Origin of the sequence: Sulfitobacter sp. G21635-S1 (assembly GCF_027213915.1) — a bacterium.
GTDB lineage: Bacteria > Pseudomonadota > Alphaproteobacteria > Rhodobacterales > Rhodobacteraceae > Sulfitobacter.
Map to the genome: position 1 here is coordinate 56,397 of NZ_JAPWGV010000010.1, position 56,781 is coordinate 113,177.

Consider the following 56,781-nt stretch of genomic DNA (forward strand, 5'->3'; position numbering starts at 1 on the left):
CGATCCACTTGGTGTAGTGGATGCGGCCGTGGACGAGGACTTTCATGCCCTTTTCGCAATGCTCCGCGACCGTCTTGCCGAGACCGTTGAAGCAGGTGATGCGGTGCCATTCGGTGTCCATGACACGGTAGCCGTTCTCGTCGCGCAGGACGCGACCTTCCGAGAGGCGGGGGCGAGAGGTGGCGAGGCTGAAGTTGGTGATGTTGGTACCGCCCTGGGTGGTGCGGGTTTCGGGTTTTTGACCGATGTTGCCGGCGAGGATGACGATGTTCTGCATGATTAGCTCCTGTGTTTCCTGTCTTCGGGACCGTCCCTTCGACAAGACCCGGAAAAAGCCCGTCGGGTGACGCGTGCACGGTGGACAGCACGGACACCGGAAACCCCCAAAGGACCGGGGTGGAGCGGGCAGGACGCCATAGGCGGCCAACACGGCCCGGGCTGACGCGGGGTTGCGCGCAGGAGGACGAACGGGATTAGGGGATTGTCAGTCGAAGGGATGGACCAGAAGCCAGAAGTACGCGGGGAGCCCATGCCAGACCCTGTCACCCTGCCAATCGGGACTGCCTGAACCCAAGCCCAGCACCCGTAACTGGCGCCAAAGACTGCAGATCAACCAACCATCGTCACCTGCCCCCCTTGCCTACGGGAGTTGCGGGACCATGCCGCGGCGGTCTATCGATACCGGAACATTCAGGACACCGACCGCATCAATGGCTGATTACGATCTCGAGGCACTGTCGCTCGGCGAGCTGAAGAAAATGCAGAGGGACGTCGTCAAGGCGATTTCCACATTTGAAGATCGGCAGAAGGCGGAAGCCCGCGCCAAGGTGGAAGCCCTCGCCCGGGATCTCGGCTACTCCCTGGCCGAACTTGTCGGCACCGAGACAAAATCCTCTCGAGCGCCTGCAGCGGCGAAATACCGACACCCTGAGAACCCGGCGCTCACCTGGTCGGGCCGGGGGCGCAAACCGCAGTGGTTCGTGGAGGCGTTGGAGGCGGGTAGCACCGCAAGTGACCTAGCTATCAGTTGAGGGTGTGGGCGATGCGCTCAGCCCTTTGCCGACAGCCGTGCGGCGCGCAGTTGATGACCGGTTTCTGCGCCTGGAAGCCATCGTGTTCGTCAGAGCGAGCCTCCCGAAACTGTCAATTTGTTAACTAGCTGGAGGATGCTGCTCGAGGAAAATTAGCAAGCGATGCCGCGGCGTTTAACAGGATGGCCAGCCCAGGCAAATATCATTTCATCGAGCGGAGAAGGTAGGGTTGTATGTTGAACGAAAATGCATATCGAGACAGCGTCCGGGAGAGGGACCTGGACAACTTTCTGGTCGAAGAGCTTTCGTCCTCTGATGACTTTCGCGACTGGCTTCTGAGCCGCATCACGACAGATTTCCTTCCGCCGCGATCCAGCGATATCCGCTTGCGCAAGAGCCCTGTCCGCGCCAGCCTCGACGGCCGGCAAACCGATGTCGAGCTGGGCTGGTTCTCCGGCGGCGAACAGCTGGCCTGTTTGCTGCTGGAGAGCAAGATCGCCGACGACTTCCAGACGGGACAGGCCGAGTCCTATCTCAGCGAAGTTCAGGCGCAGCTTTGCAAGTTGGGGCCCAAGAGGGCAGCCGCCGTGCTAGTGGCCCCGGCCGGCAAGATGGCAAGCTTACAACACAACGGCGCGTTCGCGGCAGATGTGACGATCGAGGAGATCATCGCCTTCTTGGAGAGTCGGCTCGACGATCTCGAAGAAGGGGAGCTGTCACGGCGGCTGTCGGTGCGGATCGAGCTCCTAGAGGCCCTGGCCGGGAAACGGGCGTCGAGTGGCTGGGTCGCGAGCACCGTGGCCGAAAAAAAGGACTTCGCAATCGCCTACGAGCAGCTGGCCTCGGCAATCCTGCCCGATGCTAGGGTACGGCCTTCGACGAATGGGCCTCAGGCGATCACCCGCATTTTCGAGGGAATGAACATCCCGGCGCTTCCCGGTATGAGGCTGAGGCACGAATTCGGAAACCAGGTCGCTTGGAAGTACACAAATGTCCAATTCCCACATCGGGCAAGCCAGGTCGAAGTGGTGCGGTCAAGCGCGCTGCTGAGGGGGACGCCCTACCAAGTGGAAGCCGCGGGGCAAAGCCTCTCCATTCGCGCCAGGACGCCCGGCGTAAATCCGATGCGCCCATTCGAGGAGGAGCGAGACAAGGTCGAGGCGGGCCTCATCGCGACCCGGGACCTTCTGGCATGGATCCGGGCCAATGCGGCCGAGATCGCCCGCCTTATTGAGAACCACTGAGCCGTCTCCACCGCCGCCTGATTTACCCGTTTCGCGCATACGCCCGAGATAGGAGGATGCCCGCGTTCCTCAGATCGGCATCACCGATCACTTGGTCGTCGATAGGCCCGTAGGCGCACCTGCGCCGTGCCCGGGCCCTCGGGAAGTGAGGCCAAAGCCTCACCCGAAGGGATCGTACTCCGAGACGATCACGACCTCGTCGCCGTCGATTTCATCGGCGGGGACGGCGCCGAAGGTTCCATCCCCTGCCTGGAAGACGACGATCGAGACCATGAGCGTGGCGGCGAGGGAGGCGGCGAAGGCGTGAGCATCTTTGCGGGACATCTGTTTGGCTCCTGTCTTGGAGGCGGGGGACCATCCCCCGCGCGACAGGACCCCGCAGGCCCGAAGACTGGCTGACATCACCGGGTGCGTTCGGCTTGCCCGAATCCATCCGGCGGCACGGGCTTGCCCGTAGTCCGACCCCTCGCGGGTTGATCTCGAAGACGGGATTCGGGCCAAGGAAGGGAATGGCGAGCGGGGGATGGTCCCCCAACATCAGGAGCCGGTTGTCCCGCTGATGTTTGGAACGCCGCCAGCCTCCCGGCCACGCTCTTGGTTGAAGACTTCTTCTTTGGGGATGGATCCTTTGGTGCCCCGCGAACTCAAAGGACAGGGTTGTGATGGATGAGAGGCCCGAACTTTGGCGGGCCCCTCGGTTTCAGTTGGGCTCAAGCGGCCAGGTCCGCGCCCCTTGCCCTTTCGCCCTGTTCATCGCCGACGATTTCAAGCCGCGCGTTGCGGTATCCTTCCTTGGCGATCCAAAGCTCGGCCGCGGTGATGGATTCCGCCAGATGCAGCAGCTCGGTGTTGCCGCTGAAGTCGAGAAGCACGCGCACCTGCCCGGGCTTCGGATCCTCGGCCACCTCGAAGACGAGGGTGCTGTCAGCCGAATGGCTGCGCATGATGGTGACGAGGATCACCCCGTCCGAGGAGAAATTGCCCTCATGCAGCGTGAACGACGCGGGAGCCGTCCATGTCGGGTAAGGTCGGGGTGGCTCCTTTTTCACAAGACGGCCAACGCCGTTCGAGCGCTCCCAGGCCGCCAGCTTCTTGGTGAAGCGTGCCGGCGGCTTGGGACTACCGTCGGTGTAGCGAATGAGCGCCCCAAGGGGCGCGGTGTCGATGATGGTTGTTGCAGACATGATTCCTCATTCCGAATGCGAGCATTCGCACTCATCTTATTGATATTGTTACTCTATTGGGTGATTGGGGGCGGAATCCCCGCCCCCCCGCTGGATCACGTTATTCCGCGGCCAGCATCGACGCACCTTGAGCAGGCAGGTCATCCGTCAGGAATGCGGGAAGGTCAGCTTCACTGACGCTGTCAGCCACTTCGACATCCACCCCCTGCCCTTCGGCACTGTCCTCATCGTCCAGCGCCACGAGATCGTTCCGGCGCAGCACCTCGGGCAACCAGCCGCTGCCCTTCAGCAATCGCTCGGCCTCACTGGCCATCTCGCCTTTCTTCAGGTGATCGAGAAGCTGGGCAGTCCCCTCCCCTTTCGCCTCGCGCACGGCCTCGAGGATACGGGCCTTGGGCACGCGGTTGAGATAGGTGTCGACGGTCGGCTCCCAGCCCGCCTCGACCATGTCGAGATCTGTGGCACGCGCCACGAGATCGGAATGCGCCATCCGCCGGGTCAGACCGCCAGCGGAGATGCCTGCACCGTATGGGTTCACCTTCTCATGCAGCGCGTTGACGCCGAAGCTGAGGCAATGCGCCAGCAAGGCCAACCGACTGCCCTGATCGAGGACCGTCAGATAGTCCCAGAGCGCTGCATCATCGCCAAGCGGCAGATCGGCTTCCCATTCCGCATGACGCTCGTCGACCAGCTTCGCCACCACGCTGTCCTTCAGATCGGGCGCCTGCGCCGACATGTAGACCTGACGCACTGAGGCTTCGAGACAGCTGCCCGAAGCTGAGGAGGTGCGGAAGGTGTCCGTCACCAGCTTCAGCAGCAGCAGCGTCAACGCCACATCCGGCGAGCGCCCGATCGCTTCACGCAGAGCCAGCGTCCGGTGGGCCGTCAACTCCATGACCAACCGCTCGGGCAGCGGCTTCAACGCCCCGTCGTCCTCATCCTCCGGCAAGTCAGCTCCGATCGGCTGGCCACCCGACATGATGACGGTTCCGCCATGAGCGGCACTGCCATGGCCATCGGCGAGACCACGATCATCCCCCTGCCCCGCTACCGCAGGATCAGTACCATCCTGGACCGCGGTCTCCTCAACAGGCTCATCCTCTGACCGCACATAGCCGCGATAGACGGCCAGCGCGCCGTAGCGGTCGAGCGTGACGAACGCCCCTGCCCGCCCGATCTCCTCCGCGTCGAAGATCAACGGCCGGGTCTCGATCTTTTCCATCTCCGTTTCCAATACGCCAAGCCGCGTGTCGATCTCGTCGGGGATGTCATCCTGATCCGCGTATTCCTCCTCGAGCGCTCGGTACTCGGCGAGCAGCTTGGCATGAGCTGCACCTTCGTCATCCGTCATCGGTGCCGGATCACCAGACAGAGACCGCAGGCCGTGGCTGTAGCCGTAGGGCAGGTCAAGCGCGACCTCGATCCACTTCCAGCCCTCAACCGCAACCGTCTCAGCCTCGGCCTGGAGTTTTTCCGTCACCAGCCGATCGAGCAGGGCAGGGTCCTCGAGCCAGCCACCGTCATCGCCCTGAAAGAGGTCATGCAGCATCGTGCCGCCCGCCGCTTCGTAGGCCTCAACACCCACAAAGATCGCGCGCCGGTCGGACGCCCGGACCGAGGTCTCGGTCAGCATGCGCCGGATTTGGAATGGCTCCTTGTTCCAGGATGAATGGATCACATCCCAGACCTGAACCTGACGCGCGTGATCGGGGTTCACGGTGAAGGCCATGAGCTGCTCCAGCGTCATGCCATCCTCGGCATAGACCTCAAGCAGGGCAGGGGCGACGGAGGCGAGTTTCAAGCGCTGCTTCACGATCTGCGGCGTCACGAAGAAGGCGGCAGCAATCTCTGCGTCGCTCTGACCCTTGTCCCGCAGCGCCACAAACGCACGGAACTGGTCGAGCGGGTGCAGGGCGACGCGCTGCATGTTTTCTGCAAGGGAATCGTCCTCGGCCAGGATGTCGGACGCAGCATCCCGCACGATGCAAGGAATGGGCGTGGTCTTCGCCAAACGCTTTTGCTTCACCAGCAGGGACAACGCTTGGAACCGGCGGCCACCGGCCGGGATCTCGAACTTGCCGGTCTCGGTGCCATCCTCAGCCAACACGGGCCGCACGCTCAGGCTCTGCAAGAGGCCGCGGCGGCCAATGTCTTCGGCGAGTTCCTCGACAGACACGCCAGCCTTGATGCGCCGCACGTTGGACTGGCTCAGCACCAGCTTGTCGAAAGGGATATCCCGGGACGGGGACAGGGTGATTTTCTGGACAGCTTTCGTCATCAGATGTTCTCCACGACGGGCGTCGGAAGCCACTCTCCCGATCTCACTTCCCGTCACCCTCAAACCAACAATCCTTTCCCTCTCGATGATCGTTCTTGACCGCGGTCAAGAAGTTCACGTGGGAGCAAGTTGTGTGCGTAGGATCCTTTCGAAATAGGCGTCAGGGTGTTTGATCGTGTCTGCTCTTGCTATCAGGTAGTCGAAGACGAGAAGCAGTTTTCCCGCGCCAGCTTTCTGGATGCCATACCGAAGTTCGTCTTGTCTTATTCTAAGCAATCGACCGAGCTCGTATAGAATGCGGGTAAGGGCTTCTCCTGTCCGCGGCGGTTCTGGGAAAAATCCTGCAACATGGGTGAAATCCTCCCATGCCATGCGTGCTGGGTCTCGGTTCATCGTCGGGTTGGTTTTTGCGGTTTGTTCACTGCGATTGACCGTAGAGGGCGCAATCTTTTTAATATCTTTTTTTATAGACTCTATGTGCCGGACATTTTGTCCGTTTGTGGCGGGCAGATCGTTGGATTCTGGTGCATAACGTCGGTGTTCGATAGCTTGTAAATTATCTTCGGAACCAGCTTTTTCTGCGGCATGGTGTTCACCGTAGCTTGCGTCGGTATCGGCTCCGAGGGCTCTAAGTTCCGAGATAACGCTCAGGACTGCATCAACGGTTAATGTTGCTCGACGCAGGACATTTCTGATCATGTTGAGGGTAGAGAGCTTTGCGTCATCGAAGCGTGTCTGTTGGAGTAGCGAAGTTCGTAGGGCCAACGCCTCAGCCTTCAGTGAGCGCAAGCGCTCGCGTTCCTCGGTGAGTTGCAAGGCTTGCGTCGCGAGCGAGCCGTACCTCTGGATTAAGGGCTTCAGGTCGATGCCAAAGGCATCTCTGATAACGCCTCCATACCGCAGCGGAAAGCGTTTGCCATTTGCTGAGTTCTTGCGTTCGATTAGTTCAGCAGCTGAGAGGCGTCCTAGGCTGCGTCGAAGTGTTCTCTCATCGAGTCCATTTGCGCGCTCTGACAGAGAAGCGTTCGACGGGAACACGACAGTGAGCGTAAGTCGCTGGCTGTCCTGAATCTCACGTTCTTTGCGGGGTAGGAAGCTAATGAGCGCGGTCAGAACGGCGAGGTCATTGGTTGTGAGACCGAGCTCCTTCCTCAGTACGCGAACTGGACCCAGAAGCTCGTAGGGGTTAGGGCAGGGCAGAGATATCCGTTCCGCCAGGGCGGTCGTTGTTTCAGTTGCATGTCTCATGGTGTTTCGGAAGAAAAAGCTTCCCCGTTCACCGCGAGCGGTGTTGAAATCGATTCGTTTTGGGGGTATCAATCAGGTGTCGAGACTGATTGAGGCCCTTCGGAAGCATCGCTTTCGGGGGGTCTTTCTTTTTCTAGCCGGTCCTCCTTTCGTTTTCTGCTCGTTGCTTTTGATGTCTTGACCGCGGTCAAGACACGGGGTCGTCACTCTGGCCCGTCTTGACCGCGGTCAAGAAGCTCCATGACCAGCTTCCGGACTGCCTCCTCAACACGAGGGACAAGATCAGCGTCCACATCGATGGTGATGCGGTTGCCCTTTCGGCCGATCTTCACGCGCTCACTCGGATGTGTCTTCTGCGTCGATGGTTTGGTGGCTGTCAGCAAGGCAACCGCCGCTTCGAGACGGTCGGGGCCCGGTATGTTGCGAGGGATTTCGCCGGCAATTTCTTGGGCTCTCGCGACGTCTTTCTCGCACAGCCTGAAAAGCTTTTCCCAAACCCGTCGGCCAACACCGTGTGCAGGTCCGATAGCCTGGATCAGTTCCATCGGAATGCCCGTAGCGATACGGTTCATCCGCGAGACGAGCGATTCATCGATCTGAAGTGCCCGATACGCGATCGTTTGAGCGTTCTTGCGCGTTTCGTCGGTTTTCCCAAGTTCTCGAATGATCCCGGCGACAAACAGAGCCCTTTCGATGAACGATGGGTCTTGACGCGCATTATTCTCCACGCCTTGGGCAATGAGAGCTTCCTCGTCGGTCATCTCCATGACCGTGGCGCGCACTTTCTGACCAAGTTGGCGACAAGCGAGAAGCCGACGGCGTCCATAGACGATCTCAAGCGCACCGTCCTGGGTTCGGCGAACCAGCACTGGAACCTTTTGACCGTGCTCGCGGATCGAAGAGACAAGCTCATCCAGACCATCGCTTGGATCGATGCGGTCCATGACCGCGGACATCCGTATGGCGGTCGGGTCGATCAGCCGCGTGGCGTGTTTATCTTCTTCGAGCACGGATGCTTGTGCGCGAGCTACAGTTGGGCTCGTTCGCTTCACATCCAGATCCTCGTCCGAAGGCGGCGTTTTGCCCATCGCGTTCTTGAGTGAGTCCCCGAAGACCTTACGCGCCATGGCTACGCCCCCATGCTTTCAGGATTTCGCGTTCGACTTCGTCGGTCACGCGCGAGACGGACTCGATCGCGCGCTCGTAAGTTCTGCGATTCACGTCGCGAGGTTCGACCTCGAAGATGCTCTGCTGGGTGTTCGCAGCATCACCCACGGCTGTTGATTTCAGGAACTCGGCAGACAGCACGGCATCCCCGAGGACTGTCCGAAGCAGAGACGAGATCTGCACCTGCGGACCATCCGTATTTTCGTAGCGGGTGATCAGAACGCGCACGAAGTTCAGTCCATGTTCCGGGGCGTGTGCCTCGACGACGCCCATCAGGTTGCTCGCCATGCCCAGAAAGCTCGCCAGCGACATGACATCGAGCATCGACGCGTTGAGCGGGATCAGGACCCCAGTTGATGCAAAGAGTGCAGAGATCACAGAGAAGTTCAGCTGCGGTGGGGTGTCAAATATCACCACATCATATCGGTTGAGGACGGGCTCAAGCGCTTCCCGGATGCGGCTATGGAACGTGGTAGCGCCGTGCCTGAAGCTCAAGGCGACCTCGAACTCGTACTCCATGATGTCCATGGATGCTGGAATCAGATCCACAGTCGGGAAGTTCGTTTTGCGAATGATATCTGCTGCGGGCAATGGATCGTCGGATCGGATAAGATCGTATGAAGTCGGCATATCCGGATCGAGCTCGGGAGTAACCCCGAACAGGTTTGTCAGACTTGCCTGGCTGTCTAGGTCGATCAGCAAGACCCGGTAGCCGCGCAGACCCAGTAGTTGTCCTACATGGGCAACAGATGACGTCTTTGCCGAACCACCCTTCAGGTTGAAGATCGTCAAGACCTGACAAGCCTCTCCCGGTCTTCTGTGCGGGTGTTCTTCTGGCTTGATCCTTCCAGTCTCGAGAAGTACGCGTTGTGCCTCGACCATCTCCTCTGCAGAGAAGCTACGGCGGTTGCCGCCCTCCAGGACACCTTCGGGAAAGCCTTCGAGGTTTGACACATGATGGCGAAAGGTATTCTGATTAATGCGAAGCAGTTCAGCCGCTTCCCGCATGGCGAAGCGTCGGAGGCCCTTCTGAGCGTCCGGTGGGAAGGTTTCCTGCGCATGTTCACGCAACCGACTACCAAGCCGCTTGGACATGACTTCAAATCTCTGGGAGGCCCGTATCCCGTTCATCACTGCCCTCAAGTCTTTATTGTTTTGCAAAGCTTAACAGATATTGTGGATAAATCCAGACCAAACCGTTGAGCGGCCTGGGGGCGTTGAAGGCACCGATTTCTGTCGACGGTAAACTGTTAAAAATCAGCGTCTTGGGCGACTGCGCTCTCGCTCTACTTCAACACCTCGTTGCCAACTACGTAGTGACCACAAGATGTATTGTGAGTGCGTACAGAAATCAGTCGGCAGAATCGGATGGGCGATTCTCGGGAATCTCAATCGAGCAGCCCCAGCCTCTCAGCCCGCTCCAGTAGCATCTTGACCGAAGAAGGCTGCCAGCTTGTCCGCCCGCGTGGTGTGCGTTCGCGCATCGCTTCCAGCCGGGTACAGATCGCCTGAAGCGTGATGTCGGGGTCCGCGCCCTTGATGCCGGCGACGATGGCGGGCAGACGGTCGCCGGTTTCGCGGCGCCCGGCGCGGGCCAGCACCTCGGCCGGCAGGAAGCCGTCGCGGACATAGGCATTCACAGCGCGCAAGAGACGGCTTTGGGTCCAGCGACGCGCCTCGGGCAATGGGCCGTTGATGATGCGCACCACGTCTTCCCAGGCCAAGTCGGGTCGCAACCGGCGCACATGGGGCACCCAATCTTGTGCCGTCTCGTTCAGACGCTCCATGTAGCCGTCTTGTCGCGCCAGCCGCACTTTGCGAAGAGCAGCAGGGTCTTTGGCCCGCAGTCCAGGGTTCCCGCCGACCCGGCCCTTGGTACGGGCGCTCGCCAGCCCCGCCTTGGTACGTTCCCGGATCAGCGCCCGCTCGAACTCGGCCGCGGCGCCCAGAACCTGCAGTGTGAACTTGCCTTGCGGGGATCCGGTGTCGATCGGGTCCTGAATGGAACGAAAGAACGCACCCTTGGCCTCCAGCCGCTCGATCACCTCCAGCAGATGCGACAGGGATCGCGCGAGGCGGTCAATCCGCACGACCACCAGCGTGTCGCCCTTGCCGATGCGCTCCAACACCCGCGCAAGCACCGGCCGCGCACGATTGCCGCCCGAGGCCTGTTCTTCATGGATTTCGGCGCAGCCTGCGGATTTCAGGGCCTGCGACTGGGGCAGGGGGGTCTGATCTTCGGTCGATACGCGGGCATAACCGATCAGGGGCATCAAAACAGTCTTTTTGCAGTTCTATCTATCACTACTAAACGACCGATTGATGACAGCTAAAGCCCTGCGGCCTTCGTCAGGTTCACCCGAAACCGGTCTCGTCTGCGTTGATACCGGCGGGTCATCTCGGCAGAGGCATGCCCAAGTTGCTTCTGTACGTAGCGCTCATCCACTTCCGCCGAACTGGCAAAAACCGGCGCGCAGGGAGTGGCCTGAAAACAGCGCCAGGCGATCCTTTTCGGGGAGTTCAGACCGAATGCCAGCATCGAGAACGGTGCGCTTGATCAGCCGAGCGATATGCTTGTCGTTCAGGCGCGCTTCCAGCGCACGTTTGCCATCACGCGAGGTACCCACGAAGACCGGGCCGAAGTCGATGCGTCCGAAGTGCAGCCATTGCTCAAGCGCGTGCACAGGGCAGGTCTGCTCGGACGAGCCGCGGCCAATCTCGACCTCGCGCCAGCCGGTTTTGGCATTGAGTGTCAGAAGGGCGCCAGCGTCGAATATCTCGACCCAGCCGCCACTGTCCGGCGTGTCATCCTTGTGAAGGTCGATCCTGACGATTTCCGAACGGCGCAGACCACCCGCATAGCCCACCAGTAAGATCGCGCGATCCCTGAGCCCGCGCAAATCGTACGGTAGTGTAGCGACCATCGCGAGGATGTCTTCGGTCAGAATCGCTTCCTTCTGGACCGGCGGTCGCGCGTGTTTGCGCTTTATTCCGGCCAGAACAGTGGCGATGTGTCGGTCCTTGCGGTCAAGTGTGAACCCCCGTTGCGCGTGATTCCAGGCAAGTCCCGAGAGCCGACGGTCAATAGTCGAGACGGAGAGGGCAGGGGACGGTTCAGACCCTGAGGCCAAATCGGCAAGGTAAAGCCCGATCATTTCGGGCGAAGGGGGCAGGGGATCGGTGCCTTTCATCCGGCACCAGCGCGCGAAGTGTTTCCAGTCCGTCGCGTAAGCCTTCAGGGTATTGTCCGAGGCTGCGGCGCGCGCATAGTCGCGCGCAGCTTCAACCAAGCGGTCGAGTTTGCCGGACCTGGCGACATGCATGGGCACATCAAGATCCCCACTCTCGTCTTGTTCGCTGGATGAGCTTGCATTATACTCCTTTATCATACTCTTGCTCCGAGAGGGTTCTATGGGACGTGTGAAAGTAAATTTAACTTTGGATGCTGATGTCGCGCGAACAGCACGATCTCTTGGCCTCAACATGTCGCGCCTTGCGGAGGCAGCGATTGTCGAGGCCGCCAAGATCGAGCGGAATCGCTTGTGGCGCGCCGAAAACCATTCCGCACTTAGCGCTTACGCTGAGGAGGTTGCCAAAGAAGGGCTCCCGCTCGCTGGGTACAGAAGCTTTTAGGATAGAACCAGAATGGCGCAGTTTGACCTTTACCGTCTCCGAGGCGGGCAGATTGTCGTGGATCTTCAAACTGACCTGATTGGAATCGAAGCCTCGCGCATCGTTGCGCCGTTGCGCGAGGCAGGCCGATACACGGCATTCCCAGGACTGACGCCGATTGTCGAGGTCGACGGAGAGGCTTGGATCGTTCGAGTTCAAGAGTTGGCGGCGGTGCCGGCATCTGAATTGCGCGAACTTGTGGGCTCGCTTGACGGGCATCGAGACTCCCTGAAACGCGCGTTGGATATCCTCATCGATGGGATTTGATTCGATCCCGAAAGTAGCGGGTTTCAGAAAGCCGAGGGCAGGGTGCTCTCTCACGTTGCCCTCCTCGGTGTAAGACCCGTTTGACGCTGCTGAGGTCGGTTTTTCGTGGTTTTCCGACATATCGTTAAGCACATTATTTAATGTCCGATAAGGCAAACTTATTGGCATAGCTGCGGCCGACAAGGCGAGGCGCTTATAGTGCTATTTTCTGGAAGAAAGCGCCGTGATGACGTAAGCTTGAAGCATGACATTCACCCGGCACGCCCGGCATTGCCAAGTTGTTCAGCTTGCATGATCAGGCTATTTCAACGTCATGAAAATCCCAACCAGTATCCTGCGCCTAAAGGGCTTCCGGTTCCCTCGCGAAATCATCGCATACGCTGTTTGGGCTTGCCATCGCTTCGCAATGAGCACGGCCGACGTCGAAGACCTGCTGGCCGAGCGCGGTGTGATTGTAAGCCGGGAAGCGATCCGGTTGTGGGTCAATCGCTTTGGTCCACATTTCGCAAATTGCGTCCGGCGCGATCGTCCTCGCCCCAATGACAAATGGCATCTGGATGAGGTCGTTATCTCGATTCGAGGGAAGAAACATTGGCTGTGGCGTGCCATCGACGCGGAAGGGGACGTCCTCGACATTCTCGTGAAAACGCGACGAAACGCTAAAGCAGCCAAGCGGTTTCTCCAAAGGCTGATCAATCAGTTCGGCGAGCCGAGGGTCGTGATCACCGACAAGCTGCGCAGCTATGTCAAGCCGATCAAAACATTGGCACCGGACGCTGACCACCGCGCCCACAAGGGATTGAACAACGCCATCGAAGGATCACACAGGCCGACCCGGAAGCGAGAGAAGATATTCGGCCGGTTCAAGTCACATCGGCAGGCTCAGAGGTTTCTATCCGCTCACGATCAGATCAACCTGATTTTCCGTCCCCGCCGATTTCAACTCACCGCAAACTCATATCGCCACGCCCGAGCTGACGCGTTCAGCCTCTGGGCAGAATACACCATCTAGATGGTGGCGTAATTTACAGACCTGCAACACCCTACGACACGCGGCCAACAACTTAGCAATGCCCTTTGGGCGTGTCGTTTACGCCTGTCCTGTCAAAGCGGTTTTGTTTGCCAGCAGGAAATCCCGGACCGACTCCGCCTTCTGCCCGATCAGTTTTTCAACCTCATGCGAGGCAACATCAAGACTTTCCGTAGCAATGGCGACGTCGAAGGATGAGAAGACATCCGCGACGAACTCCGGCAGGCCGTTCTTGACCATAGCCTCGACAAGCGCATCGCGCGTGATCGAGACATAGGGGATCTTCTTTCCGGAAACTTTGGACAGGATCGCGGCGATCTCGGCATGGCCGACGGCCTCGGGTCCGGTGATGTCGCGCAGGGTCGATCCGGTCTCGGACAACAGGGCCGCGGCGGCAGCGCGGGCGCAATCTTCGCGCGTGACATAGCCTGCTTTGCCTTCGCCTGCTGCCGCGTATAGCGCCCCCGCATTGATTGCCTGCTGTCCGCTCTGCAACAAGAGATCGGCATAAAGGCAGTTGCGCAGGATCGTGTGCGGGATGCCGGTCTGCTTGATCAGCGCCTCGGTCTCACGGTGATCGGCGGCAAAGGTTATCGGGCTGCTTTCATCCGGGTTGGTGAGCGACGTATATACGATATGCGAAACACCGGCGTCCTGCGCGGCGGCGATCGCGTTACGGTGCGCGGCAAGCCGTTTGCCCGGCTCAAGGTCGTCCGTCGAGATGATCAGCAGCCGCCCGCCGCCGGCAAAGGCCGCACCAAGAGCGGCCGGGTCATTGAAATCGCCTGCCCTGACGTCGACCCCACGCCCCAGAAGGGCCGCGAGCTTTTCCGGCGTGCGGGTGATTGCAACAAGGGGCTCGGCCCCCTGCGCCAGCAGGTTCTCGATGACTTGACTGCCGAGTTGGCCGGAGGCACCGGTCACGATGAAGGGGCCTTTGATGTCAATTGACATGACTTTGTGTTCCTGTTCCAAGTTTCTGTTCAACCGAAGCGAAAGGCGCTTTCGATAGCGCCAAGAACGTGATCCTCCAGCGTCTTGCGACCGATATCGTCGCCCGCCGCACCCGCCACGACATGCAGCGGGATGAGATGCTCTTCGCGCGGATGGGCATCCCGGCCGCCGGGTGCGTCCGACCAGTGCGTCAGCCTGCGGTTGCGGTCCTCGGAATCGGGGCAGGTCGTCGCCTCGGTCAGCCAGGTGTCGAACGCGCCGCCAACGATGTCGCCCCGCGGCCCGCAGCGCAGGCTCCGCATCATCACGCCCATGTTGTGATAGGTGTTGCCGCTGCCGAGGATCAGCACGCCCTCGTCGCGAAGGGGGGCCAGGGCCTGGCCAAGCGCGATATGGCGCCCGGGGTCGAGATCGCTGGCAACCGACAGCTGGACGCAGGGAATGTCGGCCTCCGGAAAGGCGACCTTGAGCGGCACGAAGACGCCGTGGTCAAACCCCCGCACGGCATCCTTTGCGGCGGGGAGACCCGCGGCGCGGATCAGGTCATGCACGCGCTCCGCCAGCGCCGGATCGCCGGGGGCAGGCCAGGTCAACTCGTAGGTATGGGGCGGGAAACCGCCGTAGTCGAACAGAAGCGGTGGGGCAGGGTTGGTCTGCATGGTAAAGGCAGGCTCTTTCCAATGACCCGAGATCACCAAGAGCGCCCTGGGGCGCTCAGGCAGCGTGCCCGGCAGATCCTTCAGGAACTGCCGGTGCCGGTCCCACTCATCGGGCGGGTTCCAGTCCATGAAGAAGCAGGGGCCGCCCCCGTGGGGAATGAAGAACGTGGGTTGGCGGGCCATGTCCGTTTGTCCTTCCCGGTTTGCAGGGAGACCTCGCGTGTCTCGTGAAGACACTGAATAGTTGATGCATGGCGAAAAATAAAGTAGGAACGGAAAAGTAACTGCATAGCCCGAGGGTGAACAGCGATGCCCAAGGTCCCGCCACAGTGCCCGATGGACTCGATTTTGCGTCTGCTCATGGGACCCTGGACCACCTACATCATCTGGGTCCTGAGCGATCAGGGGCCGCAAAGGTTCGGGGCGCTGAAGCGAGCTGTGCCGGGGATATCAACCCGAATGTTGACCGAGCGTCTGCGGATGCTGCAAGGCGCTGGTGTCATCTGGCGCGAACAGGCTGAGACCATTCCGCCTGCGGTGTCCTATGGCCTGACGTCGCGCGGCAACGACTTGCGAAGCGTTCTCGACGCACTGGGAGAGATTGCACATAATTGGGAACACGAGGGCGTCTTCGCAGGCGAGGGAGGTGGTCGGCATGAGGGTCAGTAAAGTTGACGATGTGCTCAGAGGGGCCAGGACCGTTTTCCTGAAATTTGGCTTCGAAGGTGCCAGCGTCGATGCGATTGCCGAGGAAGCGAAAGTATCCAAGGCAACCCTTTATGCTCATTGTTCAAGCAAGGAACAGCTCTTTCTGATCGTTGTGCAAGCGGAGTGCGACAGGCTCTCGGCCGAAATATCTCGACCGCTATCAAGCAGAGAAGATCCGCGAAGCGTCCTGGAAGAGCTCTCACGGCGCATGATCGACCTTGTGATGGATGATGACTACATTCGTCTATTGCGTTCCTGCATTGGTGCGGTTTCGGTTCTGCCCGAGGCAGGCGACATATACATGGAAGCGGGTCCGAAGCGGGCTACCGGAATTGTCGCGCGGATCCTTCAAGGCATGCGCGACGCGGGATCTCTGCACGTGCAGGATTGCCATACTGCTGCCGGTCAGTTCATTCATCTCTCCCTGTCCGGCGTCATCATGCCGAGACTGTTGGCGCTCGAGCCTCGGATCGATGCATCAGAACATTCCACGAAAGCTACCGACACCTTTCTAGACGTCTATTCCGCGGGCAATAGCTCGATTTAGCGGGAGGAGGACATCCAGGTGGCTTCATGTACTCTTGACAGCAGGCGCCACGCCTTTTTGACGCGATGTGCACCGGACGCTTGACTTAGGTGGTAACGAGACATAGCTGCCTGTCGAACCTAACCGTCCGGATGGTACAGAAATGAAAGGGCGCCTACTCGCTGCGGGAGAAGGAAAGACCTCGCGGAAGATCCTCGAGGCGGCGCGTGCGATTGCCGCGCGTGAAGGTGCTGGAAAAATAACGATTGACGCCGTCGCAAAGGAGTCCGGCCTGAGCAAGGGCGGGGTGCTATACAACTATCCGACGAAGAAAGCCCTGCTATCCGGACTTTTGAACCAAATGCTCTCGGCGCATCGCGTGCTCCTTAACGATCTGCCCGAGCGGCTGTCCTCGCGCACATTGCGAGGACATCTTGAAACCATCACCCGATCCAAGGATGTCGACGATGACCTGTCCATGGCGATACTCGCCGCCGCGGCCTCGGATCCACAGCTGCTAGATCCACTCCGCGTTGAGCTGACCGGCGATCTTGAGCGCATCCTGTCCGACACGAAGGACGCTCCGGGTGCCATGATTGCCGTCCTTGCGATCCAAGGGCTGAGGTTCCAGAAGCTTTTGAAGCTTCCGGATGGCGGCGCGGACATCGGGGAACGCGTCATCGAACGATTGAGGACCATGATCAATGAACTCGAATAGAAAGACACGACGTTTGAAGCAATTAATGTCTGTTGTCTTGGTCGCAGGCGTGGCTGCCGTTGCAATTCCGTTCGCTCCGTCGTTCCTGACCGACGTGCTTGCTCAGACCGCGACGGGCACCACGGAGGCAGATGTTGACACACGGCCTGGGGGGAACGCGGAACGACCGGTCACAGTCGAAGTCACCCGTGTGATCAGTCGCTCCGTCAATCAATCCCGCACCGTCGCAGGTCGCGTCGAACCTGCCCGGACAGTGGATTTTGCGTTTCAGATATCGGGGCAGATCGTTCGGCTCGCGGTGGAGCCCGGCGACACGGTCCGCGCGGGCGACGTTATTGCCGAGCTCGATCCGGTCGATTTCGAGCTTACGGTCCACCGGGCGCAAGCGTCCTTCGATCTCTCGAAGTCCGAGCTTAATCGCGCGGCCGGTCTCGCCGCGCGGGGTGTCGCGGCCGACGCCCGGCTCGAGACTGCGCGCGCCCAATTCGCGCAGGCAGATGTCGCGCTGCGAGAGGCACGGCGGCGTCTCTCACAGACCCAGATCGTCGCGCCGTTCGACGCGATCGTGGCGCGCACCTTCGTCGAGGAATACGTCAACATTACTTCGGCCGCCCCAGTCGCACGCTTGCAGGACCTCAACGAGATGCTAGTCGTGATATCGCTGCCGGAGGATCTTGCGGCCATTGCGCGAGCGACACCCGGCGCCTTCCACATCGTGGCGAGTTTCCCAGCCGTGCCGGGCTACACGGCACCTCTCGTATTCCGGTCCTTTGCGACCGATGCCGACCAGACGGCGCAGACCTATGATCTGGAATTCGCCATCACCGGCGATATCGACCCGCGCCTGCTGCCAGGAATGATTGCGGATGTGCGCATTGCCATTGCGGCAGAAGAAAGTCGCCCACAAGCCATCATCGTTCCGGTTTCAGCGGTGGACACGACGAGCCGACCCAATCCTTCTATTTGGGTCTACAATGAATCATCCGGCCAGGTCTCGCGCAGGTCGGTCCAGCTTGGGCTTCCCGTTGATGACGAGGTTGTCATTCTGGGCGGTCTGGAGGGCAACGAACTGGTCGTGTCTGGCGGCTGGTGGCGGCTCAGCGACGATCAGGCAGTCGTCGTTTCGGGTTTGTGATCCTACCCTTTTAACAGGACGAAATTAGTTCATGGCACTCAGCATTTCACGCGCCAGCATCAAGCGTCCCGTCGCGGTATGGCTTGCGATCATCTTCTGCCTGTTCGGTGGCTACTGGGGGCTGAACACGGTCGGCCGTCTGGAAGATCCGAGCTTTACCCTCAAGACCGCGCTCGTCTTCGTGCCCTATCCCGGCGCCACGGCCGTCGAGGTCGAGGAGGAAGTCGCTGACGTCATTGAGAATGCTTTGCAGCAGATGAAGCAGCTGGACAGGGTCGAATCCAAGTCGATGCCGGGCATGGCGCAGATTACTGTTGACATCGTGGACACCTATGGTCGTGACGAAATCCCGCAGGTCTGGGACGAAATGCGACGCCGAATCCGAGATGTGGAGGGGGAGCTTCCGGCGGGCGCGCGCGCACCCATCATAAACGACGACTTTGGCGACGTCTTCGGCATGTTCTACGCTGTGACGACCGAAGGTCTGACCCCACAGCAGCAGCGTGATCTGGCGAGGTCGTTGCGAGTCGGACTCGTCACTGTCGACGGGGTCGCAAATGTCGAGGTTCAGGGCCTCGCCGAAGAATTGGTCACCATTTCGATCCCATCCGCCCGCCTCACTGGACTTGGGATTCCGCCCAACCAGATACTTGGTCTTCTCACGGACGAGAACCAGGTGTTCACCAATGGCGAGATAACCGAGGGCCCTGCACGTATCGGCCTGTCGGTTCCGCCGGGTTATGTAACACCCGAAGGGCTTGAAGAACTGCGGCTTGGCGTGGCTGGAGAGGTCGGACAAGTGGCGGTCAACGACATCGCCCGTGTCACTCGCGATGAGGCCGAACAGCCAAGCCAGATCATCCGCCAGAACGGAGCAGCAGCCTTCACTCTCGGCGTGTCGGCGTTGACAAACCGGAACGTCGTCGAGGTCGGCGCTGCGGTCTCGGACCGGATCGAACAGCTGAGGGCCGCGTTGCCCGAGGGGGTAGAGATCACCCCTATCTATGAACAGCATGTTGTGGTCGACGAGGCGGTTTCGAGTTTTCTTGTCAGCCTAGGGCAGTCCATCGCCATCGTCGTCGGGGCGCTGATGCTGACCATGGGCTGGCGGGCGGGCCTTGTGGTGGGGACAACGCTCGGGCTCACCGTTTTCTCCACGCTGTTCTTCATGTCGGTGTTCGGGATCCAGATGGAACGGATCAGCCTGGGCGCCCTGATCATCGCAATGGGAATGCTGGTTGATAACGCCATCGTCATCACCGAGGGAATGGTAATCGGCATGGCGCGGGGAAAGAGCGCGGAAGACGCGGCGGTCGAAACAGAAGGTTCCACATCCATCCCCTTGCTCGGCGCGACCGTGATCGGGATCATGGCCTTTTCCGGGATTGGTCTGTCGCCCGATGCGACGGGCGAGTTCCTGTTTTCGTTGTTCGCGGTGATCGCCATATCGCTGCTCATGAGCTGGGTTCTTGCCGTAACGGTCACGCCGTATCTTGGCAAGCTGCTGCTCAAGGCCCCCAAGAACATTTCGGATGATCCCTACAAGGGCGCTTTCTATGGGGTTTATCGCGGGTTTCTGTGGCTGGCGCTGCGCGCCCGTATCCCGGTCGTGCTGACAATCTTGGGGATCACCGTCTGGTCGGTGATGGCCTTCGGTCAGGTTAAGCAGGCCTTTTTCCCGGCGTCGAACACCCCGATTTTCTATGTCCAATTCCAGATGCCGCAAGGGACCGACATCAATGTCACCGAACGCGAAATGCGACGTCTGGAACAAATGTTTCTGGCCGAAGAGGGTGTAACAGATGTGACGACCCTGGTGGGGCGTGGTGCAAGCCGCTTCATGCTGACATACAACCCAGAGCAGGCGGATGCCAGCTATGGCCAGCTCATCGTCCGGGTTGCGGACGCCGCGATGATCCCGGCGATCGCCAGCAGACTCAACGAAGACTTGCCCGCTGAATTCCCCCACGCTCTGATCCGCGTCGAAGAGATCGTGTTCGGACCGCCAGCCGGTGCCGATGTTGCAGTTCGTTTTTCGGGACCCGATCCTGTCATCCTGCGCCAGCTCGCGGATGAGGCGACAAGCATTTTCGAGGAGGCAGGTACGATCACTAATCCGCGCACCAACTGGCGCCAACGCGAGATTCTCATTGAACCTGTCGTCGACGAGTCGCGGATGCGGCTGGCCGGCGCCACGCGCAGCGCGATCGCGGACACTATTCGCTTCGGAACCTCTGGCTTGCGCGTTGGCGAGCTGAGAGAGGGAGATGTGGTGATCCCGATTCTTCTCCGACTTCCAGAGAGCGAACGTGACGGCATTGGCCACGTCCGCGACCTGTCGGTTTGGTCCGCGGGGGCGGGATCCTATGTTCCCATGGCCAACCTGGTGGAACGCTTCGAAACACGCCTCGCCGAGGCGCTCATTCACCGGCGCGACCGCGAACGGACGATCACCGCCCTTGGTGGCGCGCGCAGCGACCTCACCGCTGATGAAGCTTTCCGCAGTGTCCGCGCCGAGATCGAGGCCATTCCGCTTCCGGAAGGTTACTCGATGGAATGGGGTGGCGAATTCGAAAGCGCAGGGGAGGCGCAGCAAAGCCTTGGCAAACAGCTTCCCCTAGGCTTCCTGGTCATGCTGACGATTTCGATCCTGATGTTCAACAAGATCCGCCAACCGCTGATCCTTTGGCTTGTCGTCCCCATGTCCGTGACGGGCATGGTCCTGGGGCTGTTGCTCACCGGATTGCCTTTCACCTTTACGGCCTTGCTCGGCTTCCTCTCGCTATCCGGGATGCTGATGAAGAACGCGATTGTTCTGGTCGAAGAGATCGACTTGCAACGTGCAGATGGTGTTGCGGATTACGAGGCCGTGATGAATGGATCGGTCAGCCGTCTGCGCCCGGTGGTGCTCGCGGCCGGCACGACGATTTTCGGCATGATCCCACTGCTGCCGGATGCGTTTTTCGCGTCTATGGCGGTCACAATCATGGGCGGCCTTGCCTTTGCTTCGGTCTTGACGCTGGTGGCCGTGCCGGTGCTTTACGCGCTCCTCTTTCGGATCCGTCCTCCGAGGCGGGAGATGAATCCGACCACGTTGCATTCGAAGTTGATCTCTTCCTGACTTTGCGAACTGGTCGATATCACGTGAATAAGGTGACGACTTTGTGGGTAAACATTCTCTCTGTCTGACCGCAAATTTCTAAAAGACAGCAATCATTAACCCTTTCCCGAGCCATTGGAATCGCAATTGCGGCTTGAATTTGGTCCGCCTCTTCGCTAATAATCTAACGGATGTTAGATTATTAGCGAAGAGATCATATGACCTCCCCACTTCATCAGCTGAAAATCATCGAACTCGGTCATGTTATTGCTGGACCACTCTCGACCTCGCTGCTTTCTGATTTTGGGGCAGACGTCATCAAGATTGAGGCACCCAACCGGACGGATATGATGCGCGATCTCGGACCAAAGGCCGGGGACGGAGTTGGCGTTTGGTGGAAAACTCTGGGCCGCAACAAAAAAATTCTGAGCCTCGACTGGAAGTCGGGCGAAGGACGGGACATCCTGCGCAGACTGGTTGAAAGCGCCGACGTACTTGTTGAAAATTTCCGGCCAGGCGTGCTTGAACGTGCGGGTGTCGGGACTGAAACCCTGCATAAGTGGAACCCGGATTTAGTTATTCTGCGCGTTTCGGGTTACGGTCAGGACGGCCCGATGCGGGACGTGCCCGCTTTCGGGCGCGCGGCAGAGGCGTTGAGTGGTCTAGCCCATCTGACTGGTTTTGCGGACGGGCCACCGATGCACCCCGGATTTCCAGCGGCCGACAGCACGACAGGGTTGATGGGTGCTTTGGGGATCATGATCGCGCTGTTTGCCCGGGAAAAAGGGATTGCGCGTGGTCAGGTCGTCGATCTTGCGGTGTTCGAGGCGCTGCTTCGACTGATGGACTATCCCGTGCCCGCATTGACGGGCGCGAACCTCTCGCCGCGGCGCAACGGGCTGCGCCAGCCGATGGATTTTGCGCCGGGGGGCATGTTCCGAACCTCTGATGGGGTGTGGGTGACCGTTTCGGCTGGTAGCGCAGAAACAGCGCAACGCCTGTTGCGGGCGGTCGGCGGAGATGCGCTGGCCGATGATCCGCGGTTCGCTACACTCGACGAGATGTCGCAGCATATGGCCGTGGTCTTCGACGCCATAAATGATTTCGTCACGCAACACACGCTTGCGGAAGTCGAGGCGGAGTTTGCCCGCTATGATGCGGTTGCCTCTCGTGTGCTGAGCGTCGAGGAGATCATGACGAATGAGCAGATACGTCATCGCGGCGACATCGTATCGGTTGAGGGCGAGCAAACGCAGGTGATTGGACCTATCCCGCATCTCAGCGCCACCCCCGGTGAGTTGCGCTGGCTAGGGCGGCCGCCGGGCGCGGACAGCCGAAGCATTCTGCGCAATCTTGGATATGAAGATGACCGGATCACTGCCCTGTGTGAGGCAGGGTTTGTAGGTGTGGATGGGAGCGAGACACAATGACATTTCGAATGACGGGTGAACAAAAGGAAATTCGAGATCAGATCCTGCGTATATGTGCGCAGTTTGATGACGACTACTGGCTGGACCGGGATCGGAACGGGGGTTTCCCGCATGATTTGCACAGGGCGATGGCAGATGGTGGCTGGCTTGGCATTGCCATGCCGGAAGACGTAGGCGGTGCTGGTCTGGGGATCACCGAAGCGACCATCATGATGCAGGCGATTGCCGAATCGGGGGCTGGCGCCAGCGGGGCCTCGGCCATCCACATGAACATTTTCGGGCTCAACCCGGTGGTCAAGTTCGGAACCGATGAACAGCGCGCTCGCATGCTGCCCCCTCTGATCGCCGGCGATCAAAAAGCTTGTTTCGCTGTAACCGAGCCGACGACCGGGCTGGATACCACCAAGCTTAAAACCATAGCTGTGCGACAGGGGGACAGGTACGTCGTTCATGGTCAAAAGGTCTGGATTTCGACCGCGCAGGTGGCCCACAAGATGCTGCTTCTGGCCAGAACGACACGGCTTGAAGACGTGACTAACCCGACCGAGGGTTTGAGCCTGTTCTATACGGATCTGGACCGCAATTTCGTGGATGTTCGCGAAATCGAAAAAATGGGCCGGAAAGCCGTTGACTCGAACGAGATGTTCATCGACAGACTGCCAATCCCGGCCGAAGACTTGATTGGGGAAGAGGGCAAGGGTTTCCGACAGATTCTGCATGGGCTGAACCCGGAACGCATCCTCGTTGCCGGCGAATGCATCGGCATCGCACGCAATGCATTGGTGCGCGCCGCGCAATACGCCAACGAGCGTGTGGTCTTTGGGCGGCCGATCGGCCAGAATCAGGGCATCCAGCATCCGCTGGCAATGGCATGGGCACGGGTGGAAGCTGCCAATCTCATGGTGATGCATGCCGCCGCCCTCTATGATTCGGGAGAGGCGTGCGGAGTGGAAGCCAACGCTGCCAAGCTACTGGCCGCAGATGCCGCGGTCGAGGCGACTGAAGCAGCGCAGATTACCTTTGGCGGGTTTGGATACGCCAAGGAATATCATGTGGAGCGTCTGGTAAGAGAGGCACTACTTTTCCGCATCGTCCCCGTGACACCACAGATGCTTTTGTCGTTCATCGCCGAAAAAGCGTTAGGGCTTCCAAAGTCTTACTGACCAGAGGTGATCACTATAGCAAAGCGCATTCTTGTCTTGCATAGTTTTCTAACACGCGTTAGATTATCCGCAACGAACCCGAACGGGACACAGGGAGGAGGCGTCATGACTAAGACGCAGTACGGGTCTTCGCGAGGAGACTTGGCGTCACGCGCAACCGTGTATGCAAGCGACTTGTTTGCGGGTAAAACCGTTGCTGTGACGGGCGCCGGCGGTGGCTTGGGTCTTTCCATTGCGGTGCTGTTCGCTAGGTTGGGTGCCAATCTTGCGATCAATGGACGCGACGCGGTAAAGCTGGCCTCGGCCAAGGAATTTCTCGAAACTTTTGGTGGCATGGTGTTTGCCAAGCCTATGACGATCCGGGATCCCGGACAGGTCGAGGACTTCGTTGGCGAGGTCAACCGTGAATTCGGATCGATTGACGTTCTGGTGAACAATGCCGGGGGTCAGTTTCCCCAAGCAGCGTTGGACTTTTCTCCGAAGGGCTGGAACGCGGTCATCGACACCAACCTCAACGGGACCTGGTGGATGATGCAATCCACCGCACGACACTGGGTCGAGCAAAAGCGACCCGGTTCTATCGTGAATATCGTGGCCGACATCTGGCGCGGCATGCCGGGCATCGCGCATACCTGTGCGGCGCGAGCAGGGGTGATATACTTGTCAAAATCGGTCGCGGTAGAGTGGGCGCCGCATGGGATTCGCGTGAACTGCGTGGCGCCCGGATGTTGTGAAAGCAACGGCTTTCACAACTATCCCGAAGACGGCGCGGCCACCTTCGAGGACTCAAATCCGATGCGCCACGCCGGCGACGAATGGGATGTCGCCGAAGGCGTTGTTTATATGGCGGCAAATTCGGGGAAATTCGTAACCGGTGAAGTTCTGAATATCGACGGTGGGCAGCAGTTGTGGGGAGATCCCTGGCCCACAGGTCGACCGGATTACTTCCGGATATCTTGATACGTGCATTGCCTGGGGGAAAACGGGGGCCATATGACGACACTAAGTAATAAGCCGATACTGGAATGCACAGGGATCGAACGCCGTTTTGGCGGTATCGTTGCTGTCACCGGTGTCGATCTTGTCATCCAGCGAGGGGAAATCTTCGGCCTTGTTGGGCCGAATGGCAGTGGCAAGACGACGCTTACCAATGCAATCACCGGGTTCTACCCGCCAAACGAGGGGACTGTCCGGTTGGCCGGAAAGAACATTACCGGCACGGCACCCCACAAGGTTGCAAAGCTCGGTGTGGCCCGGACGTTTCAGAACCTCGCGCTCTTCAATGGGATGAGCGTTCTCGATAATATCCTGCTCGGCCGGCACATTCATATGCACCCGGGAGTTTTCCGCACGGCGTTCTATTGGTGGGCGGCCCGTCCTGAAGAAGTCGAGAACCGCAAAATCGTCGAGGAGGTGATCGAGTTCCTGCAGCTCGAGAGCATCCGGTACGAACTGGTCGACGGCCTTCCGATCGGGCTGAAAAAGCGGGTCGAACTTGCGCGGGCCCTGGTGGCAGAGCCGCAGATGTTGATCCTTGACGAGCCGATGGCGGGTATGAACCAGGAGGAGAAGGGGTATATGTCCCGCTTCATTCTGGACGCGCGGGATGAACGCGGCGTTAGTGTCCTGCTTATCGAACATCATATGGACGTCATCATCGGTATTTGTGATCGGGTGCTGGCACTCAACTACGGCGAAATGATCGCCAGCGGTATCCCGAAGGATGTTGTAAAAGATCCGAGGGTTATCGAGGCATATATTGGAGGATCGCATGGTTGAAGCAGCAAAATCGCAGTTTTCCGCCAGCGAAACGATCGGGGCATTGCTGGCACGGAACGCGTCAAGCTACGGGTCGAATATTGCTATTCGCGAAAAAGAGCGTGGAATCTGGAAGGAAACCACCTGGGCAGAGTACGCCGAAGAAGTACTGGCCTGCGCGGCCGGGCTTGAGAAGATCGGCGTAAAGCCCGGCAAGGCTGTGCTCATTCTGGGCGACAACCGTGCGCGGCTCTATGCAGGCATGCTTGCGATTTCGCTGCTCGGTGCCTATGCAATGCCGGCTTATCCTGGCGCAACGATCGAAGAGCTTCAGCATTTCCTGAGCGAGGTCGAAATCGTCGCGGCCATAGCAGAAGATCAAGAGCAAGTGGACAAGGTCCTCGAGCTGCGGAGCGCGAGCGCGAGCGGCATAGCGCATATCATATACGACGAAACGCGCGGGCTCAGCTTCTATGAAGACGACGGCCTGATGTCATGGGATCACCTGATCGAAATCGGCCTGCACAGTCTCAACGAGGATCCGCGCCGCCGCGATGAACTTCTGAACAGAGCGAAGCCCGAGGACCCGGCAATCTTCCTGCATTCGTCGGGCACCACGGGCAAGCCGAAGGGTATCGTACTGAGCCAGAAGAATGTTCTTGCCGCTGTCCGCAATGGCCATGCAGCGGGAGTGTTTGGAGAGGGAGAGGAAATCCTTGCCTATCTCCCGATGGCCTGGGTCGGCGATTATGCCATAACGGTGGCGGCGGCGCTGATGTTCCGGTTCACGGTGAACGTACCGGAGAGGCAGGAAACGGTCGTTCGAGACATGCGGGAAATCGCACCGACCTTCTACCTGGCAGCACCCAGGAGTTGGGACCAGATGTTGACAACAATCCAGGTCGGCATGGAGAACTCAACCCCGTTGAAGAAGTGGCTCTACCACTTCTTCATGGACCGGGCGATTGCCGCCGAGACGCGCAAACTGAACGGCCAAAGTGGTGGTGCGTTGGAACCACTGGGCCGTTTTCTGGGGGAGGCTCTCATTTTCGGTCCGATCAAGGATCAATTCGGCATGAGCCGCCTGAGGAATGCGTTTACCGGTGGCGAGGCGATTGGCGAAGATACCTTCGTGTTCTACCGCGCCCTCGGGATCAAGCTGCGCCAGTTCTACGGCCAGACCGAGCACAGCGCGATCACCGCGATGCAGGCCCCCAACGAGGTGCGCCTGCATACCGTCGGCAAGCCCGTGCCGGGTGTCGAGGCGAAGATTGACGAGAACGGTGAAATCCTCTTGCGCTCGGAAGGTGTGTTCAATGGCTATTTCAACAAACCCGAAGCGACCGCCGAAGCCCTGACGGACGGGTGGCTGCGTACTGGCGATGCCGGCTATCTTGAGGAGAATGGCCAGCTTGTGGTTCTGGGGCGCGTCTCCGAGGTCATGCATACGGCGGGCGGTGAACGCTACGTGCCAAACTATATAGAGAACCGGCTGAAATTCAGTCCGTATATCAAGGATGCGGCCGTTGTCGGAGCGGGGCGGGATGAGCTGACTGCGATGATCTGCGTGGATTTTGAAGCTGTCGGTCATTGGGCCGAGGTGAACGGTGTGCCATATGTGTCCTATTCAGATTTGTCTCAGCGCGACGAAGTCGCGGCGCTAATACGCCCGGCTTTCGAACGGGTAAACAAGGCCGTCACCGAGCCACTGCACCTGAAGCGCTTTGTCTGCCTTCCAAAGGAATTTGACCCGGACGATGGCGAGATCACTCGAACCCGAAAACTGCGTCGCAAGGTCGTAGAGGAACGCTACGCCGATGTTATCGCGGCACTCTATGACGGTTCAACCAAGGTCCATGTGAGCGCCCAGGTGGCTTACGAGACCGGAGAAATGGGGAAGGTCGAAAGAACCCTTCCCATAAGGGAGGTTTAAATGGATTGGGTTTTTTTATCAGAGCTTGCGATCAACGGTGCCCTGACGGGTCTGTTGTATTCACTTTTTGCCATCGGCCTGGTCCTGGTCTACAAGGCATCCTCGGTGCCTAATCTGGCGCAGGGCGGGCTGACAATGGTCGGGGCTTATGTGGTTCTTGCCCTAGCGCGCGATCTGGGAATGCCGTTATGGCTAGCTATTCCGCTTGCTGCGGTCGTCATGTTCGGTCTGGGGTTTGGCATTGAAAGGGTGGCGCTTCGGCGTCTCGCGGGCCGTCCGGTCGTCATGATCCTGATGCTGACACTTGGCCTCGACATCTTCCTGCGGGGCACAACGCTTGCAATCTGGGGTGGGACGTCGCGTTCGATGGAACTCGGTGTCAGCTATGAACCATTGTTTCTGGGCGACATCTTCATCAGCCGCATCCATCTGGTCGGCGCCGGCGTTGCGCTTGCCCTGTTCGTCGCTTTCATGGTGTTCTTTCGAACCCGGACCGGGATCAAATTGCGGGCGATCGCGGATGATTACATGGCATCATGGTCTGTCGGAATTTCGGTCGAGCGCGGTGTCGGGCTGTCCTGGGCCCTCGCTTCTGTGGTGGCTGTGGCGGCAGGTGTCATTTGGGGCGAAATCCAGGGTGTCGATCAGGCACTGTCGCTTCTGCTTCTCAAGGGTCTGACTGTCGCTGTTCTGGGTGGTCTCGACAGCATATTAGGCGCGATCGTTGCTGGTATCATTCTGGGCGTAATCGAAAATGTCGGTGCGGAATTTCTTGATCCGCTTGTCGGAGGCGGCAGCCGCGAACTCATCGTCGCCGCGGTCCTGATTCTTACGGTCATGATCCGTCCGCACGGACTGTTCGGCCGTCACGACATCGAAAGGGTGTAAAATGTTCTATCGACTCTCGGGTGTCTACCACTCCAGTTTGATCTCGGATAGCCGCATGTTCAAAGTTCCGGCAGACCGGAACTTGGCGGTGTTCCTTCTGTTGATCGGACTTGCGGCACCGTTTATCCTACCGTCACTTTACCTTAACAGTTACATTTTGCCTTGGCTGATCTGGACAGCCGCCGCTTTAGGACTGAACTTGGTGACAGGCTGGGCCGGACAGCTCCATCTCGGATATGCCGCAGTAATGGCCGTTGGTGCCTATTCGGCCATACATGCCGTGCGGCTCGGGGTGCCTTGGGAAATCGCCTTGATCATTGGCGGGTTGGCGGCATCAGTGATCGGCAGTCTGTTCGCCTTTGCCGCATTGCGGGTCAAAGGTCTTTATCTCGCGCTCACGACCCTCGCGATGCAATTCGTGATGGACTGGGTATTGACCCACTCCCCAACGATTTCCGGCGGGTCACACGCATCACTTCAGGCTCCAACTTTGGCGCTGTTAGGACAGCAGATCACCTCTGATGCCGGCTATTATTATGTCGCACTTGGCTGGTGCGTCTTGGTCACAATCTTCATGCTAAACCTCAAGCGCACTGGGCTGGGACGTGCACTTGTCGCAGTGCGTGAGAAGGATTTTGCTGCGGCGATCCTCGGCGTAAACAGCTTCTACTACAAGATCCTAGCCTTCGCGGCATCGTCTTTCATTGCCGGTGTCAGCGGGGCCCTGCTGGTCGCGACCTTCTACTTTCTGGCCGCACCCGAACAGTTTTCGGTAAACGTATCAATCCAGGTATTGGCGATGGTGATCGTAGGCGGACTTGGCAGCATCATCGGGTCCTATTTCGGAGTTGCGTTGATCCTGCTCGTGCCGGGGCTGGTGAACGGGCTCGTCGTGACAGCGAGCGAAGAGCTCGGCATGCAGGTCAATGTGGAAACGCTCGCTCATATCCCCAATGCGGTCTACGGCGCGTTGATCGTCATCATTCTCATGATCGAACCGCTAGGTCTCGGAAAACTCTACGGCAATATCAGAGACTATCTTATGACCTGGCCCTTCGATCAGCTCAGAAAGTAAAGAGGAATGCCGATGCAAGAGAAAGCCCAAGGCCAGTCCATTCTGTCGATGAATAGCATCGAGGTGCTGTACGACAACGTAATGCTGGCGATCAAAGGCGTTTCTGTTCAGGTGCCGAAGGGCGGAATGGTCGCGCTTCTGGGCTCCAACGGAGCCGGAAAAAGCACAACATTGAAGGCGATCAGTGGTCTTCTGAAGGCAGAACGCGGCCATATCAGCCGGGGTGAGATAAAGTTTGACGGGACCGACATCACAGAGATGCTGGCGCAGAAACGTGTCGAAATGGGCATCTGTCACGTCATCGAAGGACGGCGCGTTTTCGAGCATCTGACTCCAGACGAGAACCTGACTGCGGCCGCACCGATGGGAATGTCCAGATCTGAATTGAGTGTGGAAAAGGATAAAATATACGACTATTTTCCCAGGCTTGCCGAGCGCCGTAATTCGCAGGCGGGTTATCTGTCGGGCGGCGAACAGCAAATGCTTGCCATTGGCCGAGCTCTTGTGACCCAACCGAGTCTTCTGATGCTCGATGAGCCGAGTCTTGGGCTAGCGCCATTCTTGGTGGCTGAAATTTTCGGCATCCTTCAAAAAATCAACCGCGAGGAGGGTTTGTCGGTGCTTTTGGTTGAACAGAATGCCTTGGCCGCGCTGGAAATCGTTTCGGAAGGTTATCTGATCGAAAACGGCCGCGTGGTCATGCATGGTACAGCCGAGGCGCTCAAATCCAACTCCGACATCCAGGAATTCTACCTTGGCGGCGGAGAAGGTGCCAACTTTCACAATGTCAAACATTACAGCCGACGCAAGCGTTGGCTGAGTTAAGTCACTAGACAGAGATTGTTCAGGGAGGAAAAGATGAAGAAACTTACCAAGGCATTAGCTGTTTTTTCTATGATGGGGAGCTGGATGGCCGGAACACAGGCTCTGGCGGAGCCATTCAAGGTCGGGGTTTGCTATGATCTTAGCAAGGCCTATACTTTCGCCACGCCGCAGGTGTCGCAGGCAGCGATGGATGTGGCGAAGCTGATCAACATGCAGGGTGGTATCGGTGGAGAGCCGGTAGAGGTTATCGTTCGTGATCACGGAAACGAGCCACAGCGCGGCATCGAGTGTTATTCCAGGCTGAGCCGGGAAGGGGTTTTCGTCTTCGACACGCTGTCGACGCCTGTATCTTTGGCGATCCTGCCACGCGCGATGGAAGACGGGCGGATTCTCATGCAGTCACTGGTGGGTCGGGGCGATGCGGTGGATGGAACCGTTTTCGAATGGGTCTATCCCGTCGGCCCGACATATTGGGGGCAGGTGGCAAACGATATCGGATATATCAAGCAGCTACATGACGACGATCTCTCGGACGTCAAGATCGGCTACATTTATTTCGACTACCCGTTCGGGCAGGAGCCGATCGAGATTCTCAAAACGCTGTCGCAGAAAGAGGGTTTCGAACTACTGCTTTACCCCGTGCCGCTGCCGGGCAGCGATCAATCCGGTGCATGGTCGAAGATGCGTCGTGACAATCCCGACCATGTGATCTCATGGATGCTTGGTGGTGCGCATGTCGTCGCTTCGAAGGAAATGCAACGCAATCGCATTCCGATGGACAAGTATATTTCCGTAAACTGGCTGAATGAAGTCGACATCGCCAATATTGGCGCCGAGGCCGCCACCGGGCTCAAGCGCGGCACAAATGTCGTGGGTGGTCAGGACGTGCCCCTGCGTCTGGAGATCATCAATAAACTCTATGACGAGGGAGAGGGCTCCGGTCCGCTCGTGAACACGCAGGACGTCTATTACAACACAGGTCTGGCGATGTATTCGATCATCTTCGAGGCTGCCCGCAGGGCCGCAGACCTGGAGGGGATGCCGATCACCGCGGAATCCTATAAAAAGGGCCTAGAGTCGCTGGAAAACTACGACGCCAACGGTCTGATGGCACCAATCACGGTCACAGCCGAGGATCACGGCGGCGGCGGCAAGACGCGTATCGAGATGTGGGATGGCGAAACCTGGGTTCCGCAGACTGACTGGATCGCGGCGTACGGAGAAGTTGTTTGGGACGTCGTTAGGGAAAGTTCTTCGAAGTACGGGGAATGAAGAATGGCAACTGAACGCAAAATGCGTGGGGCTGAGAATCAGTATTGGAACTATGAGCCCTGCGTTCAACAACGGGAGAGAGAAACATGAAAACCAAACGGAAAGTATGGACTATTGCCATCGCCGCTGCGTTGGCAACCAGCGGGGCGATCGCATCAGCTCAGGAAAATGAGCCGATCAAGTTCGGCCTCTGCTTTGACCTCAGCAAGTCATACACATTCATTTCGCCACAGGTCGCACAGGCGGCCCAAGATCTTGCGATGTACACCAATGAAAACGGTGGCATCGAGGGGCACCCGGTTGAAATCATCGTGCGCGACCACGGCAATGAGCCGCAGCGGGGCGTGGAATGCTATGAGCAGCTGAAGCGTGAGGGCGTTTTTATCTACAACTTCCTGTCTACGCCGGTCACGAACGCGGCTTTGCCGCGTGCCATGAAGGATGGAAACATTTTGATGCAATCTTTCGTCGGCCGTGGTGACGCAGTCGACGGCGAGGTTTTCGGATGGGTCTTCCCTGTCGGTCCGACCTATTGGCAGCAGGCGGCGAACGATGTTGCCTTCATCAAGGGCCAAATGGGGGGCGATCTGAGCGATGCCAAGATCGGCTTCATCTATCTGGACTATCCTTTCGGGCAGGAGCCGATCGAGATTCTTAAGACGCTTGCCGAGAAGGAAGGCTTCCAACTGGAGCTCTATCCGGTTCCGCTGCCGGGGTCGGATCAGTCCGGCGCATGGAGCAAGATTCGCCGAGACAAGCCTGACTATGTGATCAGCTGGCTATTGGCCGGTGGGCATGTTGTTGCGTCCAAGGAAATGCGTCGTAACGGTTTCCCAATCGACCGCTACTTGTCGGTGAACTGGATGAACGAGGTCGATATAAATAACATCGGCGCGGAAGAGGCAAAAGGTGTCTTGCGCGGGACTAACGTGGCCGGCGGGCAAGACGTGCCAATCGTCAAGACGATGCTCGACACCTACTATGCAAACGGAAAGGGCAGTGGGCCGGAAAGCCTGGTTCGTGACGTATACTACAATCTCGGCCTTGCAGTCTATACGACGGGTTTCGAAGCTGCTCGGCTTGCGATCCAGGAGAACGGTTGGCCGTTGACGCCCGAGAGCATGAAATCGGGCTACGAGGCGATAGAAAACTTCGACGCCAATGGCTTGATGGCCCCTGTGACCGTAACGCCCCAGGATCACGGTGGCGGTGGCAAGACACGCATTGAACAATGGGACGGGGCAAACTGGGTTCCTTTGACCGACTGGAGCGCGGACTACATCGATGTGGTGTGGGAAGTGATCAAGGAAAGCTCGGCGAAGTTCACTGTCGAATAGATGGCAGCTCCCCCGTGGCGATCATGTCGCGGGGGAGCAACAACCGCGTGTTCAAGTTAAAACGATGCTGGAGAAACGAAGTGGAAACCATGAGCCCGATCAAGCTTACAATTGAAGACGGAATCGCGACCGTCTGTATCAATCGGCCCGAGCGCAAGAACGCGTTGTCTGTGGACGCAACGAACGGGCTGACAGATGCTTGGAAGAAAATCGGAGCGGATGACACCGTCCGCGTGGCGATACTTACCTCGACCGATTGCGGTGTCTTCAGTGCCGGGCTGGATTTGAAGGAAGCTTCGCAGATAGCGCGTGATGAAGGAGTCGATATTCTGACGAAAATGCGTGACCCGTTTCATGAAACCATGCGCGCCTGCAAGAAGCCGATCATCGCCGCGATGACTGGATCGCTGATGGCGGGGGGCATGATGCTGACCCTCAATTGCGACCTGCGCGTCGGCCTCAAGGGAACAAAGGTTGGTATTACAGAGGTGAAGATTGGCCGGGGGTCGCCTTGGGCGGCGCCGGCGCTGTCGATGCTGCCGCAACCCATTCTCATGGAAATCCTTCTGACCGGCGATCTGATGCCGATTGAGCGTCTGCATGATTACGGGTTCACCAATTATCTCGAGGATACGCCGGACGCGGTGCGCGCGCGGGCGTTGGATCTCGCCAAGCGGATTGCCGGGGGCGCGCCGCTTTCCGTGATCGCCGCCAAAGGCGGCGTTCGCGCCACCATGGATCTGGGCTGCGCAGGCGGTCTGGAAGAAGGTAAGCGCCTGCACGAGGTCGTTTACGCCAGCAATGACGCAATCGAGGGCCCCAGAGCATTCGCCGAAAAGCGCGCCCCGGTGTGGACCGGAACCTGAGGGAGATTGGCATGACCGAGTTGATGCGCCTAGACCGGGACGGCCCCATCGGCATCCTACGCTTTACCCAGCCCGGGAAACGTAACCCCTACAGCATCGGGTTTGTCGAGGATCTCGTAACATGCCTGCGGCAGGCGGAGCGGGACGACACGCTACGCGCAGTTGTCATGACCGGTGGCGATCATTTCAGCAGCGGTGGGGATCTGGTCGGCTTTCAGTCTGAGATTGCCAAAGGCGCGAGAGCCACATCGGAAATGGTGGACAAGGTTCATGATGGCGGGCGCGCCGCGTATCTCTTTCGGAAACCCCTGATCTCCGCCGTCTGCGGTGTCGCCTTCGGTGCCGGCCTGAGCCTGGCCCTGTCGGCGGATATCGTCGTAGCGGCCGAAGATGCCCGGCTGTGCGAGGTTTTTGCCCGTGTCGGCGGCTGCCCTGACACCGGGTCGAGCTGGCTTCTTCAGCAACGCGCCGGCGCGGGCGTGGCGCGGATGCTTGTTCTCACGGGGCGCGAGATCGACGGGCGCACCGCCCGCGACCTGCGCGTCGTCGAGGAATGTGTGCCGGCCGGACAGGTCGAGGCCCGCGCGCTTGAGATCGCGCGCGAGATTGCACAGCATCCGATGTTCGGCGTTCAAACCGCCAAGCGTGTGATGCGCGCGTCGGCGGAATGTAGTTATCTTGAGGCTCTGGACATCGAGCGTGACTGCCAAAGTGTTCTGCTGTGCGCGCATGACTTTCCCGAAGCTATGAAAGCGTTTTCGGAGAAGCGCAAACCCCAATTCACAGACCGATAAGTCGGTCGAAACCATATCGAAGAACTCAAGGGAGACCACGCCAATGAAGGTACTCGTGCCTGTCAAACGTGTGATCGACTACAACGTGAAGGTCCGCGTCAAGGCGGACGGAAGCGGTGTCGATCTCGCCAATGTCAAAATGTCCATGAACCCTTTCGACGAGATCGCGGTGGAAGAGGCGATCCGGTTGAAGGAAGCGGGAAAGGCTGATGAGGTCGTGGTGGTTTCCATCGGCGTCAAGCAAGCGCAGGAAACCCTGCGGACCGCGCTGGCCATGGGCGCCGACCGCGCCATTCTGGTCGTGGCTACGGACGATGTTCACAACGACATCGAACCGCTGGCCGTGGCCAAGATCCTGAAAGCCGTCATCGCCGAGGAAAACCCCGGTCTGGTGATCGCGGGTAAACAGGCCATCGACAACGACATGAACGCCACCGGCCAGATGCTATCTGCCCTGCTGGGCTGGAGCCAAGCCGCCTTCGCCTCGCATCTGGACATTCAGGGCGATCACGCGCTGGTCACCCGCGAAGTGGATGGCGGTCTGCAGACGATCAAGGTCAAACTGCCCACGATCGTGACCGCCGACCTGCGCCTGAACGAGCCGCGCTACGCGTCGCTGCCGAACATCATGAAGGCCAAGAAAAAGCCGCTCGATGAAAAGACCGCCGCCGATTACGGCGTCGATGTCACCCCGCGCCTGACCGTGGTCAAGACCTCGGAACCGGCGGCGCGCGCGGCGGGCATCAAGGTGGGCTCGGTTGACGAGCTTGTGGCGAAACTCAAGGAAGCGGGGGCTGTGTGATGGCTGTTCTTCTGATTGGTGAAGTAACCGATGGCACGCTGGCAGTGGATGCCACCGCCAAGGCCGTGACCGCGGCCAAGCAACTGGGCGATATGACCGTGCTCTGCACCGGCGCCTCGGCCAAGGCCGCAGCGGATGAGGCCGCCAAGATCGAAGGCGTCTCCAAGGTGCTGGTCGCCGAAGACGCGCTCTACGGGCACCGCCTGGCCGAACCCGTGGCCGCCCTGATCGTCAGCCTTGCGGGCAATTATTCGCACATCGTGGCCCCCTCTACCACGGATGCGAAGAACATTATGCCGCGCGTCGCCGCCCTGCTGGACGTGATGATCCTGTCCGACGTGGTGGGCGTAGTCGATGCGGACACGTTCGAACGTCCGATCTATGCCGGCAACGCGATCCAGACGGTGAAATCCACCGATGGCGTCAAGGTGATAACGATCCGCACCTCGACCTTCGATCTGGCCCCGATGGGCGGCTCTGCCTCGGTCGAGGCGATTGCCACGGGCGAAAACCCCGGCCTGTCCGAATGGGTCGAGGACAAGGTAGCCGCCTCGGACCGCCCCGAACTGACCAGCGCAGGCGTGGTCGTGTCGGGCGGGCGCGGTGTCGGCTCGGAAGCTGACTTCGCCCTGATCGAGAAACTGGCCGACAAGCTGGGTGCCGCCGTCGGCGCATCCCGTGCCGCCGTTGACTCGGGCTACGCCCCCAACGACTGGCAGGTCGGGCAAACCGGCAAGGTTGTAGCCCCCGATCTTTATGTCGCGGTGGGCATCTCTGGCGCGATCCAGCATCTGGCCGGTATGAAAGACAGCAAGATCATCGTCGCCATCAACAAGGACGAAGAAGCCCCGATCTTCCAGGTTGCCGACTACGGCCTTGTCGCGGATCTTTTCACCGCGGTGCCGGAATTGATCGAGAAACTCAGTTGATTCGGGGCGCACAGCGTTTGAAAGGTCCGCCTTGCGCGGAGCTTATCATGAACGGGAGCAACCAGTAGGGGAACCGGCTCTTGGGAGGATATTTGCTTAATCTGACGCATCGCTTGAACCTGTTCCTCCTCATTTTCAAGACAAGACACCTGATAGATTTCAACAGATCAAGTCGCCTTTGTAGGAAAAAAACATGTCTCTGATCAAGAACTCCCCAAACTGGGTTTCCGATGAACACAAGATGTTCGCGGAGAGTACCCGCAAACTTTTTGATGCCGAGATGGCGCCAAATGTCGACAAATGGGCGTCACAAGGCATCGTCGACCGAGAGTTCTGGAAGGTCGTCGGCGAGCAGGGCGTCATGGGCGGATCCATTGCGGAGGAGTATGGTGGATTCGGGGGCGGTATTGGGTTTGACGCGATCACTGTCTATGAACAAGGGCGCACCGGAGATACCGGCTGGGGTTACGGCATCCAGAGCATCGTAATTCACTATCTGAACACCTACGGCAGTGAAGAGCAAAAGAAAAAGTGGCTGCCGCGGTTGATTAGCGGCGAAAGCGTCGCCGCTATCGCCATGACAGAACCGGGCACCGGCTCGGACCTTCAGAGCGTTCAGACCTATGCAGAACGAGACGGCAATCACTACAAGATCAACGGGTCGAAGATTTTCATAACCAACGGTCATACCGCCGACATAGTCGTAGTGGTGGCCAAGACGGACAGAAGCGCAGGGGCCAAGGGTGTGTCGCTGATCGTTCTGGAGGCCAAGGACGCAGAAGGATTCCGGCGTGGGCGGAACCTAAAGAAGCTTGGCATGAAGGGCTCTGACACGGCCGAGCTGTTTTTTGAGGATGTGCGCGTCCCCACAGCCAACCTGCTAGGTACTGAGGAAGGGCAGGGGTTCTATCAGCTGATGAAGCAATTGCCCTGGGAGCGATTGATGATCGGAATCACCGCGCTTGGTTTCATCGACTTCGCGATCGATGAGACCGTAAAATACGTTCAGGATCGCAAGGCGTTCGGCAAGCGGATCATGGATTTCCAGAACACCCGGTTCAAACTGGCGGAATGCAAGACCAAAGCCGAACTGCTGCGTAGCTTCGTCAATGACGGCATTGCCCGAATAGAGGCTGGCGAGCTTGATGCCGCCACCGCGTCAATGGCGAAATGGTGGGGCAGTCAGACGCAGAACGAAGTCATGCATGAATGTCTGCAACTGCATGGCGGATACGGTTACATGATGGAATTCCCGATCGCGCGTCTTTACGCCGACAGCCGGGTGCAGATGATCTATGGCGGCACCAACGAAATCATGAAGGAACTGATCGCTCGTTCGCTGGATGTCTGATCGGTCCGGGTGGGGTTACTCTTCGGCCGGGCCCAAGATCTCTTCGCTGTGCTCGCCCAACCGAGGGGCTGGTCGGTGGTCGTGTCGCGCCGGGGTTGCCGAAAATCGAACCGGCGGGCGTGTTGTCCAGATGGCACCTTCCGTTGGATGAGCAATCTGCTGAAAGAAACCGGTGGCGGCAAGATGGGGGTCGCTGGGCAGATCTGACAGGTTTCGGACTGGCATGGCGGGAATATCGGCCTGCTCCATCAGGGCAAGCCATTCTTTTGTGGTCCGTGTCAGCGCGAGCTGCGCCACCATATCGTAAACCGCGCCTATGTTGCGGCTGCGGGTGTCCATGTCGGTCACCCACAAGTGGCCGAGCATGTCTTCCCGCCCGACTGCCTTGAAAAAGCGTGCCCATTGAACGTTGGTGTAGGGCAGAATAGTGATAAACCCGTCCGAAGTCTGAACCGGGCGGCGATGAGGGACAAGCATGCGGGCATAGCCGAAATCTTGCGGGTTGTCCTCGAATGTGGCACCATCCATATGTTCGGTCAGCAGGAACGACGTCAGCGTCTCAAACATCGGCACTTCGACATGCTGGGGCACGCCCGTGCGCTCACGATGGAACAAGGCGGCCATGACAGCATAGGCCGCAGTGACGCCGCCAAGCTTGTCGGCAAGGATCGTCGGGGCATAGGCCGGCGCAGCTTCGGGATCGCGCAATGATGCCAAGCTGGCCAACCCCGAGACCGATTGGACGATGTCGTCGAAGGCAGGTTTGGCCGCATAGGGCCCGTCCTGCCCAAAGCCGGTGGCGGATACCGTAATCAGTCTCGGATTCTCGCGGCGCAACGTTTCGGGGTCAAGGGACAATCTGGCAAGCGCCGCGGGCCGGATGCTGGAGATCATCACATCGGCATCGGCCAGCAGCTTGCGCAGCCGATCGCGATCATTTGGCGTCTTGAGGTCTAGAATGACGCTGCGTTTGTTGCGGTTTGCACCCAGAAAGGCGGCGCCCATCAGCTTGTTGCGGGACGGCTGGACCTGGCGCAAAAGATCTCCCTCGGGGCTTTCCACCTTGATCACATCGGCCCCCAGATCGCCCAGCATTTGCGTGGCCAAAGGCCCGAAAACCACAGAAGTAAGATCGACAATCTTCACGCCATCAAGGATCGCGGGTTTCTGCGCAGCGGTCATTTATGCGTGTATCCTGTTCTATGACGAGGGTCGAACTCGGCGCGGATGGCTTTGCCGTCCGCGTCAAAAGCAGGGCAAGGGCCAAGTGTCGTCTCTCCGGCGCTGCGCCGGATCGGGGGCGCAGGGACGTTGATTTCGCCAGAGGGCGTGCTGATGACGGACCGGTCGAGCTGGGGGTGGTCGGACAGGGAGGCCACGTCGTTGACTGCCGCGAATGCAATGCCCGCAGCATCGAGCCTCTTCAGCATCTCGACGCGGTCATGCGAGGCGAACACGGTCTTGATGAGCGCTTCGAGCGCGGGCTTGTTGTCAATTCGCGCCGTGTTGTCATGAAACCGGGGGTCGGCTGCCAGAGTTGCATCGCCCAGTATGTGTTCACAGAACCGTTGCCATTCGCCGCTGTGCTGCACGGTAATGACGACAAGCTGACCGTCCTTGCACTCATAGGCGCCGTAGGGGCAGATCACCGTGTGGTTCAGACCGACGCGGGGCGTCGGTTTGCCAAGATAGTCGTGATAGAGCAGCGGAACCGACATCCAGTCGGCCATCACGTCGAACATGGCCACCGAAACGCCGCTACCTTTGCCGGTGCGCTCACGCCCGATCAGCGCTTCGCAGATCCCGGCATGGGCTGTCATGCCCGTGGCGATGTCGCAGATCGACACGCCAACCCGCCCCGGCCCGTCCGGCGTGCCGGTCACCGATGCCAGGCCGCTTTCGCATTGCACCAGAAGGTCATAGGCCTTGGCGTTGCGCATCGGGCCGTCTTCGCCGTATCCGGTGATGTCGCAAGTCACGAGACGCGGGAACCTCTCTCGCAGACTCGCGGAATCCAGACCCAGCTTTGCCAGGGCGCCCGGCAAAAGATTTTGAATGAACACATCCGCGTTTTCCAGCATTTTCAGCAGGATATCGCGATCTTCTGCTGCTTTGATATCCAGTGCGACCGATTCCTTGCCCCGGTTTAGCCATGTAAAATAGGCGCCTTCGCCGTTGGCGGCAGTATCATAGGCGCGCGCGAAATCGCCCACGCCCTTGCGTTCGACCTTGATCACCCGCGCACCGGCATCGGCAAGCCGCGAAGAGCAAAAGGGCGCCGCCACCGCCTGTTCGAGCGCGATGACGAGCTTGCCGGAAAGGGGGGCTGAACTTGAATCTGACATGGCGTTCTCTCACGTGATCCTAGGAGCTTGACAGAATCTAACAGGTGTTAGAAACATTATCAATACGATTAACCAGGAATGGGCCATTTGAGGAGAATGCCGGTGCCGGACGCCACAGGACCAGACCAGATATTCCAACGCGCGCTGACAAACGGGGAGATCATGCTGCCCAGGTGCGATGATTGCGGAGCCTATCATTTCTTTCCAAGGGTCCTGTGTCCGCACTGCCATGGGACCGCGATCTCTTGGCATCCCGCCAGCGGCAAGGGCCGGGTCCACACCACCACTGTCGTGCGTCAGAAGCCCGAGCGCGGCGGCGACTATAACGTGTGCGTGGTGGAACTGGAGGAAGGCGTTCGGATGATGAGCCGGGTCGAGGGCATTGCCCCCGGTGACATTGTCATCGACATGGCCGTGACCGCCTTCGTGGGCGGGGCCGAGGGCCAACCGGCCGTGTTGTTCAAACCGGCGGAGGTATAGGCCATGACCACCAAACTTCGGGGAAAATCCGCCATTGTGGGAACCGGGCACGCGGGTTTCGGCGAGGCGCATGGGCTGACGGCCTATGATGTCATGGCGCAATCCGCGCTTGCGGCACTTGGCGATGCGGGGCTGAAGCTGTCCGATGTGGACGGTCTGTTCTGCACCATGATGGAAGACAGCATGCCTGCCCTTATGGCGGCCGAATATCTGGGCATTCAGCCCAGGTTCATCGACGGCACCATGACGGGCGGGTCGTCCTTCGTGAATTACCTGACCTCCGCCACAATGGCGCTGGAGGCTGGCCTGTGTGATGTGGCGCTGATTGTTTATGGCTCCAACCAGCGCACCGCGTCGGGCAGGCTGGTGACGGCCTCGCGCCCGCCCGCCTATGAGGCGCCCTATAATCCGCGATATCCGATTTCCGCCTATGCGATGGCGGCGGCACGGCACATGCATGAATTTGGCACCACCCGCGAACAGCTGGCCGATGTGGCCGTGGCCGCGCGGGCCTGGGCGCAGCACAACCCCGAGGCATTCGAGCGCGGCCCGCTCAGCCGCGCGGATGTTTTGGGCGCGCGTATGGTGGGCGATCCGTTGACTGTGCGCGATTGTTGTCTTGTCACCGATGGCGGCGGGGCGATCGTGATGGTTCGCGCCGACCGTGCCAGGGACTTCCCTAAGGCCCCGGTTTACGTTTTGGGCAGCGCGGCGGAAAGCTCGCACCGGCAAATATCGCAGATGAAGGATTTCACCGTGACCGCCGCCCGCGAGTCGGGCGCACGCGCCTTTGCCGCGGCGGGCGTGTCGCCTTCGGACATTCAGGCGGTCGAGCTTTACGATGCGTTCACCATCAATACGATCCTATTTCTGGAAGATCTCGGCTTTTGTGCCAAGGGCGAGGGCGGTGCCTTTGTCGAGGGCGGGCGCATCGCGCCGGGCGGGGTCTTGCCGGTGAATACCAATGGCGGGGGTTTGTCCTGTGTGCATCCCGGCATGTATGGCATTTTCACCGTGATCGAGGCGGCGCGGCAGATCCGTGGCGATGCGCCCGGCATTCAGTTGAGGGATGTCGACCTGGCGCTGGCCCATGGGAACGGCGGTGTGCTGTCCAGTCAGGTCACGGCAATCTTGGGTTCGCAAAACACCCTCTAAGAACAAACCAGGGAGGAAAGATCATGCCATTGGATTTCGACGCGCTATCGAACTGGGACTTCGAAGAGATCGAGCAGACACTGACCGAGCGGGATACGATCCTTTATGCGCTCGGCCTCGGGTTTGGCGAGGATCCGACCGACAGGAAAGAGTTGGCCTTTGTCTATGAAGCTGGGCTGAGGGCGGTTCCCTCAATGGCGGTCACGATGGGGTACCCGGGCTTCTGGCTGCGCGACCCCAAGACCGGCGTGAACTGGCAGAAGGTGCTGCATGGTGAACAATGGCTAGACATCTACAAGCCGCTGCCGGTGAACGGCAACATCATCGGCCGCAGCCGGATCGACTTTATTTCCGACAAGGGCGAGGGCAAAGGTGCCGTCATCTACCAGAGCCGCGACATCATCAATGCCGATAGCGGCGAAAAGCTGGCTCGCGTGGCGATGTCGGCCTTCTGCCGTGGCGATGGTGGGTTCGGTGGCGAAAACAGGCCCGGCCCGGCCCCGGCGGCCTTGCCCGACCGCGCGCCCGATCATGTCTGCGATATCGAAACACTGCCGCGCCAGGCGCTGGTTTACCGCCTTAGCGGTGACATGAACCCGCTTCATGCCGACCCGGATGTGGCGCGTTCGGTCGGGTTCGACCGCCCGATCCTGCACGGCCTTGCGACCTATGGTCTGGCGGCGCGGGCGATCCTCAAATCGCTGCTCGATTATGACGCCGCCCGGCTTGTCGGGCTGGACGTGCGGTTTTCCGCCCCGGTCTATCCCGGCGAGACCGTGCGGTTTGAGATCTGGGAAGAGGGTGGCGAGGCCCGGTTCCGCGCTTCGATCCCGGCCCGCGACGTGGTGGTTCTAAACAATGGGGCTGCGCGTTTCGCGTGAGGGAGGGAGGATGACACAGCCGCTCAAGGATATCTTGGTGCTGGATTTCAGCACCCTTCTTCCCGGCCCGATGGCCACGCTCATGTTATCCGAAGCCGGGGCCGAGGTTATCAAGTTCGAGCGCCCGGGCACGGGTGAAGACGCACGCCTGACCGCGCCAAAAATAGACGGGGAGAGCATTGGCTTCGCTGTTTTGAATCACGGCAAGCGGTCAGTGGCTATCGACCTCAAGTCAAAGGGCGCAATGAATGTTCTGCGCCCTTTGCTTGAAAAGGCCGATGTTCTGGTAGAGCAATTTCGCCCCGGAGTGATGGACCGGCTCGGTCTGGGATACGAGGCCGTGCGCGAGATCAATCCCGGTCTCATCTATTGTTCGATCACCGGCTATGGACAGACCGGCCCGAAGGCTTCGACTGCCGGGCACGATCTCAATTATGTGGGCGATTCGGGGATCCTGTCGCTGAGCCGGGGACCGGATCAGCAGCCAACCATGCCCTTCGGGTTGGTCGCTGATATCGGGGGCGGAACCTATCCGGCGGTGGTGAATATCCTGCTGGCCCTGATTGCGCGGCAGGCAAGCGGTCAGGGGACGCATCTTGATGTCGCCATGTCTGAGGGGGCGTTTGCCTTTGCCTACTGGGCCCATGCAGATGGCGTGATCGCCGGCAATGACATCGCAAGCGGCAGCAGCCGTCTGACCGGCGGCCTAGCGCGCTATCGTCTCTATACCGCGGCGGACGGCCGTCAGATCGCCGTCGGGGCGATCGAGGAAAAGTTCTGGCAGAGGTTCTGCGATGTCATCGGCCTGCCGCAGGAGCTTCGTGATGACTGGTCCGACCCCAATGCCAGTGTTGCGGAAGTGGCGCGCCGTCTGGGCGACCAGCCCTCGACCCATTGGGAGTCTTTGTTGGCCGCGGCGGACTGTTGCTGTTCCGTCGTGAAAACGCCAGCCGAAGCTGCGGCCGATCCGCATTTTATCGCACGCGGCGTATTCGCGCGGAAGCTGAACATTTCTGGTCGGGAGGTACCGGCGCTGCCGCTGCCAATTGCTCCGGAATTCCGTTGTGCGGCAACTTCGGCCGGCCGTGCTGCGGCTTTGGGGGAAGACAATACCCGCTTTGGCCAGGACTTGCGAAAAACAGAATAAATCTCGTTGACCCGCAGGTTTTCAGATTGTATTCTAACATTTGTTAGAAAAAAATGGACAGATCCAATGGCCCAACCCCATGACGACCTGCCGACAGAAGCTGCGCGCTTTGTCTTGCCCGCGCACTTTGTCGAGAGCGACAGCCTCGAAGTGCAGGGTTTCATCACATCGGCTTTGCGCGATCTTCCTGTGGACGCGACCAATCGAGATAAGGCGATCCGCCTGTTCGAAGCGGTTCGCGACGATATCCGTTACGACCCGTATTGTTTTGCGCTGGATGAAGATTCTTATCGTGCCAGCCGGATCGCCGGGGCGGAGGCAGCCTTCTGCGTCCCCAAGGCAATCCTACTTGCCGCCTGTCTGCGCGCCGTCGGTATCCCCGCCGCTTTGGGATTCGCGGACGTGCGCAACCACCTGAATACTCCCAAGCTGCAGGAGCTGATGGGGACCGATCTCTTTATCTATCACGGTTATGTTCAACTTTGGCTGGGTGGTGAATCCTATAAGGTCACACCCGCTTTCAACATAGAGCTGTGTGAAAGATTCGGGGTCAAGCCTCTGGTCTTTGACGGCTATCATGATGCTCTTTTCCACGAATTCGACGAGCAGGACCAGCGCCACATGGAATATGTGAACGACCGGGGTCTTTATGTCGATGCGCCGATGGCGGAATTCCTGACGGCCTTCAAGGAAACCTACCCGAAACTGGAAGAGTTCAACCGGGTGAGAATCTCCAAAGATTCGAGCGGGTATGATTCCGGTTTCGCAAAGGAGGGGGCCGCTTGAAATATCTTGACGATTTCGAGTCGGGCCAAGTCTTTCACTTTCGCAGCGCCCCGATGAGCGCACAGTCCATAAAGGCCTTTGCCCAGGAGTGGGACCCGCAACGGCTGCACACCGACGAAGACTATGCGACCGCGATACATGGCAGCCTGATCGCCTCGGGATTTCAGACCGTGCTTGAGGTGTTCAAACCTGTCGTGACGGAATTGATGGTCGAGGTGGCCAATATCGGCGGCATGGGCTTCGAGAATCTGCGCTGGCTGCTGCCTGTCCGCCCGGATGAACCCCTCGATATCGAAATGACTATCAACTCGGTCACGCCGTCCAAAAGCAAGCCCGATCGAGGTGTTTTGCACTATACGCTCAGCGTCAGGAACCCCAAGGGCGAGGTGGTTCTTTCAGCTGACGTCCCATTGATGATGAAGCGAAAACGAAATGACACAGGTTGATATGCAATCCAGCGAACAAGAAGAAGACCTTCGCCTGCTGCGCGAAAGCGCGCGCACGCTGTTTGACCGCGCGGGCGGAAGTGGACGGTCGCGAAAGCTCCGCGATGCCGGGGGCGAATTTGACCCGGATATGGTCCGGGAATTGGGCGAAGCCGGTGTTTTTGGCGTGGCCGTGCCCGAAGAACAGGGGGGGCTTGGCATGGGCCTGGCTGCCGGTGGCGTTATCGCCGAAGAGGTCGGCCGCGTGATCGCCCCGGAACCGGTCGTGGCGACGATTGGTCTTGGCCTAGGCCTTCTGCGCCGCCTTTGCCCGGAGCATCCGAAGCTGGAACAGCTTATCGGCGGCGAGGCATCGCTGGCGGTTGCCTGGCAGGAACGTGGTCCGGGCGGCGCTTCCGCTGATGCGACTTGCCGGTATGCGGACGGAAAGCTGACCGGCGGCAAGGCCTGGGTGGTTGGCGCGGGAGGAACGCAGGATTTCCTTGTTGTAGCCGAAGCAGATGGTGGCCCGGTTCTAGTTCTGGCCGAGGCCAGCGCGGATGGGCTTGTTACGACCAGGCGGGCGCAGGCCGATGGCAGTTCCTTGGGCGAGCTTTCCTTTTCAGGAACGCCGGCTGCGGAGCTGGCCTGCGGTGCCGCGGTTCAGGGAGCGCTGTCCGAGGCTGTGGCCGACGCAACGGCGCTTGCCGCAGCCGAGCTTGTCGGCCTGAGCCAGCGCGCCTTCGAGATTACGCTCGACTACATCAAGACGCGCGAGCAGTTCGACAAGCCGATCGGATCCTTCCAGGTCATCCAGCACCGCGCCGTCGACCTGAACGTGATGTGCGAGGTCGCGCAGGCCGCAGTGCGCGAAGTTCTGATGCGGATGGATGGCGAAACGGACGCAAGTATCCGCGCACGTCTGGCCAGCCGGGCCAAGGCACGGGCGGTCACGGCCGCCAGGAAAGTCACCCGCGACGCCATCCAGCTGCACGGCGCGGTCGGCTACACCGATGAATTCGATATCGGGCTTTATCTGAACCGGGCGCTGGTGCTGTCGGCCTGGCTGGGCGACGACGCCTATCACCGTCGGATCTGGTTTGACGCGCGCGAAGAAGAGGGGGCCGCACAATGACCGACTGGAACGCAATGAGCGATGCGGAATTCCGCAAAGAGGTGCGCGGGTTCCTCGAGGCCGAGTACCCCGAAGAGCTGCGCCATCTGCCGCACCGCCCCAAGTTCGCCGAGATTGAACATTGGCATCGCAAGCTGCACACCAAGGGATGGGTTGCGCCGGCCTGGCCCGCGGAATACGGCGGTATGGGGCTGAATGCCGCCAAGCTGCTGATCTTCTACGAAGAGCAGCAGCGCTGGGGTGTCAATCGTGGTCGAGACATGGGTGTGCAGATGGTCGGCCCCCTGATCATCAAGTTCGGCACTCAGAAACAAAAAAACTATTGGCTGCCGCGAATCCTCAGTTGCGAAGACATCTGGTGCCAGGGGTATTCGGAACCCGGTGCCGGGTCCGATCTGGCCAACCTGCGCACACGCGCAGAGATTGACGGCGACGACTTTGTCATAAACGGACAGAAGATCTGGACCACGATGGCGCATGACGCCACGCACATCTTCATGCTGGTCCGCACCGATCCGGACGCGCCCAAAAAACAACAGGGAATCAGCTTTGTCCTTGCGCCGATGGATCAACCCGGTGTCGAGGTGCGCACGATCACCACGCTTTCGGGGGAAACGGAATTTTGCGAGGTTTTCTTCGACAATGCCCGTACACCCCGCGAAAACCTCGTGGGCGAGTTGAACAAGGGCTGGACCATGGCCAAGGCGCTCCTGAGCTTCGAGCGCATCTTCATCGGCTCGCCCAGCCTGGCCCAGAACGCGTTGGGGCAGCTTGAGAGCTTCGCACGGGGCCGTGGCGCTTTTGACGATCCAGTGTTCCGCGACCGCTTTGCGCAAGCCGCGCTTGATGTCGAGGATCACGCGGCGCTTTACTCCCGTTTCGCCGACCAACTGAAGCGCGGCGAAACGCTGGGCGCCGATGTCTCGATGCTCAAGATCTGGGTGACCGAGTGCTTTCAGCGCATCACCGAGCTGATGATCGAGGCAGCCGGACCCGATGGCGGCACCGTCGGCCCGCTTCAGGTCGGCAATGTAAGCGTCGATGTCCTTGCGAGTTTCTACAAGGCCAGACCGACGACGATCTATGGAGGGTCGAACGAGATCCAGCGAAACATCCTGTCCAAGGCCGTTCTCGGATTGCCTGACTGAACCTAATACCCTGAGGAGGAAAAGAACCATGTCCGATCGTTACGCAAAATATCACAAGATGAAATTCGACTACCCGGCTGATCGCGTCCTGCGCATCACGTTCGACCGCCCTGAGACCTTCAATTCCGTAGATGCGGAAACCCACACTCAGATGACAGATATGTGGATCGATATCGATCGTGACCCCGACATCAATGCGGTCATAGTCACCGGCGCGGGCAAGGCATTCTCGGCCGGCGGCGATTTCAGCCTGATCGAAAACATGATCGGCAATTCGTACGAGATCATGAAGACGTGGAAAGAGGCCAAAGACCTCGTCTACAACATCATCAACTGTAACAAGCCGATTATTTCCGCCATCAACGGCCCTGCCGCCGGTGCCGGCCTTGTGGTGGCCATCCTAGCCGACATCTCGATCGCCGGTAAGAAGGCCAAGATCGTCGATGGTCACCCGCGTCTGGGCGTTGCCGCTGGCGATGTCGCGGCAATCATCTGGCCATTGCTGACCTCGATGGCCAAGGCGAAATACTATTTGATGACTTGTAAGCCGGTTTCGGGCGAAGAGGCCGAGCGCATCGGCCTAGTGTCAATGTGCGTCGAAGATGACGAGTTGCAGCAAATCGCTTTGGATACGGCCGTCGAGCTCGCCAACGGCTCGCAAAGCGCGATCCGCTGGACCAAATATTCGCTGAACAACTGGCTGCGCCAGGCTGGCCCGATCTTCGATGCCTCGACTGCGCTTGAAATGCTCGGGTTCATGGGCGAAGACGTCAAGGAAGGGGTACTGTCGCATCGCGAGAAGCGCGCGCCGAACTTCCGCAAGGACTGCCCGCTTTAAGCCACGACTGAACAGGGAGGCATGATCATGTCTGAAGACATCTATAAGGACATAGCTCAAGCCTATGCCGCCGCAGCCGAAAGGGCATCTGGGCTGAAATCACGATTTGCGGCTGCCGGATTCGATCCGGCGGCCGTCAGGTCCTTGGCAGATCTGTCACGGCTGCCGGTGATGAAGAAGGAAGAGCTTCTCAAGCTCCAGCGCGCCAATCCGCCCTTCGGCGGGTTTCTCGCTGCCGATCTAAAGGATGTCGGCCGGATCTACGTGTCGCCCGGCCCGATCTTCGAGCCGTCGCTTTCGGGCGGCGGTGGCCACGGCTTGGACCTTCTATTCAGATCGGCCAGCGTGGGTGCGGGCGACATCATTCTGAACACCTGGATGTATCACCTCGTGCCGGCGGGGCTTTTGTTCGACGAAGCGGCACAGGCCGCCGGGGCCACCGTAATTCCCAGCGGCGTCGGCAATACCGAGCTTCAGGCGCAGATCATCGTCGAAACCGGCGTCACTTCGATCTGCGCATCCACCGCGTTTTTCCTGACGCTGGCGGACAAGGTGATCGAAACCTATGGCCGCGACGCTTGGAAGGTGAAAACGGCCTTCCTCGGTGGTGAGATGGGCGACTGGATGGCCAAGCGCCGCCGGATCGAGGCAGACTATGGCGTGTCGACCTGGGCTGCCTATGCCACTGCGGATTTGGGCCTTGTCGGCTATGAGGATGGCGGCGACGGCTATGTGGTTCATCCCGACCGCGTGGTGCAAATCTGCGATCCGATCAGTGGAGAACAGGTCGCTCACGGGGAACCGGGTGAGGTTGTTGTGACCGCGCGCGATGCCACCTGGCCGATGATTCGGTTTGGCACCGGAGACAGCGCCTTTGCGCTGGGGAGCAACGCGGATGGCACCGTCAGCCGAATTTCTGCACTGCAGGGCCGAGTCGGCGCAGCGGTCAAAGTGCGCGAGATTTTCGTTTATCCGCGCGTGATCGAAGAAGTTGTCATCGGTACGCCGGGCGCAAAGGCCGCGCAGGCCGTGGTAACGCGCGAGAACGATCGCGACATGATCCGCATCTCGCTTGTGCTGGAAGACGGTGCCGATGCCTCGGCCGCAATCATCGCCGCTGCCGAGGCCTTCAAGTCGCATTCCAGGATCCGCGCCGACGCGGTGAGCGTGGTGCCGGAGTTGCCGGAGAATGCCGATCTGATCGTCAACGACAAGGACGGATGAGGCGCGGACCCGGACCGCGCTGATTTTCCGGGCAGATCGCAAGGCGGCCGACCAAATCCGGCTGATATGACTGTCTTGACCGAAACGGGTTTGCGCAAAGTTGCCGGCGCTCAGCTGCAGAGCGCGTCCTTCGCGGCACGGGATTCCCGGTCGATGTAGTCCGCCGTTGTCGTCACCGCGTGAACCGCTCCGATGCCCTGACCGCAGCCCCAAATGTCGCGCCATGCCTTCGGGCGGACGTCGCCGGTGGAGAGGTTTAGCTTGTTGCCTTCGCCGGTCAGGTTTTCCGGATCCAGGCCTACTGACCGGATCGAAGGTTTGAGGTAATTGGCATTCACCCCGGTGAAATGGCTGGTGTAGAGAATGTCCTCGGCCGCGCTGTCCACGATCATCTGCTTGTAGCTTTCGGCGGCGACAGCTTCGGTCGTGGCGATGAAGAGCGAACCGATATAGCCAAAATCCGCGCCCATGGCGGCTTCGGTTTCGCACAGGAGTACCACGTCGAGCGGTATTTCCGCGAAAGCGTGCTGAACTTCATCGCCCCAGTCAGCGAGGAACTGATCCTCTCTCACGTGGCCGAGAAAGCGCTGGGGATGCCCAAGTCCTACTGACCGGCAATCGCCGCACCAACGCCGCCGCGGCCTCGGTCGGCGCAATCGCATGTATGTGCGATCTGGCGGCCTCGGCCGAGCAAGTCGATGACGGTAGAGACGGACATCGGCGAAATGGGTTTCATCGACATGATCTAGTTCACCGCTACGGGAAAAAACCCAATTCAAGCACCCGCGCGATAACCAACGCGATCATCCGTACGGCCTCACCCCCTTTGCCATCGCCTCGCGGATGACCATTCTCGGTGTGCCGAATAACTTCGGGGTGCAGTGGCGGCAGGTCTTATGGGTGCGGGGGGGCACTGCTTGGGCACCATGCCGAATGCCGCCTCCTTCATCTGCGACGAAATAGGCGGCCCGACAGACGACGCGGCCACTGACGCCCGCGCATGAGGTGGTGAGTGCATATCGCGCCGCAGGACGCACCGTACCGGACATGCCCGTCCTCCGCGGGATCTCCGGCGAGAACGGGTTCGTCGGCCGACACTGGCGGTTCATGACGGTCGTCGAGTCCGCCACGCGTACGGAGTTCGCCCGTTTTTCCATGTTCCATAGCTCATCTCCTTTGTTGATAAGCGTTCACAGAAGAGCACTGGCCGTTCAGCTTGATGGCTTTAAGCTCCACGGCAGTAGGTGACCTGCCACAGAACTTTCATCCAGCCGCGATTTGAGCCCGGTTAGTGATACGCCGACTGGCGCTGCTGGAGCTACTGACAGATGCGCGGAACTTTAGAATGGTGCAGCGCAGCTTTCGGTTGCGATGCCCAAGTCCTCGGCGAACGCCTTGGGCGTCTGGTAGCCGAGGCCCGAATGCGGCTTCCTCGTTGTACAACTGAACACTAGAACACCCACGTTATCGATTGGCGCGAGGTTCTTCTATCGATGACGTCCATGGTCTGGCCGGTCGGTTTATCTCCATAAAGTGATCGACAAACCTGGTGTGGCGATGTTTCGATGCAATCTCACTGGCGGCCGGGCGGACCGGTCTCTGGAAGTCCAGTCTGGATGTTTGACCGGGTAGCATCTGCCGACTGTCGCGGTATCGATGATCAGGATGCCCTGACGGTGCTTGCAGAGTTGGTCCGCGATGCTGGCCGTAGCTTATTCGACAAATTCGCTTCCTCTTGGCCCCTCCGCTCGGGTCGAGGCAAGGTTTGGATCGACCTGCTTAACGCCATTGGGCCGGAACGATCACGCCGTGGCTGCACCGCGTGTGCCGTACCGGCCCGGGCGCATTTCAGAACGCGTTCAACCCGGTCAGGTTGCGCCCGATGACCAGCTTCTGGATTTCGGTGGTGCCGTCCGGGATCGGCATGACCTTGGCATTGCGGAAGTGCCGTTCGACGGGAAACTCTTTGGTGATACCATTGCCGCCGTGAATCTGCACGGCCTTGCCGGCGATTTCGACTGCCATTTCAGTCGCATACCATTTCGCCATCGAGGTCTGCGTGTCGCAGCGCACGCCCAGTTCCAGAAGTTGCAGCCCACGCTGGCACAACAGGCGCGCAGCATCCAGATGCGTGGCCATGTCGGCTAGGTAGCCCTGGATCAACTGGTGCCCGCCGATCGGCTTGCCGTGCTGCTCGCGCTCTTTCGAATAAGAGACTGCGCACTCCAGCGCCGCTTGTGCAATACCGACGCTTGTCAGCCCCACAAAGACCCGCGCGCTCTCAAAAAGCTTCAATGTCTGGAACAGGCCCCCGCCTGCATTTCCCAGAACATGTTCGGCGCTGGTTTCCGCACGGTCAAAGAACAATTCGCAGGTCGAGGCGCCGACAAGCCCCATCTTGCGCAGCTCGCGGCTTTCATAACCGCCCTTGTCGCGATCCACGATAACCATCGAAATGCCACCGTCCAAATTGCAGACAACGATGGCGAAATCCGATTGCGCACCGTTGGAAATCCACAGCTTCTGTCCGCTGACAAAAATCCTGTCGCCGTGGCGCTCCGCGCGGGTCTTGACCTCACGCACGTTCGAGCCGACGGAGGGTTCGGAAATGCAAGTGGCGCAAATGCGCTCACTGCGCAGGAGCGGTTTGAGATAAGCCTCTTTCTGCGCCGCGTCGCCCATCAGGTTGAGCGCGAATGCGGCATGACCCTGAATCAGAACGGCGATCGCCAGATCGGCCCAAACCCGCGCCAGTTCCTCGTAGAGGATACCATAGGTCAAGCGGTCGATCCCCGCGCCACCGTCCTCTTCGGGAAGCAAGCCGCTGATGAGCCCGAATTCCTCGACCTTGGTGAACAAGCCCTTGAGGGTTTCCGCATCCGGAGGATGGCCCAGATCTTCGTATTTTTCCACTAGCGGAGCGAATTCCGCATTGGCCATCTTGCGGAAGTTTTCCAGCAACATGCGCTGGTCGTCGGTATAAATCGCCTGTGCGGCAGCAATCACATTTTCCATTTTCTTTTCCTTGTTTCAGCGGCCCAGAATGGTGACGCAGGCGGCGGCTTCCTCGACGCCGTGCAAGCCGCCGCCATTTTCGGCGATGGCGTTCTGTGCGCCGTCAACCTGGCGTGCGCCAGCCTCGCCGCGTAGTTGCGTGACCAGTTCGAATATCTGGCCAATCCCGGTGGCACCCACCGGGTGGCCCTTGGATTCCAGCCCGCCCGAGGTGTTCACCGGGATGCGCCCGCCGATCGTTGTCTCGCCGCGGAGGCTGGCCGGGCCACCTTCGCCGAACGGGACAAAGCCCAGGTTCTCTATCTGGATGACCTCGCCCACGGCGGTTGCGTCGTGCACTTCGGCGAGGGACATGTCATCGGGGCCAAGCCCGGCTTGTTCATAGGCTTGCAGGGCGGTAAGGCGGGTCAGGTGGTTTTCGTGATCCTCGGGCGCGCGGTCGGTGCCCGAGCGCAGGACCGCTGCCTTGACCCTGATCGCGCGGGTCCGGTCGATGCCCAGCCGTTTGAGGCCCTCGCCCGTACAAAGCACCGCCGCCGCCGCTCCGTCGGAAATCGGGGCGCACATGGGAAGGGTCAGCGGGTAGGTGATGGGCGGCGCGGCGAGCACCTGATCAATGCTCATGCTGTCGCGATATTGCGCCAGCGGATTATGTACCGAGTGCCCGTGGTTCTTGGCGGACACGGCCGCGAAGTGTTCCTGTGTCGTGCCAAAGGTTTTCATGTGCAGCCGCGCGAAGCCGGCATAGACATCCATGAACACGCTATATGGCTTGGACGATTTCGAGCCTTCGGGTTCCTCCACCCCGGCACCCAGATCGGCCAGGCGCTGCGCGACCGCTTCGCCATTGCTCACGTCCCAGCCGCTGTCGAAGGCCGAGAACATCAGCGCGCGATCATCGGAATACATCTTTTCCGCACCCACGGCGAGGCAGCAATCGCCGTTGCCGGCCTTGAGAAAATCGACCGCCAGCTTGAAACCAGTCGCGCCGCTGGCGCAGGCGTTCTCGACATTCACCACTGGAACGCCCTGAATGCCGATCTCGCGCAGCGCTATCTCTCCGCGGATCATGTGTTGGCCCTCCATGTGGCCCTGCACGGCGTTCGAGAAAAACGCGCCTTCGATGCGCTTTGCCGAGAGTCCGGCATCGGCAAGAGCGCCGGTGACGGCCTCGCGGGTCATGTCCTTGATGGACTTGTCCCGAAACTTTCCGAACGGCGTCATGCCGACGCCGATGACATATATGTCCTGCATCATTCGTCCTCCTGTATCAGTATCCGCGAAACCGAGGCTTGCGCTTCTCATTGAACGCCGCCAGCCCTTCGTGCATGTCCCAGGATCGCATATGAGCGCGCAGATTTAGCATCTCTTCGGCGAGCGCGGCAGGCTCGTCTACGTTCAGCGACCGGTTGGCGACCGACTTCATGCGGCGCAGCACGGCCGGGCTCTTGTCGGACAGCTTGTCGGCAAAGGCCTGCACCGTCTCGCGAAGCTGGGCGTCCGCAACCACCTTGTTGACCAATCCCCACTCCATCATCTCCCGCGCCGAGACATTTTCGCCCGAGAAGAGCAGGTACTTCGCGCGGTTCAGTCCGACCCGGCGCGGCAGGATCGCCGCGCCGCCCGCACCGGGAAAGACACCGAAATTGGAATGGGCATCGCCCATCTGCGCGCTTTCGGCGGCAAAGACCAGATCGCAGGACATCACCATTTCCAGCCCGCCCGCCATGGCCAGCCCGTTGACGGCGGCGATCACAGGCTTGGGGCCATGGCGTATCAGCCCGAACGTGTGCTCGACCAGGTCGAGCAGGTCGGGCTCTCCGGGTTCGTGACTTGCGCTGGCCACTTCCTTGAGATCGGCCCCCGCGCAGAACGCGCGGCCCGAGCCGGTCAGGACAATGGCGCGAACGGCGTCGTCGGCAATCGCGGCTTCAAGCGCATTTGTCATATCGCGCAGCATCTGCATCGACATGGCGTTCAACTGCTCGGTGCGCTGGAAGGCAATCCATTCGGTTCTGGCCACACGTTCGACGGTAAGGGTGCTGGGTGTTTCAGTCATTGTAACCCTCGGAATAAAAACAACATTTGCTGAGTTGGGCTTGCCTTTTAGCGCGGATTGCGTTGCACTGAGCTGGATACGCGCGCGGAAGAAACAAGACCTGGAGCCTGATATGAGCACTGCACCACTGGCCGGATTGAAAATCCTCAGCCTCGCGGAACAATTCCCCGGACCCTACGCGACGATGCTTCTGTCGGATATGGGTGCCGAGGTGATCATGGTCGAACGGCCCGGCGTCGGCGATCCCGCGCGGCAGTTTCCGCCGCTTTTTCGGGCGCTCAACCGGGGCAAGCGCAGCGTGGCGCTCGATCTGAAATCCGCGGAGGGGATCGCGCGGTTTCGTGAGATGGTCAGCAAATCCGATGTCATCGTCGAAGGCTTTCGCCCCGGCAAGCTGGCAGCACTTGGCGCCGGGTTCGAGGACATGCGCAAGATCAATCCGCGGCTGGTCTATGTGTCGATCTCGGGATACGGGCAAGACGGCCCCTATCGCGACAGGGCGGGGCATGACCTCAGCTATGAAGGCGTCGGTGGTCTTCTGGCCGATCAGGCCGAGGCCGGGCAACCGGGGCCGGTGCCGACCCTGCCGCTTGCGGATATCGGCGCCGCGCTGTTTGCGGCGATCGCGATCCTCTCGGCTGTGGTATCCAGCCAGCGGACGGGGCAGGGCCGTTACGTCGATGTCTCGATGTCGGATGCGGTGGTCTCGATGCTCACGGCCTTCCTTGTGCCCGCGGCCAATGGCACGCCGCTGGGCGAGTTCATCTCTGAGCCGGGCTATGGCGTGTTCACCTGCAAGGACGGCAAACTGCTGACGCTGTCCATCGCGCATGAGGACTGGTTCTGGCATCCGTTCTGCGAGGCGATCGACAAACCGGACCTCGCCGGGATGAAAAGCCGCGACCGTGTCACGCGCAAGGACGAGTTGCGGGAGGAGATTGCGGCGGTTCTTGTCGGCAAGACGCGCGCGGACTGGGGCGGTCTCTTTGACAAGGCCGGCGTACCCTGGGGCCCTGTCAATTCGCTGGCCGAGGCCATGAACGATCCGCATGTGCGCGCCCGCCGGTTGCTGCGCACCATCGCGCACGATGGCGGCAAGACAGAGACTTTTCTGGTCCAACCCCTGAAATTCGACGGTTTCGAAACCGAGATTTCGGGGCTGCCGCCGGAGATCGGCGCCGATAATAAACGCTTGTTCGAGGGCGGCCCCAATTGATTGCGACTGCCCATATTCGGCTCTAGCAAGCAAATGAATAACCGCCATTCACCGGATAGGTCTGGCCGGTGATCCAGCTTGCTGCATCCGAGCAAAGAAACAGGATCATGCCTGCCGCGTCTTCCGGCTCACCCAGCCGCCGGACTACATATTGCGAAAGCGCCCGCTTTTCGGTCTCCGCATCCGGGATCAGATCGGCGACCGCCGGGGTTCTGGTGCCGCCTAGGGCGACGCAGTTTGCGGTAACTCCGAACCGGCCACCGGCCTTTGCAATGGCGCGCATGAAGCCCGCCGCCCCGGCCTTGGCACCGGAATAGACCGCCAGGTGCGGCTCGCCCACCCGGCCTGCGTCGGAAATGACCGTCACGATGCGTCCGTAGCCACCCTTGACCATCATCGGCATGGCGTGGCGGGTGCAGTTCAGCACGCCATCGAAATTGGTGGCCATCCAGCGCCGCCATTCGGCGGGGTTTGATTCCCAGAACGGTACAAGATCGTCGAGCCGTGACGTCGGCCCGGCATTACCAGCATTATTGACCAGAATTTCCACGCTACCAAAGACGCGCTGCGCCTCGGAAAAGGCCGCGCCCACAGCATCGAAATCCGACACGTCAAAGGCCATCGGTAGCGCCTTTGCACCAGCCGCTTCCACTTCCGCCGCGACGCTTTCGGCCCGCGCGGCGTGGAAATCGTTGACCACAACGGCACCCGCGCCATGTTCGGCGAGATAAAGCGCGACCTGACGACCCACGCCTTGTCCGGCCCCGGTTACAAGTGCGGTATGACCCTTGATGTCCAGCAATTCAGTCATTGTATTTCCCCTCCTATCCGAGCCATCTCTTGCGGCGCCGATAATGCTTGATTTCGCGATAGCTCTTGCGTTCACCGGAGGCGGTGACACCAAGATAGAATTCTCTGATGTCTTCGTTGCCGGCGAGCTTGTGGGCGGGGCCATCCAAGACGATGCGCCCGTTTTCCATCACATAGGCGTAATCGGCGATCGACAGGGCGGCGGCGCTGTTTTGTTCAACAAGAAAGAAGGTCGTGCCTTCGCGCTTGAGCTGTTTGAGAACTTCGTAGACGTCACGGACCATCATCGGCGCCAGACCCAGCGACGGCTCGTCGATGGCGATGATCTTGGGCCTCGCCATCATGGCCCGGCCGATCAAAAGCAGTTGCTGCTCACCGCCGGACATGAACCCCGAGGTGCGGTTGCGCAGGTCCGCAAGACGCGGCATCAGACTGTAGACATGAGCCAGACGGTTTTTCAGTTCGGTGGAATTGGTCACCATATGCCCGCCGACAATCAGGTTCTGTTCCGATGTCAGGTGACGCAGCACGCGTCGGCCCTCCATCACATGGATAAGGCCATTCTTTACCACATTCGACGCTTCCATGTTCTGAATCGGCGTGCCGTTCAGGACGATCGAACCGGCGGACACGGTTCCGTCTTCGGATTTCAGAGTTCCGGAAATCGCCTTGAGCGTCGTGCTTTTCCCTGCCCCGTTTCCACCGAGAAGCGCAACACACTGACCCTCGCGCACGGTCATTGAGATCCCTTTGAGCGCCAGAATGACGTCGGA

General features: G+C 59.7%; 54 protein-coding genes and 1 pseudogene (2 of these 55 running past the window's edge). 36 read left to right on the forward strand and 19 right to left on the reverse strand.

Translation table 11 applies throughout. The features are described 5' to 3' along the window. Positions 1-277 carry the 5' portion of a single-stranded DNA-binding protein gene (locus tag O4H53_RS11640; protein ID WP_111550034.1) on the reverse strand. The gene continues 128 nt to the left of window position 1, outside the view, so 277 of the gene's 405 nt are visible here — the first part of the coding sequence; its start codon is at positions 275-277; its stop codon lies off the left edge, out of view. Positions 278-710: 433 nt separating this feature from the next. Here O4H53_RS11640 and O4H53_RS11645 point away from each other — a divergent pair, with 433 nt between their 5' ends. Both O4H53_RS11645 and O4H53_RS11650 read left to right on the forward strand, forming a co-directional pair. After that, positions 711-1,031: an H-NS histone family protein gene (locus O4H53_RS11645; protein ID WP_111550033.1), complete on the forward strand. Its 321-nt coding sequence runs from the start codon at positions 711-713 to the stop codon at positions 1,029-1,031. A gap of 233 nt (positions 1,032-1,264) precedes the next feature. Continuing rightward, positions 1,265-2,275, forward strand: coding sequence for a hypothetical protein (locus tag O4H53_RS11650; protein ID WP_111550032.1), 1,011 nt, complete (start codon positions 1,265-1,267; stop codon positions 2,273-2,275). A gap of 159 nt (positions 2,276-2,434) precedes the next feature. Here the strand turns inward: O4H53_RS11650 and O4H53_RS11655 are convergent, their stop codons facing one another. From O4H53_RS11655 to O4H53_RS11690, 8 genes and pseudogenes are all read right to left on the reverse strand, one after another. Further along, positions 2,435-2,599, reverse strand: a complete 165-nt coding sequence (locus O4H53_RS11655) for a hypothetical protein (RefSeq protein ID WP_007803240.1) — start codon at positions 2,597-2,599, stop codon at positions 2,435-2,437. Positions 2,600-2,985: 386 nt separating this feature from the next. Beyond that, positions 2,986-3,459, reverse strand: coding sequence for a hypothetical protein (locus O4H53_RS11660; RefSeq protein WP_111550031.1), 474 nt, complete (start codon positions 3,457-3,459; stop codon positions 2,986-2,988). A gap of 100 nt (positions 3,460-3,559) precedes the next feature. Further along, complete coding sequence (locus O4H53_RS11665; protein WP_111550030.1) at positions 3,560-5,737, reverse strand: ParB/RepB/Spo0J family partition protein; 2,178 nt, start codon at positions 5,735-5,737, stop codon at positions 3,560-3,562. A 114-nt stretch (positions 5,738-5,851) separates the two neighbouring features. Continuing rightward, positions 5,852-6,985, reverse strand: coding sequence for a helix-turn-helix domain-containing protein (locus O4H53_RS11670; protein ID WP_111550029.1), 1,134 nt, complete (start codon positions 6,983-6,985; stop codon positions 5,852-5,854). A gap of 203 nt (positions 6,986-7,188) precedes the next feature. After that, positions 7,189-8,112: a ParB/RepB/Spo0J family partition protein gene (locus O4H53_RS11675; protein WP_111550028.1), complete on the reverse strand. Its 924-nt coding sequence runs from the start codon at positions 8,110-8,112 to the stop codon at positions 7,189-7,191. Further along, positions 8,102-9,247, reverse strand: a complete 1,146-nt coding sequence (gene repA, locus O4H53_RS11680) for a plasmid partitioning protein RepA (protein WP_157729110.1) — start codon at positions 9,245-9,247, stop codon at positions 8,102-8,104. The genes O4H53_RS11675 and repA overlap by 11 nt, the downstream gene beginning before the upstream one ends. 293 nt (positions 9,248-9,540) lie before the next feature. After that, positions 9,541-10,425 carry a recombinase family protein gene (locus O4H53_RS11685; protein WP_111550027.1) on the reverse strand — a complete coding sequence of 295 codons (885 nt, stop codon included), beginning with the start codon at positions 10,423-10,425 and terminating at the stop codon, positions 9,541-9,543. Positions 10,426-10,481: 56 nt separating this feature from the next. Continuing rightward, positions 10,482-11,541, reverse strand: a pseudogene (locus tag O4H53_RS11690) (tyrosine-type recombinase/integrase). A gap of 22 nt (positions 11,542-11,563) precedes the next feature. Between O4H53_RS11690 and O4H53_RS11695 the strand changes: the two are divergent. The 3 genes from O4H53_RS11695 to O4H53_RS11705 all read left to right on the forward strand — a co-directional run bounded on the left by O4H53_RS11695 (position 11,564) and on the right by O4H53_RS11705 (position 13,103). Continuing rightward, on the forward strand, positions 11,564-11,785 hold the full coding sequence (locus O4H53_RS11695) for a type II toxin-antitoxin system CcdA family antitoxin (RefSeq protein WP_269363956.1): 222 nt from the start codon (positions 11,564-11,566) through the stop codon (positions 11,783-11,785). A 12-nt stretch (positions 11,786-11,797) separates the two neighbouring features. Then, positions 11,798-12,091 carry a CcdB family protein gene (locus O4H53_RS11700; RefSeq protein ID WP_269363957.1) on the forward strand — a complete coding sequence of 98 codons (294 nt, stop codon included), beginning with the start codon at positions 11,798-11,800 and terminating at the stop codon, positions 12,089-12,091. A gap of 313 nt (positions 12,092-12,404) precedes the next feature. Beyond that, positions 12,405-13,103, forward strand: coding sequence for an IS6 family transposase (locus O4H53_RS11705; RefSeq protein ID WP_047998088.1), 699 nt, complete (start codon positions 12,405-12,407; stop codon positions 13,101-13,103). 78 nt (positions 13,104-13,181) lie between these two features. Here O4H53_RS11705 and O4H53_RS11710 read toward each other — a convergent pair whose 3' ends face one another. Both O4H53_RS11710 and O4H53_RS11715 read right to left on the reverse strand, forming a co-directional pair. Next, on the reverse strand, positions 13,182-14,075 hold the full coding sequence (locus tag O4H53_RS11710) for an SDR family oxidoreductase (protein ID WP_047998087.1): 894 nt from the start codon (positions 14,073-14,075) through the stop codon (positions 13,182-13,184). A 29-nt stretch (positions 14,076-14,104) separates the two neighbouring features. Then, positions 14,105-14,917 carry a DODA-type extradiol aromatic ring-opening family dioxygenase gene (locus tag O4H53_RS11715; RefSeq protein WP_047998086.1) on the reverse strand — a complete coding sequence of 271 codons (813 nt, stop codon included), beginning with the start codon at positions 14,915-14,917 and terminating at the stop codon, positions 14,105-14,107. Between the two features lie 177 nt (positions 14,918-15,094). Between O4H53_RS11715 and O4H53_RS11720 the strand changes: the two genes are divergently transcribed. The 20 genes from O4H53_RS11720 to O4H53_RS11815 all read left to right on the forward strand — a co-directional run bounded on the left by O4H53_RS11720 (position 15,095) and on the right by O4H53_RS11815 (position 37,344). Beyond that, positions 15,095-15,403, forward strand: a complete 309-nt coding sequence (locus tag O4H53_RS11720; protein WP_269363959.1) for a winged helix-turn-helix transcriptional regulator — start codon at positions 15,095-15,097, stop codon at positions 15,401-15,403. Next, positions 15,390-15,989, forward strand: a complete 600-nt coding sequence (locus O4H53_RS11725; RefSeq protein WP_047998085.1) for a TetR/AcrR family transcriptional regulator — start codon at positions 15,390-15,392, stop codon at positions 15,987-15,989. The genes O4H53_RS11720 and O4H53_RS11725 overlap by 14 nt, the downstream gene beginning before the upstream one ends. A gap of 142 nt (positions 15,990-16,131) precedes the next feature. Next, the gene (locus O4H53_RS11730; protein WP_047998084.1) at positions 16,132-16,686 is read left to right on the forward strand and encodes a TetR family transcriptional regulator; all 555 of its coding nucleotides are present in this window, start codon (positions 16,132-16,134) and stop codon (positions 16,684-16,686) included. A 49-nt stretch (positions 16,687-16,735) separates the two neighbouring features. Further along, entirely contained in the window at positions 16,736-17,821 is a 1,086-nt protein-coding gene (locus tag O4H53_RS11735; protein ID WP_240310591.1) for an efflux RND transporter periplasmic adaptor subunit, read from the forward strand. Between the two features lie 31 nt (positions 17,822-17,852). Then, positions 17,853-20,942 (forward strand): efflux RND transporter permease subunit, encoded by a 3,090-nt coding sequence (locus O4H53_RS11740; RefSeq protein WP_047998082.1) that lies wholly within the window; start codon positions 17,853-17,855, stop codon positions 20,940-20,942. Between the two features lie 197 nt (positions 20,943-21,139). Then, positions 21,140-22,351, forward strand: a complete 1,212-nt coding sequence (locus O4H53_RS11745; RefSeq protein WP_047998081.1) for a CaiB/BaiF CoA transferase family protein — start codon at positions 21,140-21,142, stop codon at positions 22,349-22,351. Continuing rightward, a complete protein-coding gene (locus O4H53_RS11750; protein WP_163025970.1) occupies positions 22,348-23,514 on the forward strand; it encodes an acyl-CoA dehydrogenase family protein in 1,167 nt (388 codons plus the stop codon). The genes O4H53_RS11745 and O4H53_RS11750 overlap by 4 nt, the downstream gene beginning before the upstream one ends. A 105-nt stretch (positions 23,515-23,619) precedes the next feature. After that, positions 23,620-24,474: an SDR family oxidoreductase gene (locus tag O4H53_RS11755; RefSeq protein WP_047998079.1), complete on the forward strand. Its 855-nt coding sequence runs from the start codon at positions 23,620-23,622 to the stop codon at positions 24,472-24,474. A 33-nt stretch (positions 24,475-24,507) separates the two neighbouring features. Beyond that, positions 24,508-25,293: an ABC transporter ATP-binding protein gene (locus O4H53_RS11760; RefSeq protein WP_047998078.1), complete on the forward strand. Its 786-nt coding sequence runs from the start codon at positions 24,508-24,510 to the stop codon at positions 25,291-25,293. Beyond that, positions 25,286-27,205: an AMP-dependent synthetase/ligase gene (locus O4H53_RS11765; protein WP_047998077.1), complete on the forward strand. Its 1,920-nt coding sequence runs from the start codon at positions 25,286-25,288 to the stop codon at positions 27,203-27,205. The genes O4H53_RS11760 and O4H53_RS11765 overlap by 8 nt, the downstream gene beginning before the upstream one ends. Then, on the forward strand, positions 27,206-28,093 hold the full coding sequence (locus O4H53_RS11770) for a branched-chain amino acid ABC transporter permease (RefSeq protein WP_047998076.1): 888 nt from the start codon (positions 27,206-27,208) through the stop codon (positions 28,091-28,093). Position 28,094: 1 nt separating this feature from the next. After that, positions 28,095-29,168: a branched-chain amino acid ABC transporter permease gene (locus tag O4H53_RS11775; RefSeq protein ID WP_047998075.1), complete on the forward strand. Its 1,074-nt coding sequence runs from the start codon at positions 28,095-28,097 to the stop codon at positions 29,166-29,168. A gap of 12 nt (positions 29,169-29,180) precedes the next feature. Continuing rightward, entirely contained in the window at positions 29,181-29,993 is an 813-nt protein-coding gene (locus O4H53_RS11780) for an ABC transporter ATP-binding protein (protein ID WP_047998074.1), read from the forward strand. A 33-nt stretch (positions 29,994-30,026) separates the two neighbouring features. Next, on the forward strand, positions 30,027-31,265 hold the full coding sequence (locus O4H53_RS11785) for an ABC transporter substrate-binding protein (protein WP_053079190.1): 1,239 nt from the start codon (positions 30,027-30,029) through the stop codon (positions 31,263-31,265). A gap of 86 nt (positions 31,266-31,351) precedes the next feature. Next, positions 31,352-32,602, forward strand: a complete 1,251-nt coding sequence (locus O4H53_RS11790) for an ABC transporter substrate-binding protein (RefSeq protein ID WP_047998072.1) — start codon at positions 31,352-31,354, stop codon at positions 32,600-32,602. 23 nt (positions 32,603-32,625) lie between these two features. After that, positions 32,626-33,468, forward strand: a complete 843-nt coding sequence (locus tag O4H53_RS11795) for an enoyl-CoA hydratase/isomerase family protein (protein WP_269363991.1) — start codon at positions 32,626-32,628, stop codon at positions 33,466-33,468. A gap of 11 nt (positions 33,469-33,479) precedes the next feature. Continuing rightward, a complete protein-coding gene (locus O4H53_RS11800; protein WP_047998070.1) occupies positions 33,480-34,262 on the forward strand; it encodes an enoyl-CoA hydratase/isomerase family protein in 783 nt (260 codons plus the stop codon). Between the two features lie 43 nt (positions 34,263-34,305). Further along, positions 34,306-35,064 carry an electron transfer flavoprotein subunit beta/FixA family protein gene (locus O4H53_RS11805; protein WP_047998069.1) on the forward strand — a complete coding sequence of 253 codons (759 nt, stop codon included), beginning with the start codon at positions 34,306-34,308 and terminating at the stop codon, positions 35,062-35,064. Beyond that, positions 35,064-35,993 (forward strand): electron transfer flavoprotein subunit alpha/FixB family protein, encoded by a 930-nt coding sequence (locus O4H53_RS11810; RefSeq protein ID WP_047998068.1) that lies wholly within the window; start codon positions 35,064-35,066, stop codon positions 35,991-35,993. Before O4H53_RS11805 ends, O4H53_RS11810 begins: the two co-directional genes overlap by 1 nt. A gap of 193 nt (positions 35,994-36,186) precedes the next feature. Next, the gene (locus O4H53_RS11815; protein WP_114294360.1) at positions 36,187-37,344 is read left to right on the forward strand and encodes an acyl-CoA dehydrogenase family protein; all 1,158 of its coding nucleotides are present in this window, start codon (positions 36,187-36,189) and stop codon (positions 37,342-37,344) included. A 15-nt stretch (positions 37,345-37,359) separates the two neighbouring features. On the opposite strand, the gene O4H53_RS11820 is transcribed toward O4H53_RS11815, so the two are convergent. Both O4H53_RS11820 and O4H53_RS11825 read right to left on the reverse strand, forming a co-directional pair. Beyond that, positions 37,360-38,526, reverse strand: coding sequence for a CaiB/BaiF CoA transferase family protein (locus tag O4H53_RS11820; protein ID WP_047998066.1), 1,167 nt, complete (start codon positions 38,524-38,526; stop codon positions 37,360-37,362). After that, complete coding sequence (locus tag O4H53_RS11825; RefSeq protein WP_047998065.1) at positions 38,523-39,689, reverse strand: CaiB/BaiF CoA transferase family protein; 1,167 nt, start codon at positions 39,687-39,689, stop codon at positions 38,523-38,525. Before O4H53_RS11825 ends, O4H53_RS11820 begins: the two co-directional genes overlap by 4 nt. Positions 39,690-39,785: 96 nt before the next feature. Between O4H53_RS11825 and O4H53_RS11830 the strand changes: the two genes are divergently transcribed. From O4H53_RS11830 to O4H53_RS11875, 10 genes are all read left to right on the forward strand, one after another. Continuing rightward, positions 39,786-40,169, forward strand: coding sequence for a Zn-ribbon domain-containing OB-fold protein (locus tag O4H53_RS11830; protein WP_047998064.1), 384 nt, complete (start codon positions 39,786-39,788; stop codon positions 40,167-40,169). Between the two features lie 3 nt (positions 40,170-40,172). Continuing rightward, positions 40,173-41,324 carry a thiolase gene (locus O4H53_RS11835; RefSeq protein WP_047998063.1) on the forward strand — a complete coding sequence of 384 codons (1,152 nt, stop codon included), beginning with the start codon at positions 40,173-40,175 and terminating at the stop codon, positions 41,322-41,324. Between the two features lie 23 nt (positions 41,325-41,347). Continuing rightward, positions 41,348-42,205: a MaoC/PaaZ C-terminal domain-containing protein gene (locus O4H53_RS11840; protein ID WP_197089319.1), complete on the forward strand. Its 858-nt coding sequence runs from the start codon at positions 41,348-41,350 to the stop codon at positions 42,203-42,205. A 10-nt stretch (positions 42,206-42,215) separates the two neighbouring features. After that, a complete protein-coding gene (locus tag O4H53_RS11845) occupies positions 42,216-43,352 on the forward strand; it encodes a CaiB/BaiF CoA transferase family protein (RefSeq protein WP_047998062.1) in 1,137 nt (378 codons plus the stop codon). A 66-nt stretch (positions 43,353-43,418) separates the two neighbouring features. Next, a complete protein-coding gene (locus O4H53_RS11850) occupies positions 43,419-44,138 on the forward strand; it encodes a transglutaminase-like domain-containing protein (RefSeq protein ID WP_047998061.1) in 720 nt (239 codons plus the stop codon). Then, positions 44,135-44,584, forward strand: a complete 450-nt coding sequence (locus O4H53_RS11855; protein ID WP_047998060.1) for a MaoC/PaaZ C-terminal domain-containing protein — start codon at positions 44,135-44,137, stop codon at positions 44,582-44,584. The genes O4H53_RS11850 and O4H53_RS11855 overlap by 4 nt, the downstream gene beginning before the upstream one ends. Next, on the forward strand, positions 44,571-45,698 hold the full coding sequence (locus O4H53_RS11860; protein ID WP_047998059.1) for an acyl-CoA dehydrogenase family protein: 1,128 nt from the start codon (positions 44,571-44,573) through the stop codon (positions 45,696-45,698). Before O4H53_RS11855 ends, O4H53_RS11860 begins: the two co-directional genes overlap by 14 nt. After that, positions 45,695-46,846, forward strand: a complete 1,152-nt coding sequence (locus O4H53_RS11865; RefSeq protein WP_047998058.1) for an acyl-CoA dehydrogenase family protein — start codon at positions 45,695-45,697, stop codon at positions 46,844-46,846. The genes O4H53_RS11860 and O4H53_RS11865 overlap by 4 nt, the downstream gene beginning before the upstream one ends. A 28-nt stretch (positions 46,847-46,874) precedes the next feature. Continuing rightward, positions 46,875-47,684: an enoyl-CoA hydratase/isomerase family protein gene (locus O4H53_RS11870; RefSeq protein WP_047998057.1), complete on the forward strand. Its 810-nt coding sequence runs from the start codon at positions 46,875-46,877 to the stop codon at positions 47,682-47,684. 27 nt (positions 47,685-47,711) lie between these two features. After that, complete coding sequence (locus O4H53_RS11875) at positions 47,712-48,908, forward strand: phenylacetate--CoA ligase family protein (protein ID WP_231582207.1); 1,197 nt, start codon at positions 47,712-47,714, stop codon at positions 48,906-48,908. A gap of 110 nt (positions 48,909-49,018) precedes the next feature. Here the strand turns inward: O4H53_RS11875 and O4H53_RS27100 are convergent, their stop codons facing one another. The 4 genes from O4H53_RS27100 to O4H53_RS11900 all read right to left on the reverse strand — a co-directional run bounded on the left by O4H53_RS27100 (position 49,019) and on the right by O4H53_RS11900 (position 53,982). Then, a complete protein-coding gene (locus tag O4H53_RS27100; protein WP_331284233.1) occupies positions 49,019-49,480 on the reverse strand; it encodes an NAD(P)H-dependent flavin oxidoreductase in 462 nt (153 codons plus the stop codon). Positions 49,481-50,756: 1,276 nt separating this feature from the next. After that, positions 50,757-51,923: an acyl-CoA dehydrogenase family protein gene (locus tag O4H53_RS11890; protein WP_047998054.1), complete on the reverse strand. Its 1,167-nt coding sequence runs from the start codon at positions 51,921-51,923 to the stop codon at positions 50,757-50,759. Positions 51,924-51,938: 15 nt separating this feature from the next. Then, on the reverse strand, positions 51,939-53,180 hold the full coding sequence (locus O4H53_RS11895) for a thiolase family protein (RefSeq protein ID WP_231582205.1): 1,242 nt from the start codon (positions 53,178-53,180) through the stop codon (positions 51,939-51,941). 13 nt (positions 53,181-53,193) lie between these two features. Then, positions 53,194-53,982: an enoyl-CoA hydratase/isomerase family protein gene (locus tag O4H53_RS11900; protein WP_053079188.1), complete on the reverse strand. Its 789-nt coding sequence runs from the start codon at positions 53,980-53,982 to the stop codon at positions 53,194-53,196. 112 nt (positions 53,983-54,094) lie between these two features. Here O4H53_RS11900 and O4H53_RS11905 point away from each other — a divergent pair, with 112 nt between their 5' ends. Then, positions 54,095-55,198 (forward strand): CaiB/BaiF CoA transferase family protein, encoded by a 1,104-nt coding sequence (locus O4H53_RS11905; protein WP_047998053.1) that lies wholly within the window; start codon positions 54,095-54,097, stop codon positions 55,196-55,198. 22 nt (positions 55,199-55,220) lie between these two features. On the opposite strand, the gene O4H53_RS11910 is transcribed toward O4H53_RS11905, so the two are convergent. Together O4H53_RS11910 and O4H53_RS11915 are read right to left on the reverse strand one after the other, a co-directional pair. Then, complete coding sequence (locus O4H53_RS11910; protein ID WP_047998052.1) at positions 55,221-56,009, reverse strand: SDR family NAD(P)-dependent oxidoreductase; 789 nt, start codon at positions 56,007-56,009, stop codon at positions 55,221-55,223. A 13-nt stretch (positions 56,010-56,022) separates the two neighbouring features. Next, positions 56,023-56,781, reverse strand: the 3' portion of a protein-coding gene (locus tag O4H53_RS11915) for an ABC transporter ATP-binding protein (RefSeq protein ID WP_047998051.1). The gene runs 33 nt beyond the window's last position; only the last 759 of its 792 coding nucleotides appear in the window; the start codon falls outside the window, past its right edge; its stop codon occupies positions 56,023-56,025.

Excerpts from the sequence above, each read along its gene's own strand:
- O4H53_RS11660 (WP_111550031.1), bottom strand. The coding sequence starts at position 3,459 with ATGTCTGCAACAACCATCATCGACACCGCGCCCCTTGGGGCGCTCATT.
- O4H53_RS11845 (WP_047998062.1), top strand. The coding sequence starts at position 42,216 with ATGACACAGCCGCTCAAGGATATCTTGGTGCTGGATTTCAGCACCCTT.
- O4H53_RS11700 (WP_269363957.1), top strand. The coding sequence starts at position 11,798 with ATGGCGCAGTTTGACCTTTACCGTCTCCGAGGCGGGCAGATTGTCGTG.
- repA (WP_157729110.1), bottom strand. The coding sequence starts at position 9,247 with ATGTCCAAGCGGCTTGGTAGTCGGTTGCGTGAACATGCGCAGGAAACC.
- O4H53_RS11745 (WP_047998081.1), top strand. The coding sequence starts at position 21,140 with ATGACCTCCCCACTTCATCAGCTGAAAATCATCGAACTCGGTCATGTT.
- O4H53_RS11650 (WP_111550032.1), top strand. The coding sequence starts at position 1,265 with ATGTTGAACGAAAATGCATATCGAGACAGCGTCCGGGAGAGGGACCTG.
- O4H53_RS11900 (WP_053079188.1), bottom strand. The coding sequence starts at position 53,982 with ATGACTGAAACACCCAGCACCCTTACCGTCGAACGTGTGGCCAGAACC.
- O4H53_RS11805 (WP_047998069.1), top strand. The coding sequence starts at position 34,306 with ATGAAGGTACTCGTGCCTGTCAAACGTGTGATCGACTACAACGTGAAG.
- O4H53_RS11710 (WP_047998087.1), bottom strand. The coding sequence starts at position 14,075 with ATGTCAATTGACATCAAAGGCCCCTTCATCGTGACCGGTGCCTCCGGC.
- O4H53_RS11775 (WP_047998075.1), top strand. The coding sequence starts at position 28,095 with ATGTTCTATCGACTCTCGGGTGTCTACCACTCCAGTTTGATCTCGGAT.
- O4H53_RS11870 (WP_047998057.1), top strand. The coding sequence starts at position 46,875 with ATGTCCGATCGTTACGCAAAATATCACAAGATGAAATTCGACTACCCG.
- O4H53_RS11910 (WP_047998052.1), bottom strand. The coding sequence starts at position 56,009 with ATGACTGAATTGCTGGACATCAAGGGTCATACCGCACTTGTAACCGGG.
- O4H53_RS11655 (WP_007803240.1), bottom strand. The coding sequence starts at position 2,599 with ATGTCCCGCAAAGATGCTCACGCCTTCGCCGCCTCCCTCGCCGCCACG.
- O4H53_RS11760 (WP_047998078.1), top strand. The coding sequence starts at position 24,508 with ATGACGACACTAAGTAATAAGCCGATACTGGAATGCACAGGGATCGAA.
- O4H53_RS11675 (WP_111550028.1), bottom strand. The coding sequence starts at position 8,112 with ATGGCGCGTAAGGTCTTCGGGGACTCACTCAAGAACGCGATGGGCAAA.
- O4H53_RS11770 (WP_047998076.1), top strand. The coding sequence starts at position 27,206 with ATGGATTGGGTTTTTTTATCAGAGCTTGCGATCAACGGTGCCCTGACG.
- O4H53_RS11795 (WP_269363991.1), top strand. The coding sequence starts at position 32,626 with ATGTCGCGGGGGAGCAACAACCGCGTGTTCAAGTTAAAACGATGCTGG.
- O4H53_RS11755 (WP_047998079.1), top strand. The coding sequence starts at position 23,620 with ATGACTAAGACGCAGTACGGGTCTTCGCGAGGAGACTTGGCGTCACGC.
- O4H53_RS11765 (WP_047998077.1), top strand. The coding sequence starts at position 25,286 with ATGGTTGAAGCAGCAAAATCGCAGTTTTCCGCCAGCGAAACGATCGGG.
- O4H53_RS11825 (WP_047998065.1), bottom strand. The coding sequence starts at position 39,689 with ATGTCAGATTCAAGTTCAGCCCCCCTTTCCGGCAAGCTCGTCATCGCG.
- O4H53_RS11695 (WP_269363956.1), top strand. The coding sequence starts at position 11,564 with ATGGGACGTGTGAAAGTAAATTTAACTTTGGATGCTGATGTCGCGCGA.
- O4H53_RS11895 (WP_231582205.1), bottom strand. The coding sequence starts at position 53,180 with ATGATGCAGGACATATATGTCATCGGCGTCGGCATGACGCCGTTCGGA.
- O4H53_RS11725 (WP_047998085.1), top strand. The coding sequence starts at position 15,390 with ATGAGGGTCAGTAAAGTTGACGATGTGCTCAGAGGGGCCAGGACCGTT.
- O4H53_RS11740 (WP_047998082.1), top strand. The coding sequence starts at position 17,853 with ATGGCACTCAGCATTTCACGCGCCAGCATCAAGCGTCCCGTCGCGGTA.
- O4H53_RS11790 (WP_047998072.1), top strand. The coding sequence starts at position 31,352 with ATGAAAACCAAACGGAAAGTATGGACTATTGCCATCGCCGCTGCGTTG.
- O4H53_RS11715 (WP_047998086.1), bottom strand. The coding sequence starts at position 14,917 with ATGGCCCGCCAACCCACGTTCTTCATTCCCCACGGGGGCGGCCCCTGC.
- O4H53_RS11835 (WP_047998063.1), top strand. The coding sequence starts at position 40,173 with ATGACCACCAAACTTCGGGGAAAATCCGCCATTGTGGGAACCGGGCAC.
- O4H53_RS11865 (WP_047998058.1), top strand. The coding sequence starts at position 45,695 with ATGACCGACTGGAACGCAATGAGCGATGCGGAATTCCGCAAAGAGGTG.
- O4H53_RS11780 (WP_047998074.1), top strand. The coding sequence starts at position 29,181 with ATGCAAGAGAAAGCCCAAGGCCAGTCCATTCTGTCGATGAATAGCATC.
- O4H53_RS11785 (WP_053079190.1), top strand. The coding sequence starts at position 30,027 with ATGAAGAAACTTACCAAGGCATTAGCTGTTTTTTCTATGATGGGGAGC.
- O4H53_RS11820 (WP_047998066.1), bottom strand. The coding sequence starts at position 38,526 with ATGACCGCTGCGCAGAAACCCGCGATCCTTGATGGCGTGAAGATTGTC.
- O4H53_RS11840 (WP_197089319.1), top strand. The coding sequence starts at position 41,348 with ATGCCATTGGATTTCGACGCGCTATCGAACTGGGACTTCGAAGAGATC.
- O4H53_RS11850 (WP_047998061.1), top strand. The coding sequence starts at position 43,419 with ATGGCCCAACCCCATGACGACCTGCCGACAGAAGCTGCGCGCTTTGTC.
- O4H53_RS11665 (WP_111550030.1), bottom strand. The coding sequence starts at position 5,737 with ATGACGAAAGCTGTCCAGAAAATCACCCTGTCCCCGTCCCGGGATATC.
- O4H53_RS11730 (WP_047998084.1), top strand. The coding sequence starts at position 16,132 with ATGAAAGGGCGCCTACTCGCTGCGGGAGAAGGAAAGACCTCGCGGAAG.
- O4H53_RS11685 (WP_111550027.1), bottom strand. The coding sequence starts at position 10,425 with ATGCCCCTGATCGGTTATGCCCGCGTATCGACCGAAGATCAGACCCCC.
- O4H53_RS11645 (WP_111550033.1), top strand. The coding sequence starts at position 711 with ATGGCTGATTACGATCTCGAGGCACTGTCGCTCGGCGAGCTGAAGAAA.
- O4H53_RS11670 (WP_111550029.1), bottom strand. The coding sequence starts at position 6,985 with ATGAGACATGCAACTGAAACAACGACCGCCCTGGCGGAACGGATATCT.
- O4H53_RS11800 (WP_047998070.1), top strand. The coding sequence starts at position 33,480 with ATGACCGAGTTGATGCGCCTAGACCGGGACGGCCCCATCGGCATCCTA.
- O4H53_RS11875 (WP_231582207.1), top strand. The coding sequence starts at position 47,712 with ATGTCTGAAGACATCTATAAGGACATAGCTCAAGCCTATGCCGCCGCA.
- O4H53_RS11830 (WP_047998064.1), top strand. The coding sequence starts at position 39,786 with ATGCCGGTGCCGGACGCCACAGGACCAGACCAGATATTCCAACGCGCG.
- O4H53_RS11860 (WP_047998059.1), top strand. The coding sequence starts at position 44,571 with ATGACACAGGTTGATATGCAATCCAGCGAACAAGAAGAAGACCTTCGC.
- O4H53_RS11705 (WP_047998088.1), top strand. The coding sequence starts at position 12,405 with ATGAAAATCCCAACCAGTATCCTGCGCCTAAAGGGCTTCCGGTTCCCT.
- O4H53_RS11720 (WP_269363959.1), top strand. The coding sequence starts at position 15,095 with ATGGGACCCTGGACCACCTACATCATCTGGGTCCTGAGCGATCAGGGG.
- O4H53_RS11810 (WP_047998068.1), top strand. The coding sequence starts at position 35,064 with ATGGCTGTTCTTCTGATTGGTGAAGTAACCGATGGCACGCTGGCAGTG.
- O4H53_RS11750 (WP_163025970.1), top strand. The coding sequence starts at position 22,348 with ATGACATTTCGAATGACGGGTGAACAAAAGGAAATTCGAGATCAGATC.
- O4H53_RS11890 (WP_047998054.1), bottom strand. The coding sequence starts at position 51,923 with ATGGAAAATGTGATTGCTGCCGCACAGGCGATTTATACCGACGACCAG.
- O4H53_RS11815 (WP_114294360.1), top strand. The coding sequence starts at position 36,187 with ATGTCTCTGATCAAGAACTCCCCAAACTGGGTTTCCGATGAACACAAG.
- O4H53_RS11905 (WP_047998053.1), top strand. The coding sequence starts at position 54,095 with ATGAGCACTGCACCACTGGCCGGATTGAAAATCCTCAGCCTCGCGGAA.